The sequence below is a fragment of the Aeromonas aquatilis genome, from assembly GCF_054052405.1.
In genome coordinates this window covers 1-56,541 of the sequence record NZ_JBSTYP010000021.1, presented here as the reverse complement: position 1 = coordinate 56,541, position 56,541 = coordinate 1, and the positions used below count along the sequence as shown (strand labels likewise).

The 56,541-nt window shown below is 58.8% G+C and carries 55 protein-coding genes and 1 pseudogene (1 of these 56 only partly in view); 35 read left to right on the top strand and 21 right to left on the bottom strand.

Annotated features, from left to right (window positions below):
- The 3 genes from ACW5W8_RS10400 to ilvA all read left to right on the top strand — a co-directional run.
- A protein-coding gene (locus tag ACW5W8_RS10400) for a branched-chain amino acid transaminase (RefSeq protein WP_498627731.1) crosses the window boundary here: on the top strand, positions 1-374 show its end. It extends 571 nt beyond the left edge of the window; only the last 374 of its 945 coding nucleotides appear in the window; its start codon lies beyond the left edge, outside the window; the stop codon is at positions 372-374.
- Positions 375-518: 144 nt separating this feature from the next.
- Positions 519-2,360 (top strand): dihydroxy-acid dehydratase, encoded by a 1,842-nt coding sequence (ilvD, locus tag ACW5W8_RS10395; protein ID WP_421305951.1) that lies wholly within the window; start codon positions 519-521, stop codon positions 2,358-2,360.
- A 3-nt stretch (positions 2,361-2,363) separates the two neighbouring features.
- A complete protein-coding gene (ilvA, locus tag ACW5W8_RS10390; RefSeq protein WP_498627730.1) occupies positions 2,364-3,884 on the top strand; it encodes a threonine ammonia-lyase, biosynthetic in 1,521 nt (506 codons plus the stop codon).
- 43 nt (positions 3,885-3,927) lie between these two features.
- Here the strand turns inward: ilvA and ACW5W8_RS10385 are convergent, their stop codons facing one another.
- On the bottom strand, positions 3,928-4,380 hold the full coding sequence (locus ACW5W8_RS10385) for an HPP family protein (protein ID WP_498627771.1): 453 nt from the start codon (positions 4,378-4,380) through the stop codon (positions 3,928-3,930).
- A gap of 76 nt (positions 4,381-4,456) precedes the next feature.
- On the opposite strand from ACW5W8_RS10385, the gene ACW5W8_RS10380 reads away from it, so the two are divergent.
- Positions 4,457-5,023, top strand: a complete 567-nt coding sequence (locus tag ACW5W8_RS10380) for a TetR/AcrR family transcriptional regulator (RefSeq protein WP_498627728.1) — start codon at positions 4,457-4,459, stop codon at positions 5,021-5,023.
- A gap of 123 nt (positions 5,024-5,146) precedes the next feature.
- Positions 5,147-6,241 (top strand): porin OmpA, encoded by a 1,095-nt coding sequence (ompA, locus tag ACW5W8_RS10375; protein WP_498627727.1) that lies wholly within the window; start codon positions 5,147-5,149, stop codon positions 6,239-6,241.
- Between the two features lie 86 nt (positions 6,242-6,327).
- Here ompA and ACW5W8_RS10370 read toward each other — a convergent pair whose 3' ends face one another.
- Positions 6,328-7,437: a YeeE/YedE thiosulfate transporter family protein gene (locus ACW5W8_RS10370; RefSeq protein ID WP_498627726.1), complete on the bottom strand. Its 1,110-nt coding sequence runs from the start codon at positions 7,435-7,437 to the stop codon at positions 6,328-6,330.
- Positions 7,438-7,488: 51 nt separating this feature from the next.
- Here ACW5W8_RS10370 and ACW5W8_RS10365 point away from each other — a divergent pair, with 51 nt between their 5' ends.
- Positions 7,489-7,704, top strand: coding sequence for a hypothetical protein (locus ACW5W8_RS10365; protein ID WP_498627725.1), 216 nt, complete (start codon positions 7,489-7,491; stop codon positions 7,702-7,704).
- A 27-nt stretch (positions 7,705-7,731) separates the two neighbouring features.
- Here the strand turns inward: ACW5W8_RS10365 and rarD are convergent, their stop codons facing one another.
- The 4 genes from rarD to ACW5W8_RS10345 all read right to left on the bottom strand — a co-directional run bounded on the left by rarD (position 7,732) and on the right by ACW5W8_RS10345 (position 11,213).
- Entirely contained in the window at positions 7,732-8,628 is an 897-nt protein-coding gene (gene rarD / locus ACW5W8_RS10360; protein ID WP_498627723.1) for an EamA family transporter RarD, read from the bottom strand.
- Between the two features lie 124 nt (positions 8,629-8,752).
- Positions 8,753-8,923, bottom strand: coding sequence for a hypothetical protein (locus tag ACW5W8_RS10355; protein ID WP_005341999.1), 171 nt, complete (start codon positions 8,921-8,923; stop codon positions 8,753-8,755).
- 126 nt (positions 8,924-9,049) lie between these two features.
- A complete protein-coding gene (locus ACW5W8_RS10350; RefSeq protein WP_498627722.1) occupies positions 9,050-10,546 on the bottom strand; it encodes an aldehyde dehydrogenase in 1,497 nt (498 codons plus the stop codon).
- A gap of 124 nt (positions 10,547-10,670) precedes the next feature.
- A complete protein-coding gene (locus tag ACW5W8_RS10345) occupies positions 10,671-11,213 on the bottom strand; it encodes a cupin domain-containing protein (protein ID WP_411241775.1) in 543 nt (180 codons plus the stop codon).
- Between the two features lie 186 nt (positions 11,214-11,399).
- On the opposite strand from ACW5W8_RS10345, the gene aptA reads away from it, so the two are divergent.
- The 6 genes from aptA to ACW5W8_RS10315 all read left to right on the top strand — a co-directional run bounded on the left by aptA (position 11,400) and on the right by ACW5W8_RS10315 (position 18,045).
- Positions 11,400-12,731 carry an omega-aminotransferase AptA gene (gene aptA / locus ACW5W8_RS10340; RefSeq protein ID WP_498627720.1) on the top strand — a complete coding sequence of 444 codons (1,332 nt, stop codon included), beginning with the start codon at positions 11,400-11,402 and terminating at the stop codon, positions 12,729-12,731.
- Between the two features lie 91 nt (positions 12,732-12,822).
- On the top strand, positions 12,823-14,319 hold the full coding sequence (locus ACW5W8_RS10335) for a CoA-acylating methylmalonate-semialdehyde dehydrogenase (RefSeq protein ID WP_498627718.1): 1,497 nt from the start codon (positions 12,823-12,825) through the stop codon (positions 14,317-14,319).
- Positions 14,320-14,402: 83 nt separating this feature from the next.
- Positions 14,403-15,131, top strand: a complete 729-nt coding sequence (locus tag ACW5W8_RS10330; RefSeq protein WP_498627716.1) for a glutamine amidotransferase-related protein — start codon at positions 14,403-14,405, stop codon at positions 15,129-15,131.
- Between the two features lie 198 nt (positions 15,132-15,329).
- Complete coding sequence (locus tag ACW5W8_RS10325) at positions 15,330-16,301, top strand: LysR substrate-binding domain-containing protein (protein ID WP_498627714.1); 972 nt, start codon at positions 15,330-15,332, stop codon at positions 16,299-16,301.
- A gap of 106 nt (positions 16,302-16,407) precedes the next feature.
- A complete protein-coding gene (locus ACW5W8_RS10320; protein WP_498627712.1) occupies positions 16,408-17,247 on the top strand; it encodes a PfkB family carbohydrate kinase in 840 nt (279 codons plus the stop codon).
- A gap of 345 nt (positions 17,248-17,592) precedes the next feature.
- Entirely contained in the window at positions 17,593-18,045 is a 453-nt protein-coding gene (locus ACW5W8_RS10315; protein WP_005339654.1) for an Rrf2 family transcriptional regulator, read from the top strand.
- Between the two features lie 72 nt (positions 18,046-18,117).
- Here the strand turns inward: ACW5W8_RS10315 and ACW5W8_RS10310 are convergent, their stop codons facing one another.
- Positions 18,118-18,639 carry a ferredoxin-type protein NapF gene (locus tag ACW5W8_RS10310; protein ID WP_275057253.1) on the bottom strand — a complete coding sequence of 174 codons (522 nt, stop codon included), beginning with the start codon at positions 18,637-18,639 and terminating at the stop codon, positions 18,118-18,120.
- A gap of 140 nt (positions 18,640-18,779) precedes the next feature.
- Between ACW5W8_RS10310 and ACW5W8_RS10305 the strand changes: the two genes are divergently transcribed.
- Positions 18,780-18,995: a hypothetical protein gene (locus ACW5W8_RS10305; protein ID WP_005339659.1), complete on the top strand. Its 216-nt coding sequence runs from the start codon at positions 18,780-18,782 to the stop codon at positions 18,993-18,995.
- Positions 18,992-20,332: a DNA recombination protein RmuC gene (gene rmuC, locus ACW5W8_RS10300; RefSeq protein ID WP_498627709.1), complete on the top strand. Its 1,341-nt coding sequence runs from the start codon at positions 18,992-18,994 to the stop codon at positions 20,330-20,332. The genes ACW5W8_RS10305 and rmuC overlap by 4 nt, the downstream gene beginning before the upstream one ends.
- A gap of 553 nt (positions 20,333-20,885) precedes the next feature.
- Here the strand turns inward: rmuC and add are convergent.
- The 5 genes from add to glnA form a co-directional block, all read right to left on the bottom strand.
- On the bottom strand, positions 20,886-21,887 hold the full coding sequence (gene add, locus ACW5W8_RS10295; RefSeq protein ID WP_498627707.1) for an adenosine deaminase: 1,002 nt from the start codon (positions 21,885-21,887) through the stop codon (positions 20,886-20,888).
- Positions 21,888-22,028: 141 nt separating this feature from the next.
- Positions 22,029-23,447 carry a nitrogen regulation protein NR(I) gene (gene glnG / locus ACW5W8_RS10290; protein ID WP_498627705.1) on the bottom strand — a complete coding sequence of 473 codons (1,419 nt, stop codon included), beginning with the start codon at positions 23,445-23,447 and terminating at the stop codon, positions 22,029-22,031.
- 9 nt (positions 23,448-23,456) lie between these two features.
- Positions 23,457-24,512: a nitrogen regulation protein NR(II) gene (gene glnL, locus ACW5W8_RS10285; RefSeq protein WP_498627703.1), complete on the bottom strand. Its 1,056-nt coding sequence runs from the start codon at positions 24,510-24,512 to the stop codon at positions 23,457-23,459.
- 86 nt (positions 24,513-24,598) lie between these two features.
- Positions 24,599-25,177, bottom strand: a complete 579-nt coding sequence (locus ACW5W8_RS10280; protein WP_498627701.1) for a DUF4124 domain-containing protein — start codon at positions 25,175-25,177, stop codon at positions 24,599-24,601.
- A 115-nt stretch (positions 25,178-25,292) separates the two neighbouring features.
- Complete coding sequence (gene glnA, locus ACW5W8_RS10275; RefSeq protein WP_005339672.1) at positions 25,293-26,702, bottom strand: glutamate--ammonia ligase; 1,410 nt, start codon at positions 26,700-26,702, stop codon at positions 25,293-25,295.
- 352 nt (positions 26,703-27,054) lie between these two features.
- Here glnA and typA point away from each other — a divergent pair, with 352 nt between their 5' ends.
- The gene (gene typA, locus ACW5W8_RS10270) at positions 27,055-28,866 is read left to right on the top strand and encodes a translational GTPase TypA (protein WP_498627699.1); all 1,812 of its coding nucleotides are present in this window, start codon (positions 27,055-27,057) and stop codon (positions 28,864-28,866) included.
- 250 nt (positions 28,867-29,116) lie between these two features.
- Here the strand turns inward: typA and ACW5W8_RS10265 are convergent, their stop codons facing one another.
- The 5 genes from ACW5W8_RS10265 to def form a co-directional block, all read right to left on the bottom strand.
- The gene (locus ACW5W8_RS10265; protein WP_498627697.1) at positions 29,117-30,559 is read right to left on the bottom strand and encodes a TrkH family potassium uptake protein; all 1,443 of its coding nucleotides are present in this window, start codon (positions 30,557-30,559) and stop codon (positions 29,117-29,119) included.
- A gap of 96 nt (positions 30,560-30,655) precedes the next feature.
- A complete protein-coding gene (trkA, locus tag ACW5W8_RS10260) occupies positions 30,656-32,032 on the bottom strand; it encodes a Trk system potassium transporter TrkA (RefSeq protein ID WP_005339689.1) in 1,377 nt (458 codons plus the stop codon).
- 87 nt (positions 32,033-32,119) lie between these two features.
- Entirely contained in the window at positions 32,120-33,412 is a 1,293-nt protein-coding gene (rsmB, locus tag ACW5W8_RS10255) for a 16S rRNA (cytosine(967)-C(5))-methyltransferase RsmB (protein WP_498627695.1), read from the bottom strand.
- Positions 33,413-33,472: 60 nt separating this feature from the next.
- The gene (fmt, locus tag ACW5W8_RS10250; protein WP_498627693.1) at positions 33,473-34,417 is read right to left on the bottom strand and encodes a methionyl-tRNA formyltransferase; all 945 of its coding nucleotides are present in this window, start codon (positions 34,415-34,417) and stop codon (positions 33,473-33,475) included.
- A 12-nt stretch (positions 34,418-34,429) separates the two neighbouring features.
- Positions 34,430-34,942, bottom strand: coding sequence for a peptide deformylase (gene def / locus ACW5W8_RS10245; protein WP_498627691.1), 513 nt, complete (start codon positions 34,940-34,942; stop codon positions 34,430-34,432).
- Between the two features lie 108 nt (positions 34,943-35,050).
- Between def and ACW5W8_RS10240 the strand changes: the two genes are divergently transcribed.
- The 10 genes from ACW5W8_RS10240 to spfP all read left to right on the top strand — a co-directional run bounded on the left by ACW5W8_RS10240 (position 35,051) and on the right by spfP (position 42,101).
- Positions 35,051-36,139 carry a LysM peptidoglycan-binding domain-containing protein gene (locus tag ACW5W8_RS10240; RefSeq protein ID WP_498627689.1) on the top strand — a complete coding sequence of 363 codons (1,089 nt, stop codon included), beginning with the start codon at positions 35,051-35,053 and terminating at the stop codon, positions 36,137-36,139.
- A gap of 1 nt (position 36,140) precedes the next feature.
- Positions 36,141-37,256, top strand: coding sequence for a DNA-processing protein DprA (gene dprA, locus ACW5W8_RS10235; RefSeq protein WP_498627688.1), 1,116 nt, complete (start codon positions 36,141-36,143; stop codon positions 37,254-37,256).
- Positions 37,249-37,722: a DUF494 family protein gene (locus ACW5W8_RS10230; RefSeq protein WP_005339699.1), complete on the top strand. Its 474-nt coding sequence runs from the start codon at positions 37,249-37,251 to the stop codon at positions 37,720-37,722. Before dprA ends, ACW5W8_RS10230 begins: the two co-directional genes overlap by 8 nt.
- A 55-nt stretch (positions 37,723-37,777) precedes the next feature.
- Positions 37,778-38,335, top strand: a complete 558-nt coding sequence (locus tag ACW5W8_RS10225) for a DNA topoisomerase family protein (protein ID WP_498627685.1) — start codon at positions 37,778-37,780, stop codon at positions 38,333-38,335.
- Between the two features lie 74 nt (positions 38,336-38,409).
- Positions 38,410-38,913, top strand: coding sequence for a 5-(carboxyamino)imidazole ribonucleotide mutase (gene purE / locus ACW5W8_RS10220; RefSeq protein WP_005339704.1), 504 nt, complete (start codon positions 38,410-38,412; stop codon positions 38,911-38,913).
- A gap of 134 nt (positions 38,914-39,047) precedes the next feature.
- A complete protein-coding gene (gene tsaC, locus ACW5W8_RS10215; protein ID WP_498627684.1) occupies positions 39,048-39,608 on the top strand; it encodes an L-threonylcarbamoyladenylate synthase type 1 TsaC in 561 nt (186 codons plus the stop codon).
- Between the two features lie 112 nt (positions 39,609-39,720).
- Positions 39,721-40,629 carry an oxygen-dependent coproporphyrinogen oxidase gene (hemF, locus tag ACW5W8_RS10210; protein WP_498627682.1) on the top strand — a complete coding sequence of 303 codons (909 nt, stop codon included), beginning with the start codon at positions 39,721-39,723 and terminating at the stop codon, positions 40,627-40,629.
- A gap of 102 nt (positions 40,630-40,731) precedes the next feature.
- Positions 40,732-41,553 (top strand): shikimate dehydrogenase, encoded by an 822-nt coding sequence (gene aroE, locus ACW5W8_RS10205; protein ID WP_498627680.1) that lies wholly within the window; start codon positions 40,732-40,734, stop codon positions 41,551-41,553.
- Positions 41,550-41,810 (top strand): DUF1488 family protein, encoded by a 261-nt coding sequence (locus ACW5W8_RS10200; RefSeq protein ID WP_019445781.1) that lies wholly within the window; start codon positions 41,550-41,552, stop codon positions 41,808-41,810. The genes aroE and ACW5W8_RS10200 overlap by 4 nt, the downstream gene beginning before the upstream one ends.
- Positions 41,811-42,053: 243 nt before the next feature.
- A complete protein-coding gene (gene spfP / locus ACW5W8_RS10195) occupies positions 42,054-42,101 on the top strand; it encodes a small protein SpfP (RefSeq protein ID WP_462101308.1) in 48 nt (15 codons plus the stop codon).
- A gap of 485 nt (positions 42,102-42,586) precedes the next feature.
- On the opposite strand, the gene yihA is transcribed toward spfP, so the two are convergent.
- Entirely contained in the window at positions 42,587-43,243 is a 657-nt protein-coding gene (yihA, locus tag ACW5W8_RS10190; RefSeq protein ID WP_026034975.1) for a ribosome biogenesis GTP-binding protein YihA/YsxC, read from the bottom strand.
- Positions 43,244-43,385: 142 nt separating this feature from the next.
- Here yihA and ACW5W8_RS10185 point away from each other — a divergent pair, with 142 nt between their 5' ends.
- From ACW5W8_RS10185 to ACW5W8_RS10165, 5 genes and pseudogenes are all read left to right on the top strand, one after another.
- Entirely contained in the window at positions 43,386-44,003 is a 618-nt protein-coding gene (locus tag ACW5W8_RS10185; protein WP_005339710.1) for a c-type cytochrome, read from the top strand.
- A gap of 838 nt (positions 44,004-44,841) precedes the next feature.
- The gene (gene yihI, locus ACW5W8_RS10180) at positions 44,842-45,429 is read left to right on the top strand and encodes a Der GTPase-activating protein YihI (protein WP_498627677.1); all 588 of its coding nucleotides are present in this window, start codon (positions 44,842-44,844) and stop codon (positions 45,427-45,429) included.
- Positions 45,430-45,440: 11 nt separating this feature from the next.
- Positions 45,441-45,881 (top strand): DUF2489 domain-containing protein, encoded by a 441-nt coding sequence (locus ACW5W8_RS10175; protein WP_005339712.1) that lies wholly within the window; start codon positions 45,441-45,443, stop codon positions 45,879-45,881.
- Positions 45,882-45,912: 31 nt separating this feature from the next.
- On the top strand, positions 45,913-47,286 hold the full coding sequence (hemN, locus tag ACW5W8_RS10170; RefSeq protein ID WP_498627676.1) for an oxygen-independent coproporphyrinogen III oxidase: 1,374 nt from the start codon (positions 45,913-45,915) through the stop codon (positions 47,284-47,286).
- Between the two features lie 216 nt (positions 47,287-47,502).
- Positions 47,503-48,718 (top strand): annotated as a pseudogene (locus ACW5W8_RS10165) (IS256 family transposase).
- 623 nt (positions 48,719-49,341) lie between these two features.
- Here ACW5W8_RS10165 and ACW5W8_RS10160 read toward each other — a convergent pair.
- The 3 genes from ACW5W8_RS10160 to ACW5W8_RS10150 all read right to left on the bottom strand — a co-directional run bounded on the left by ACW5W8_RS10160 (position 49,342) and on the right by ACW5W8_RS10150 (position 50,633).
- Positions 49,342-49,710: a hypothetical protein gene (locus ACW5W8_RS10160; protein WP_005339715.1), complete on the bottom strand. Its 369-nt coding sequence runs from the start codon at positions 49,708-49,710 to the stop codon at positions 49,342-49,344.
- Between the two features lies 1 nt (position 49,711).
- Complete coding sequence (locus ACW5W8_RS10155; RefSeq protein ID WP_005339716.1) at positions 49,712-50,359, bottom strand: AAA family ATPase; 648 nt, start codon at positions 50,357-50,359, stop codon at positions 49,712-49,714.
- A 97-nt stretch (positions 50,360-50,456) separates the two neighbouring features.
- Positions 50,457-50,633 carry a hypothetical protein gene (locus tag ACW5W8_RS10150; protein WP_171971570.1) on the bottom strand — a complete coding sequence of 59 codons (177 nt, stop codon included), beginning with the start codon at positions 50,631-50,633 and terminating at the stop codon, positions 50,457-50,459.
- Positions 50,634-51,380: 747 nt separating this feature from the next.
- Here ACW5W8_RS10150 and arcA point away from each other — a divergent pair.
- The 5 genes from arcA to ACW5W8_RS10125 all read left to right on the top strand — a co-directional run.
- Positions 51,381-52,601: an arginine deiminase gene (gene arcA / locus ACW5W8_RS10145; protein ID WP_005339718.1), complete on the top strand. Its 1,221-nt coding sequence runs from the start codon at positions 51,381-51,383 to the stop codon at positions 52,599-52,601.
- A 62-nt stretch (positions 52,602-52,663) separates the two neighbouring features.
- Positions 52,664-53,590 carry a carbamate kinase gene (gene arcC / locus ACW5W8_RS10140; RefSeq protein ID WP_005339719.1) on the top strand — a complete coding sequence of 309 codons (927 nt, stop codon included), beginning with the start codon at positions 52,664-52,666 and terminating at the stop codon, positions 53,588-53,590.
- A gap of 79 nt (positions 53,591-53,669) precedes the next feature.
- Entirely contained in the window at positions 53,670-54,674 is a 1,005-nt protein-coding gene (gene argF, locus ACW5W8_RS10135) for an ornithine carbamoyltransferase (protein ID WP_005339721.1), read from the top strand.
- A gap of 123 nt (positions 54,675-54,797) precedes the next feature.
- A complete protein-coding gene (locus ACW5W8_RS10130) occupies positions 54,798-56,204 on the top strand; it encodes a YfcC family protein (protein WP_498627674.1) in 1,407 nt (468 codons plus the stop codon).
- A 120-nt stretch (positions 56,205-56,324) separates the two neighbouring features.
- Positions 56,325-56,541, top strand: a 217-nt coding sequence (locus ACW5W8_RS10125) for a transposase domain-containing protein (protein WP_498627673.1), incomplete at its 3' end; no start/stop codon positions are given.

Below are 56,541 nucleotides of genomic sequence, written 5' to 3'. Positions count from 1 at the left end.
TGGATGTGAACGGCTATCTGAGCGAAGGGGCGGGGGAGAACCTGTTCCTGGTGAAGAACGGCGTACTGTTCACCCCGCCCGCTACCGCGGCCATCCTGCCCGGCATCACCCGCGACACCATCATGACGCTCGCGCGTGACTTGGGTTACGAGGTGCGCGAGCAGGCGTTGCCCCGCGAGGCGCTCTATGTTGCAGACGAGATCTTCATGACCGGCACCGCCGCCGAGGTGACCCCGGTGCGCTCCGTCGATCGGATGAAGGTGGGCGCTGGCAGCCGTGGCCCGGTGACGGAGCGGCTGCAAAACGCCTTCTTCGGCCTGTTTAACGGCCAGACCGAGGACAAGTGGGGCTGGCTGACGCCCGTCAACGACTGATAAGAGAGGGGAGGCGCTGTGCCTCCCCGAGTCGCTTCCGGTGAGCGCTTCCCATAGGAGTCTTCACCAGGATCGATTCCGATCCACTCGTATCATCACCGCATAACGCATCGAGCCCATATGGGCATTCAGGGAGTAGAGACAATGCCGAAGTTGAGATCCGCCACCACCACCCACGGACGTAACATGGCCGGGGCCCGCGCCCTGTGGCGTGCCACCGGAATGACCGATCAGGATTTCGGCAAACCCATCATCGCCGTGGTCAACTCCTTCACCCAGTTCGTACCGGGTCACGTCCACCTCAAGGATCTGGGTCAGCTGGTGGCGCGGGAGATCGAAGCCGCCGGCGGCGTCGCCAAGGAGTTCAACACCATCGCCGTGGATGACGGTATCGCCATGGGCCACGGCGGCATGCTTTACTCCCTGCCGTCGCGCGAGCTGATCGCCGACTCGGTGGAGTACATGGTCAATGCCCACTGCGCCGACGCCATGGTCTGCATCTCCAACTGCGACAAGATCACCCCGGGGATGCTGATGGCGGCCTTGCGCATTAACATCCCGGTGATCTTTGTCTCCGGCGGCCCGATGGAAGCGGGCAAGACCAAGCTCTCCGACCAGATCATCAAACTGGATCTGGTGGATGCCATGATCCAGGGGGCCGACCCCAAGGTCTCCGATGCCCAGAGCGAACAGGTGGAGCGCAGTGCCTGCCCCACCTGTGGCTCCTGCTCCGGCATGTTCACCGCCAACTCCATGAACTGTCTGACCGAGGCGCTGGGTCTCTCCCAGCCGGGCAACGGCTCCATGCTGGCGACTCACGCCGATCGTGAGCAGCTGTTCAAGCTGGCGGGTCAGCGCATCGTGACTTTGGCCAAGCGCTGGTATGAGCAGGATGACGAGACCGCTCTGCCGCGCAATATCGCCACCAAGGCGGCGTTCGAGAATGCCATGGCGCTCGACATCGCCATGGGCGGCTCTACCAATACCGTGCTGCACCTGTTGGCGGCGGCGCAGGAGGCTGGCGTCGACTTCACCATGGCCGATATCGACCGCATGTCGCGCAAGGTGCCCCAGCTCTGCAAGGTGGCGCCCTCCACCCAGAAGTACCATATGGAAGATGTGCACCGCGCCGGTGGCGTAGTCGCCATTCTGGGCCAGCTGGAAAAAGCGGGACTGGTGCATGGTGATACCCGTACCGTGCTGGGTTGCTCCCTCGTCGAACAGCTCGATGAATATGACGTCAGCCGCCAGCCGAGTCAGGAGGTGGTGGACTTCTACCGCGCTGGCCCGGCCGGGATCCGCACCACCAAGGCGTTCAGCCAGGATTGCCGCTGGCCAGAGCTGGATCTCGACAGAGCCGAAGGCTGCATCCGCTCGCTGGACAACGCCTACAGCCAGGAGGGCGGCCTGGCGGTGCTCTCAGGCAACCTCGCGGTCAACGGCGCCATCGTCAAGACTGCCGGAGTGGATGAGGAGAACCTCACTTTCCGTGGCCCGGCCCGGGTATTCGAGAGTCAGGAGAGCGCGGTGAACGGCATCCTCGACGGTACCGTGAAAGCGGGCGAGGTGGTGGTGATCCGCTACGAAGGACCGAAAGGGGGCCCAGGCATGCAGGAGATGCTCTACCCCACCACCTATCTCAAGTCCATGGGCCTCGGCAAGGCGTGTGCCCTGATCACCGATGGTCGCTTCTCCGGCGGAACCTCGGGCCTCTCCATCGGCCACGTATCGCCAGAGGCCGCCTCTGGTGGCACCATAGGTCTGGTGGAGGATGGTGACATCATCAGCATCAACATTCCGGCCCGCAGCATGGTGCTGGAGGTGGCCGACAGCGTGCTGGCTGCCCGCCGTGTCGCCGTAGAGGCTCGGGGCTGGAAGCCGCTCGACCGTCAGCGTCAGGTCTCCTTTGCCCTGCGCGCCTATGCGATGTTCGCCACCAGCGCCGACAAGGGCGCGGTGCGCGATCGCTCGATGCTGGGGGAATAAATCATGGTCTCTGCGGCGGATTATCTACGCAAGGTGTTGCTCTCCCCCGTCTATGAGGTGGCGCGGGTGACCCCTTTGCAAACCCTGAAGAAACTCTCTGAGCGGCTCGGCAACCACGTCAGCCTGAAGCGGGAGGATCTGCAACCGGTCCACTCCTTCAAGCTGCGCGGTGCCTACCACAAGATCGCCACCCTGACCGAGGAGCAGAAGGCGCGCGGCGTCATCGCCGCCTCCGCCGGCAACCACGCGCAGGGGGTCGCCCTGTCGGCCGCCAAGCTCGGCATCAAGGCGATCATCGTGATGCCCAAGACCACGCCGGACATCAAGATCGACGCGGTACGTCGGCAGGGCGGCAACGTCATGCTGTTTGGCAACAGTTTCGACGAGGCCTACGGCGAGAGCCGCCGCCTCGCTGAATTGGAAGGCTACACCCTGATCCCGCCGTTTGACGACGTCGAGGTGATCGCCGGGCAGGGTACCATCGGCAAGGAGCTGCTGGAGCAGGATACCCACCTCACTCACGTCTTTGTGCCGGTGGGCGGTGGCGGGTTGGCAGCCGGGGTGGCGGTCTATATCAAACAGCTGTTGCCGGATGTGAAGGTGATCGGGGTGGAGGCGGAGGGCTCTGCCTGCCTCAAGGCCGCGCTGGCAGCGGGCGAGCCGGTCAATCTGGATCGCGTCTCCCTGTTTGCTGACGGTGTAGCGGTCAAGCGCATCGGCGAGGAGACCTTCCGCCTCTGCAACCAGTATCTGGACGAGGTGGTGACCGTCTCCAACGACCAGATCTGCGCCGCGCTCAAAGACATCTTCGATGACTGCCGCGCCATCGCCGAGCCGTCGGGGGCCCTGTCGCTGGCCGGCCTCAAGGCCTACAGCGAGCGGGAGCAGATCAAAGGGGGGCGGATGGCGGCCATTCTCTCCGGTGCCAACGTCAACTTCCACAGCCTGCGTTACGTGTCGGAGCGCTGCGAGATTGGCGAGAAGCGTGAGGGCATGCTGGCGGTGACCATTCCCGAGCGCAAGGGGGCCTTCCTCGACTTCTGCCGTCAGCTTGGCCCCCGCATGGTGACCGAGTTCAACTACCGCTACGCCGATGCCGAGCAGGCGTCGCTGTTCGTTTCGGTGCGCCTCACCGGCGGTGACGAGGAGCTCGGTCAGATCATCGATCAGCTCGGCGGCAACGGCTACCCGGTGGTCAACATGACCGAGAGCGAGCTGGCCAAGAACCACGTGCGCTACATGATTGGTGGCCGCCCGGCCCGGCCCCTCGGTGAGCGACTATACAGCTTCAAGTTCCCGGAGCAACCGGGGGCCCTGATGCGCTTTCTCGAGACCCTGGGCTGTCGCTGGAACATCAGCCTGTTCCACTACCGCAACCACGGTGCCGACTACGGCCGGGTGCTCTGCGCCTTCGAGCTGCCGGACGAGGACGTGGCCGCCTTCCACGACTACCTGCGCGAGATTGGCTACGGCTGGAAAGAGGTGAGCGACGACCCCGCCTACCGGCTGTTTCTGGCTAGTTGATGCTGCGATGAGGAGAGAGGGAGGCGTTGGCCTCCCTCTGTTTTTAGGCTGTAATTGGCCACTTCTGTCTGAGCCATTGAAAACCATAAGCCAGCGCCATCAGTAGCAGGGTGCCGGGCAGCACCGTTTGCCACAGGAAGGCTGGTTCTTGTCCTGTCATCAGGATCAGCAAGGGATTGGCGCCCGCTGGAGGGTGGATGAAATTCAGTCCCTGCATCAGGGCGATGGCCAGCCCGGTTGCCAGCGCCATCTGCACTTCTGCGGGGAGGGGAAGCATGCCGATCACCAGTCCGACGCAGGCCGTCAGCAGGTGACCACCCAGCACGTTTTTGGGGCGCGCCAGCGGACTATCTGGCAGGGAAAACAACAACACACAGCTGGCCCCGAAAGGTGCCATGACTAGCGCGACATGCCAGCTCAGATTGAGCCATCCCAATATGCCGATGGTGAGTGCGGCGCCCACACCTGCCCATAACGGGCCATACCATTTTGTCATCATGCTTTCCTCTTGGTTTGCCAGAACTGATTAGGCACATTAGGTAGACAGATCGGTGTACTTCAAGAGGAAAATCATGAGTGAGAAGCGTCAACAACTGGTGGCGACGGCCTACCGTCTGTTCAACCGTCATGGCTTTCATGCCACCGGCATAGATCGCATCTGGGCCGAGGCGGGGAGTACCAAGCGCACCCTCTATCGCCACTTCCCGACCAAGGATGCCTTGATTGAGGAGGTGCTGCTTGCTCGTGACCGGGAGTTCTTTGCCCTGCTTGACCAACGGCTGGCCGACGTGACCGGACGCGAAGATCGCCTGCAGGCGCTGTTTGACGGCTTTGCAGAGTGGTTTGGCCGCTCTGATTTCTATGGCTGCAACTTTATCAACGCCAGCGCCGAATTTGCCGACCCGCGTCATCCGGTGCGCAAGCTGGTGATGGCCCACAAGCAGGCGTTACTGGGCTGGGTGATAAACCAGCTCAACTGCTCTCTGGCACAGGCCACCGGGCTTTGCCTGCTGCTGGAGGGGGCGATCGTGATGGCCCACAGCTATCAACAGCCACTGGCGCTGGAGCAGGCCAGAATGCTGGCAAAGACCATTTTGGCCGACGATACCGCGATAATGCAGGCCGCTTCACACTCCTGAGCTGCTGGTCATTTGAGGCTGCGTGCGGATGGGATACCCTGAATAGCGGAGAGGCCGCCTGACGGCTTCACACAGGGAGAGTGCGCATTCAGGCGCCTAAACGACTTATTGCAGAGGCTGAACATGAATAAATCGATGCTTGCCGTGTTGGTCGGTGGATTGCTGGCTGCGGGCGCCGTGCAGGCGGCTGCTCAGGACAACACCTGGTATGCCGGTGGCAAGGCCGGTTGGTCGAACTATTACGGTGTTGATCACAACCAGTATGCCGAGGCGATTTCCCAATCCCTGGGCAATACCAGCGAGAACACGGATGATCTGGGGCTGGGCCTGTTCGCCGGTTACCAGCTCAACCCCAATCTGGGGTTTGAGCTGGGTTATGACTGGCTCGGTAAATATGAGGGCAAGGCGGGGAGTGGTAGCGATACCCTCAATACCGAAGCCAAAGGCCAGATGATTCAGGCCACCATGAAGATCAGCTTCCCGGCTACCAATGTGCTCGATCTTTATGGTCGACTGGGTGGTGCTTATGCCTGGACTGAAAGTGAACTCAGCTTCGCCAACGTCAGCGAGACCGGCAAGAAGCATGGTGCCGCCTTTGTCGGGGCGCTGGGTGCCGAATACACCATCGATCGTGACTGGGCTGCCCGTCTGGAGTACCAGTACACCACGCCGCTGGGCGATACCTCGCTCGATCGCTCCGGCATCGAGCTGGATAACGGTCTGATCTCGTTCGGTATGCTCTATCGCTTCGGCCAGCAAGGGGGCGAGGTCGTAGCACCGGCGCCCGCTCCTGCCGCAGCACCGGCCCCTGCAGTCGTAGTGGAACCCAAGACCTTCAGCCTGAGTTCCGATGTGCTGTTCGAGTTCAACAAGGCGACCCTGAAACCGGCCGCCAATCAAGCGCTCGATGCCCTGTTCAGCCAGATTGTGGCGGCCAATCCCAAGGATGGCGTCGCGACAGTGGTGGGTTATACCGACCGTATCGGCTCTGACAACTACAACCTGGCACTATCCGAGAAGCGGGCCCAGAGTGTGGCCAGTTATCTGGTATCCAAAGGCTTGTATGCTGACAAGGTGCGGGTCGAGGGGCGTGGCAAGGCCAATCCGGTCACTGGCAACAGTTGTGCCAGCAGTTCCAAGCAGGAGCTGATCGCCTGTCTGGCACCGGATCGCCGGGTTGAGATCAATCTGGAAGGGGTGTCCCAGCCCGCTCAATAAGCCGAGCGACGGGAGCGATAAACGAAAAACGAAAAACGGGAGGCCAGGCCTCCCGTTTTCTATGGCGTGCACTGCGATGCTGGACGTCAGAGCCCGAACAGCGGGCGCAGGCGAATACCGATCAGGCTGCCAGCGAGGGCCATCAGCATCCAGACCCAGCCGTGCAGGCTGCCGGACGCCGTGCCATCGAAGAAGCCGCCGAGGTTGCAGGCGGCGTACATGGCCCCCATCCCCATCAGCAGGCCGCCAATGATGGATGCCAGACTGTTGCCGATCCGCATCGGGGCGAAGTTACCGCCACCGTTCAGGCAGCGCGCCAGCATGGCCCCCAGAATGCCGAGCCAGAACATGCCGACCATGGGGTTGATAAAGAGCGGCTGGGCCAGTTTCGGGTTCCCCTCGAACAGGCCGAACAGGGAGGCACCGCGCAGCGCCATGTCATAGACGGCGCCGGTGATGGTCCAGGCCGAGCCGTGCAGGGCGACAACGGCAGAGTTGAGCAGGGCGATGATGATGCCGCCGGTCAGCACGGTGAAGCGGCCATCGCGCCAGAACAGGTTGCCGCCGCTGAAGAGGGGCTTGAGCTCGCCGGTGCGCTTGAGTTCGCTGTTGCGAAACAGCATGAACAGCACGGCAACCAGCGCCAGGTTGAGCAGCATGCCGCTCCAGATATTGCCGGTCAGATCCTTGGCCAGCACTACCTGGCTGGAGAAGGTGGCGGTCAGCTCGGGGCGGAACTGGTTGCTGATGAGGGTGCCGATGCCGTAGCAGATCAGCACCAGCCAGAAGCGGGGTTGCCCTTCGCCACAGCAGTAGAGCGTGCCGGTGGCGCAGACGCCTGCCAGCTGCATGCCGATGCCGAACAGGAAGGCGCCGACAATAAAGGGAATGCCGATAGCCATCACGTTGCCCACCATGGCATCGCCAAACAGGGCGTGGCTAAAGGAGAGGAAGCAGGTGAACAGCAGAATTTCGATGGCGATGGTGAGCAGGTGAACCCGCACGTAGTAGCTGTTGCGCTTGGTCAGCATTTCGCGCCAACCGAATACGATGCCGAAGCGGCTGAAGGAGAGGGTGAAGCCGAAGCCGAATCCGATCAGGGCCATCAGAGCCCATTTCATACCAAAGGTGTTGCCGAGCCAGAGTAACGCTCCCCCCGCGAGTGCCACGATGGGGAGCGACCATTTTCGAGTCATGTCAGTTGATCCTTGCAGTTGGTTTTTTAGAGGGGCGGATCCTATTCCCTCATGGAGTCCAATGCTACCCATTTTGCCAATGCAGAGAAAAAGGGGGGCGCTGACGCCCGTCAGCGCCCCGGATCAGTTGCGGGGGGTATCGAGATGGAAGTGGCGAGTCTGCTTGGTCAGGATGCGGGCGTGCTGGGCGACCATAGTCGCCTCTTCGGCATGGGTGGTCGCTGTCAGGAAGGGGTGGGTGGCGTAAACAAGAACCCCGGCCGATGAGCCGGGGTCGATGGTGGTGAGGCGGTGTCAGGTCCGGCTTGGGGCGGCTCTGCCGCTGCGCAGACCATCGAGACTGAACAGCACCAGTGCGCTCCAGATGCAGGCGAAGGTGAGCAGCTTGTCCATCGCCAACTCCTCGCCATAGAGCGTGACCGCGAGGATGAACATCATGCTGGGGCCAATGTACTGGAAGAAGCCCAGGGTGGAGAGCTTGAGCCGGGTCGCGGCGGCGGTGAAGCAGAGCAGGGGGGCCGTGGTGACGGCGCCTGCGGCGATCAGCAGCAGGTTGAGGTGCCAGTCGTTCCGGGTGAGATGACTGGTGGGGCTGTCGGCAAAGCCCCACAGATAGATGGCCGCTGGCGGCAGCATGATCATGGTTTCGATCAGCAGACCGGTGAGGGCATCGAGGGCCAGTTTTTTGCGCACCAGACCATAGATGGCAAAGCTTGATGCCAGCACCAGCGCAATCCAGGGCAAAGAGCCAAAGGCGATAAGCTGGATCGCCACCCCGGCAAAGGCCAGCGCGACCGCCCACCACTGCAGGCGGCGCAGCTTCTCGCTAAGAAACAGCATGCCCAGCAGCACGTTGAACAGCGGGTTGATGTAGTAGCCGAGGCTGGCATCCAGCATATGACCGTTGTTGATGGCCCAGATAAACAGCAGCCAGTTGCCGCCGACGGTGACCGAGGTAAAGGCCAGGGTGAGCAGCACTTTTGGCTGGCGCAGCACCGCCTGTACCTTGTGCCACTGACGGCCTGCCAGGGTGAGCACCATCAGCAGCACGCAGGACCAGATCATCCGGTGGGTCAGGATCTCGGCGGCCGGGACGGCAGAGATGGTTTTGAAATAGATGGGGGCTATGCCCCAAAGGGTATAGGCGCACAGGGCGTAGATGACGCCCTGACGCTGGATCTGTTGCGGCATGCGGATGACCTTACTGAAGCGTTGGATGCGGGAAAACATCGCAAAAAATCAGTGTAGCGATCCTTTTGCGGGGAAAGAAGCGAATAAACGAAGTTTGAGGGGAAGGAAGCGAGTGGCTGGCCGGTCAGCCTTTACCGCGGCGGATCTTGTCGACATCCATCAACAGCCACAGCATCAGGGCGATGGCGGAGATCCAGGGGCCCCAGGTCACGTAGGCCTCGCCGTGCCCCAGCACGAAGAACAGCAGGGGCAAACCGATCACCAGAAAAAGTACGCTTCCCAGAAAAAATAGCATTTTTGTCTTTATATTTAACATGTTGGCTTTTTTGTCATTATAAGGATTGAGCTCGGTGATGGAAGGGCAAAAATGCAAAAGGGGGATTTCTCCCCCTTTTTGATCCGGTAGTGCTGCTTTATGGCGTTACTCCAGCTGGATCCAGGTGCTTTTCAGCTCGGTGTACTTCTCCAGCGCGTGCAGTGACTTGTCGCGGCCGTTGCCGGACTGCTTGAATCCGCCAAACGGCATGGTCATGTCGCCGCCATCCCAGTTGTTGACGAACACGGTGCCGGCGCGCAGGGCGCGGGAGCCTTTCACCGCCTTGTTGAGATCCGCCGTCCAGATTGCCGCGGCCAGTCCGTAGTCAGTATCGTTGCCGAGCGCGATAGCCTCCTCCAGCGTATCAAAGCCGGTCACCGCCAGCACAGGGCCGAAGATCTCTTCGCGGAAGATGCGCATCTCGGGGGTCACGTCGTCAAAGATGGTGGGTTCGATATAGAAGCCGCCGCTCTCCATATTGGTGCGGTTGCCGCCAAGCAGCAGCTTGGCCCCCTCCTGCTTGCCAATCTCGACATAGCGCAGCACCTGCTCCATCTGGATGTGATCCACCATGGCGCCGATACGGGTCGCAGGGTCGAGTGGGTTGGCCGAGATCCACTCGCGGGCATGGGCCAGCAGTCGCTCCATAAATTGCGGTTTGATGCTGTTTTGCACCAGCAGGCGAGAGGCTGCGGTGCACACCTCGCCCTGGTTGTAGAAGATGGCGCCAGCGGCGCTCTTGGCGGCGGCGTCCAGATCCGGCGCATCCGCCAGAATGATGTTGGGGCTCTTGCCGCCGCACTCCATAAAGGCGCGCTTGAGGTTGGACTTGCCGGAGCACTCCACCAGATGTTTACCGATCTTGGTGGAGCCGGTGAAGGTGATGCAATCCACGTCCATGTGCATGGCCAGCGCCTCGCCCACGGTGTGGCCAAAGCCCGGCAGCACGTTGAACACGCCGTCCGGAATACCCGCCTCCTTGGCCAGACCGGCGATGCGCAGGGCGGTCAGGGGGGATTTTTCGGAAGGCTTGAGAATGACCGAGTTGCCGGTAGCGAGCGCCGGGCCCAGCTTCCAGCAGGCCATCACCAGCGGGAAGTTCCACGGCACGATGGCGGCAACCACCCCGAGTGCTTCGCGGGTCACCAGCGCCAGTGCCGACTCCTCCACCGGGGCGACCTGATCGTAGATCTTGTCGATCGCTTCGGCGTTCCAGGCGATGCAGTTGGCGGCGGCGGGGGCGTCATAGCCCATGGCATCGCCGATGGGTTTGCCCATATCCAGCGACTCCAGCAGCGCCAGCTCCACCTTGTTGAGGCGCATCAGCTCGGCGAAGCGCTGCATGATCTGCTTGCGCTGTTTCGGTGGCAGGCCGCTCCAACGCTTGTCGTTGAAGGCGTCACGCGCAGCCTGCACCGCCAGTTCGGCATCGGCGGCATCGCAGGCCGCCACCTTGGTCAGCAGCTTGCCGTTGGCCGGGTTGATGCAGTCGAAGGTGGCGCCATTGATGGCATCCCGGTAGCTGCCATCGATAAAGGCTTGCGAGGGCAGGGTCAGGTGGGAGGCCTTGTGTTGCCACTGGGCCAGGGTCAGGTCACTCATGTTCACTCCTTGAACCGGCAAAAGTCAGATTCCGCGTATCAATATGCTAAACATCCTGCCGCTTGTAAATCCATCTTGTAACAATTCATTAAACATTGCCCCCCTGCCGACGCGTATCTGAATGTCAGAAACTGGCGGGAGTATTGGCTGAAATCAGTACGCACTCCTGCTCGCCCACGTTGCGAAAACGGTGGGGGGTGCGGCTGTCGAAGTAGTAGCCATCGCCGGCGCCCAGCAGGTAGATCTGCTCGCCCACGGTCACTTCAACCTCGCCCTTGATGACGATGCCGCACTCTTCACCCTCGTGGCTCAGCATGTCGTCACCGGTGTCGGCGCCCGGTGGCAGCACCTCCTGCAACATGCCGATGGCGCGGTTGGCACGGCTATGCCCGACCAGCCGGTAGCTGATGGGATGCGTGCCGAGATCCGGCATATCGGCGGCGCGGAAGATCACTTCGGTGCCCATTTCAGTCTCTTCGGTGAAGAAGCTGGCCAGCGACATGGGGATGCCTTCCAGCACCTTGCGCAGGGAGGCGACAGAGGGGCTCACCTGATTTTTCTCGATCTGGGAGATAAATCCGTTGGTCACACCGGAGCGCTTGGCCAGCTCGCGCTGGGAGAGGGCTGCCTTGGTGCGAACCGCCTTGAGGCGGTGACCGATATCCATCTATAGACACTCCTTGACTGTTTACTATTATTAAAATTGTGTTAAATATCTTATACCACCCTGCTGATGCGTCTAGCTAGGGGTGGCACCAGACAGGGCGATAACGGGCCCTTTTTTATGGATTCAGGTGTTTAATTTAATAGGCATTGGCCGACAGTTGCTAAACACCTTAAGGATGAGGTGACCATGAAACCGATCAGCGACATCAATACCCCCTCCGACATGTCCGCCTTCTGGATGCCGTTCACCGCCAACCAGCAGTTCAAGGCGGCGCCACGCATCCTGAAGTCGGCGGAGGGGATGTATTATCACTCAGAGGATGGCCGCAAGATACTGGATGGCACAGCCGGACTCTGGTGTTGCAACGCGGGCCATGGTCGGCGCGAGATTGCCGAGGCGGTCTCCCAGCAGATTTCCCACCTCGATTTCGCCCCCACATTCCAGATGGGGCACCCCCTGCCGTTCGAGCTGGCCAACAAGCTGGTAGAGATCGCCCCCAAGGGGTTCGGCCATGTCTTTTATACCAACTCCGGCTCAGAGTCGGTCGATACCGCGCTGAAAATCGCGCTGGCCTGGCAGCGAGCACGCGGTCAGGGCACTCGCACCCGGCTGATTGGCCGCGAGCGTGGCTATCACGGGGTCGGCTTTGGCGGCATCTCGGTGGGGGGGATTCCCGGCAACCGCAAGTGGTTCGGCTCCCTGCTGACCGGGGTGGATCATCTGCCCCATACCCTCAACATCGCCAAGAACGCCTTCACCAAAGGGCTGCCCGAGGAAGATGTGGCGCTGGCCGACGAGCTGGAGAAGATCGTCTTTCTGCACGATGCCAGCAATATCGCGGCGGTGATCGTCGAGCCCATCGCTGGCAGTACCGGCGTGCTGATGCCCCCCAAAGGCTACCTCAAGCGGCTGCGGGAGATCTGCACCAAACACGGCATCCTGCTGATTTTTGACGAGGTGATCACCGGTTTCGGTCGCCTTGGCTCCCCCTTCGCCGCCCAGGAGTTCGATGTCATCCCCGACATGATCACTTGCGCCAAGGGGCTCACCAACGGCGCCATCCCGATGGGGGCGGTGCTGGTGCAGAAGCACATCTATGACGACATGATGGCGGCAGGCAAGGGGGCCATCGAGCTGTTCCACGGCTACACCTACTCCGGCCATCCGGTGGCTGCTGCTGCGGGTCTAGCGACCCTCGAGATCTATCGCAACGAAAACCTGCTCAGCCGCGCCGCCGATCTGGCGGGATACTGGGAGGAGGCGGCCCATTCGCTGAAGGACTGCAAGCATGTGAAGGATGTGCGCAACTACGGGCTGGTGGCGGGCATCGAGCTGGAATCCATGCCGGATGCACCGGGCAAACGCGCCTATGAGGTGTTTGTGCGCTGCTTCGAGAAGGGTCTGCTTATCCGGGTGACTGGCGACATCATCGCCCTGTCGCCACCCCTCATCATCGAGCGCAGCCAGATCGACGATCTTTTCACCCTGCTGCAGGATGCCCTGCAGGCCCAACCCTAACCCATTTTGTGGCCCCGCTCTGGCGGGGCCTTGCGTTGCCTCGTTTTGACGAGCACAGCGCCACCACGACATCAGTTATCACGGAGGATACATGACATACAGGGTCAGCAACTTCATCAACGGCCAATTGCAGGAGAGTCGCAGCGAGCGGCAAGGGGCCATCTTCAATCCCGCTTGTGGCAAGCAGCAGGGGAGCGTGGGGCTTTCCAGCGCCGCCGAGTGTCAGGAGGCGATCGCCATCGCCGAGCGCGCCTTTGCCGACTGGTCGCAAACTCCGCCGCTGGTGCGGGCCCGGGTCTTTTTCCGCTTCAAGGAGTTGATGGAGCTGCACAGAGATGAGCTGGCCCAGCTCATCAGCCGTGAACACGGCAAGGTCTTCTCCGATGCGCAGGGTGAGCTGACTCGCGGGCTGGAGGTGGTGGAGTTTGCCTGCGGCATCCCCCATCTGCTCAAGGGGGAGCACTCCCTCAACGTCGGCCGCGGGGTAGACAGCTACTCCATGATGCAGCCGGTGGGGGTTTGCGCCGGTATCACCCCGTTCAACTTCCCGGCCATGGTGCCGCTCTGGATGTTCCCGGTCGCCATCGCCTGCGGCAACACCTTTATCCTCAAACCCTCCGAGAAGGATCCCTCCCTCTCCCTGCGGATGGCCGAGTTGCTCAAGGAGGCCGGTCTGCCGGACGGGGTGCTCAACGTGGTGAACGGAGACAAGGAGGTGGTGGATGTGCTGCTGACCGATCCGCGAGTGGGGGCCGTGTCGTTTGTCGGCTCCACTCCCATCGCCGAGTACATCTATGCCACCGCCTCGGCCCATGGCAAGCGGGTGCAGGCGCTGGGCGGCGCCAAAAACCACATGGTGGTGATGCCGGATGCGGACCTCGATCAGGCGGTCTCCGCCCTGATGGGGGCTGCTTATGGGGCGGCGGGCGAGCGCTGCATGGCCATTTCGGTGGCCGTGGTGGTGGGGGACGAGACCGCCGATGCGCTGGTGGCCAAGCTGACGCCGCTGGTGGAAAAACTGCGGGTGGGCCCGGGGCTGGGCCAGAGCCCGGAGAACGAAATGGGGCCTCTCATCAGCAAGGAGCATCTGGCCAAGGTGCGCGGCTATGTGGATCAGGGGGTGGCCGAAGGGGCCACGCTGCGGGTCGATGGTCGCACGCTGAGCCACGACGAGGGTTACTTCATCGGTGGCTGCCTGTTTGACGAGGTGACCCCCGAGATGCGCATCTACCGCGAGGAGATCTTCGGCCCTGTGCTCTCCATCGTGCGGGTGCCGGACTACGAGACGGCGCTGCGCCTCATCAACGAACACGAGTACGGCAACGGCACCGCCATCTTTACCTGCGATGGCGACACCGCGCGGGACTTCACGGCGCGGGTGCAGGTCGGTATGGTAGGGGTGAACGTTCCCATTCCGGTGCCGATGGCGTTTCACAGCTTTGGCGGCTGGAAGCGCTCCATCTTCGGGCCGCTCAACATGCACGGGCCGGACGGGGTTCGCTTTTATACCCGGATGAAGACGGTCACGGCGCGCTGGCCCCAGAGCCTGCGCAGTGGTGCCGAGTTCTCCATGCCGACCATGAAGTGACGCGCTGGCGCGTGCTCATGGCCTAACCTCTTGCCCCCGCCGGTCGATGATTGGCGGGGGCGAACTCTGTAAAGGAACAACAGATGCGATTGGGAATTCTCGATTGTGACCGGCTCGATCCCGATCTGGCGGATCGTTTTGGCCCCGTTTACTCCGAGATGTTTATCAGGGGCTTTGCGGCCCTGTCCCCCGAGCTGGAATTTCGGGTCTGGTCGGCTCTCGATGGGGAGCTGCCGGAGGATCTGCACGAGTGCGATGCCTGGCTCATCACAGGCTCGCGCCACGATGCTTACAGCGATATCCCCTGGATTCAGGCACTGCGGGCGTGGATCCGCCAGGCGCACGATGCCGACGTCAAGCTGGCCGGTGTCTGCTTCGGTCATCAGGTGATCGCCCAGGCGCTGGGCGGCGAGGTGGTGAAGTCCACCAAGGGGTGGGGACTGGGAGTGTCGGTACATCCCATGTTGGCAGATGAGCCCTGGATGGCGCCGGCGCGGGATCAGATCCGCATTCTGGCCAGCCATCAGGATCAGGTGGCCCTGCTGCCGCCGGGGGCAACCCGACTGGCGGGTAACGATTTTTGTCCCAACTTCATGTTTCTGCAGGGGAACAACATAGTGGCCATTCAGGGACATCCGGAATTTTCGGTGGAGTACAACCGGGCGCTGATCGAGCGGCGCCGCGGCCTGTTGCCCGACGAGCGCTACCAGAGCAGTCTCTCCTCGCTGGAGGGGGAGGTGGATTCGGCGACCATGATGCAGTGGCTGCTGCAGTTTCTGGGGATCCTGCCGCTGCGGGCTGGCGCGGCCTGAGCCCGGTTTGTCAGCCACCCCTTCGGATGCTAGATTTTGTAGCAAAATGAAGGATCAAGCGCTGAGATGTCGGGATCGGATGGTACACTGGCCGCCCAGGTGGCGGCCTGTTTGTCTGGCTTGATTGCCGTCCCGGCCTGAGCCAAACCTGTCTGAGCCAAACCTGTCTGAGCCAAACCAGTGTGAGAGTGTGACGCCTTGAAACTACAGCAATTGAAGTATTTGATCGCGATCCGGGACCACAACCTCAATGTGTCCGTGGCGTCCGATGCGCTCTTCACCAGTCAGCCGGGGGTCAGCAAACAGATTGGCCTGCTGGAGAGCGAGCTGGGTGTGCGGATTTTCGAGCGCCGTGGCAAGCACCTGCACCGCATTACGCCGGTGGGTGAGGAGATCATCAAGTGTGCCGAGGCGATGCTCAATATCGAGAGCAAGATCAAGGCGATCTCCCGCGAGTATCTGGACCCGACCGTGGGCACTCTCAACATCCACACTACCCACACCATCGCCCGCTATCTGCTGCCCAAGTCGGTCACCTACTTCACCAAGAAGTACCCCAAGATCTCGTTCCACCTTCATCCGGTGATGTCGGCGAGCAAGGAGCAGATCAGCAAGGGTTACTCCGATTTTTCGATCGTTGCCCACGAGATTGGCTTCGACAAGGAGCTGATCGCGCTGCCCGCCTACCTCTGGACTCTCTCGCTGGTGGTGCCGCAGGATCACCCGCTGGCCAAGGAGAAGAAGCCGACCCTGGAGCAGCTCTGCCACTACCCGATCCTCAGTTACGAGAGTGGCGCCACCGGTCGTCAGGTGCAGGACGAGGTGTTTCAGGCGGCGGGGCTGACCCCGAGCTACTACATGACGGTGATGGATGCCGGAGTGATCAAGCGCTACGTGGAGCTGGGTTTTGGTATCGGCATCATCTCCTCGCTGGTGGCCAACGACACCGATAGCCCCGGGCTGGTCTCCATCAATCTGGAGCACCTGTTCAAGCCCTGCCCGGCCCAGATCTGCTTCAGCAAGAGTATTCTGTTGCAGAACTACATGTATGACTTCATCAGCTCCTTCTCGCCCCACCTCACCAAGGAGGTGATCCAGAGCGTGATGCAGCAGCCGACCCAGGCGCGCATCGACGAGCTGCTGGCCGGGGTGGAACTGCCCATCTATTGATCCCGATCGGATTCCCGATCGCTGCCGGTTGTCTCTTCAGTCAGGCTGGGCTCTACTCGGGGTTCAGCCTGTCTCTTTTGGGCTATCTCCATCGTCCGAGGTCTCTATGTCCCGCATTCTGCTGCTTGCCAATCTCAACTGTGATCATGTGCTCTCCCTCTCCGAACCGCTGGTGGCGGGGGCCCGGCTGCAATATGTGGATCAGGGGCGCAGGCTCGGCGGTGGCGCGGCCAACACCGGCATCGGGCTGGTGTGGGCGGGCCACGAGGTGACCATTGCTTCCCGTATCGGGCTGGACGAGACCGGCGACTGGCTGCTGGAGCAGGCGGCCGGTTACGGGCTGGATTGCAGCCATGTGGAGCGCTTTGGCGGCGAGACCGGTGAGCTGCTGATCCTGGTGGACTCCACCGGCGAGCGCACCATACTGCGCCGCCCAAGGCGTCCCGATCTGCCCGGCGATCTGCCGCTGGAGGGGATCGACTGCCTCTACGTGAACTATCCCGGTACCTCCATCATCAGCTACATGCGCCAGATGCTCGGCAAGAGCTTTGTGGTGGCCCAGTATCCCAAGGGTGGCCAAGCGCGTCGTCCCTGCCATGTGCTGGTGGCTTCCCGCTCCGATCTCGGCGAGGTGAGCGACCCCTGGCAACACGCCCGTCAGCTGGCGGGGGAGCAGCTCGAATGGCTGGTGTTGACCGAGGGCAAGGCAGGGGCCGTTGCCATCCACGGTGACGAGCAGATCCGGGTCGCAGCCCGGCCGGTCTCGGTGGTCGATACCACGGGGGCGGGAGATGCCTTCGCCGGTGGCCTGATCCACGGTCTGGCACGGGGCATGGCGATCAAGGATGCGTTGCAGTGCGCGGTGGACTGGGGGGCGTTTGCCGTCGCCTCCGAGAGCTCCATCCCATCGGTCGCGCTGAAAAACTGGCTGAAACAGCTCCACTGAACCACCTCTCTGCCGGTCGATTCAGGGGCGGTTCGCGGGCCATATGACTGCTGGTCGAAGGGGCTTGGTGAGGGGGACTATTCGGGAGATTTACCCGCCATAAAGCGGGTAAACGCCGGGCTAACCCGGCAAGTTTGCGATCAATCAAAGAAAGTGTCGATTTATGTGCATCTTCATCGACACCCGGTTGTGCTGCTCTTAACCTGTCACTCCGCAACTCAGATTAAGAGACAGGCCCCCCCTCTGGCGAACCAATGGCAAACAGAGGCAAACCGGTTGTCTCCTGCCTCTTAGCTCAATGTTGTCGTCCTGATTCCTGGCTTGTAGTAAGAGGCAAGTGCGACCATGCAACTGACACGATTTACCGACTACGCCCTGCGTACCCTGACATTCCTGGCGGTTCAGCCGGGGGATCGTCTGTCGACCATTACCGAAGTGGCCGATACCTTCGGCATCTCTCGCAACCACGTGGTCAAAATTGTGCACCAGCTTGGCATCAAGGGGTATATCGAGACGGTACGCGGCAAGCACGGTGGCATCCGCCTCGGTCGCTCGGCGGTCTCCATCAATTTGCGGGATGTGGTGATGGACATGGAGCATGTGCTCTGTCCGGTCGATTGCAAGCGCGAGAACTGCCGTCTCTCCGGTGGTTGCCGCATTCAGGGCATTCTGCGCCGCGCCATGAACGCCTTCCTCGAAGTGCTGGGTGAATACACCCTGGCCGATGCGGTACGCGATCCGAACCGTCTCTGCCACCTGCTGGGTATCGAGCAAGAGACTATTGTGACCATGGCCTGACAGGGCGCGGAATATTGAACAAGATGTGAAAGGGGCCTGATGGCCCCTTTTGCTTTTGTAAGTAGGTGGTTTTTAGCGACTGCCCGGCTGGCGGATCAGGGTGATGGCGCCGTGCAGGCAGGCGAGGCCACAGGCACCGCAGCCATTACAGGCATCCATATTGACGTTGATGCCGTCGGCGCTGGCCTTGATCGCCTGTTGCGGGCAGGCATCTTCACAGAGCAGGCAGTAGAAGCCCTGCCGTGCCTGACAGCTCTCCTCAATCTGCACCCGGGTCTGTACCTGACGACCCAGTTGCAAGTCGAGGGCGCCGGTGGGACAGGCTCTGGCGCAACTGCCGCAGTAGCTGCACTGGCCGCAGGCGAGATCGAGCACCGGCGTACCGGCGATGGGGCTCCCCTCGTACTCCTCTTGCGTGGCCGGTTTGAGCAGACCGCGCGGACAGGCCTTGAAACACTCGCCACAGCGGGTGCAGAGGGAGAGGTACTGGGACTCCTCGATGGCCCACGGCGGGCGCGCTTCATGGCAAACCACGGCGGGCTTGCGGGAAGCTTGCCAACCTTGTGTCAGCCAACGGAGGAAATAGTGAGTCATGCTCGCCCCTGATACCTATTAGGGGTTAATTTTATCGAAGTTTCGGGAAGCAGGCCAGAGAATAGCGGCCGTCAGGATCGCAAGCGCAGTTGCCCTTGTGTAAGCTAGGCGGGTCTTTTTACGTGGTTGAATGAAAACATATGTGGCTATTTCTCTGGCGTGCGTCCCTGCTCTATGTCTTTCCCCTGCTGATGTGGGCCTACTGCCGCATCAAGGATATCGAGTTCGCCGAGCTCGATACCGGCGTCAACACCCACAAGTGGGTGGTGCTGGCCGCCTACCTCATCTACGTGGTGCTCTGGATCCTGGTTAACCGCTATCTCGAACTCTTCCTGCGTCAGCGGAGCCGTAAATGATCGACCCCGGGCTCTGGGTCATTCTGCTACCTGCCGCCCTGCTGGCCCTCGGGCTTGGCTGGCTGATCGGGCGTCGAGCAGCCACGGCGCAGGCTCAGGAGCTGATGCTGGCGCAGGAGCGTTATCAGGCGCTGCAGGATCGCTTCGACGAGTTGCAGGATGAGCGGATGCAGGGTCAGCAGAAGCTGGATCAGCAGCAGACCCTGCTGATCAAGCTCACCGCCCGCCTCAAGGATGCGGAAGCGACCCTGCGCAGCGAGCGGTTGGCCGCCGCCGAGAAGCTGCAACTGCAACAGGAGGCGGAGCCGCGCCTCAGTCAGCAGTTCGAGAATCTCGCCAACCGGATCTTCGAGCAAAACTCCGGTAACTTCCGCGAATTGAACCAGAACAGCCTCGATCTGCTGCTCACACCGCTCAAAGAGCAGCTCGAGGGCTTTCGCCGTCAAGTGGGTGAGACTCACGCGCAGGAGACGGCCCAGCGCCACAGCCTCAAGTTCGAACTGGAGCGCCTCGCCGAGCTCAATGCCCGCATGACCGAGGAGGCGGCGGCGCTGACCCGCGCCCTCAAGGGCGACAGCAAACAGCAGGGCAACTGGGGGGAAGTGGTGTTGGCGCGGATCCTCAGCGAATGCGGCCTGCGCGAGGGTCACGAGTACCACACCCAGGTCAATATCGAGGTGGAGAAGGGCAAGCGCTACCAGCCCGACGTGATCGTCCACCTGCCGCAGGAGAAGGACATCATCATCGACGCCAAGGTGTCGCTGACCGCCTACGAGCGCTGGTACAACGCCGATGACGAGCTGGAGAAGGCGGTGGCGCTCAAGGAACACGTCGCTTCGGTGCGCAACCATATCCGCGAGCTGGGCCGCAAGGATTACCAGCAGCTGCCCGGAGTGCGCACCCTCGACTATGTGCTGATGTTCGTGGCGGTGGAGCCCGCCTTCCTCACCGCGATGGAGGCCGATCCCTCGCTGGTGCGTTACGGTCTCGACAACAATATTCTCTTGGTGAGTCCCACCAACCTGATGGTGGCGCTGCGTACCATCGAGAACCTGTGGCGCTACGAGCGGCAGAACCAGAATGCCCGCCAGATTGCCGAGCGGGCCGGTCGCCTCTACGAAAAGCTGCGGCTGTTTGTCGAGGAGATGCAGCAGATGGGCGGCAGCCTGCACAAGGCGCAGGAGAGTTACGACAAGGCGATGGGACGGCTGGTCAACGGCCGTGGCAACCTGATTGCGCAGGTCGAGCGTTTCCGCGAGCTGGGGGTGGAGGTGACCAAGAGTCTGCCCGAGCCACTGGTGGAGCGGGCGCTGGAGCGTGACAAGGATCGGGAGTAGTTTTTCCCCTTACAGCCGTCAGCAAAAGGCCCAAACCCGGTTTGGGCCTTTTGCCATTTAGCTTTGTTAACAGGCGATGGCTCCCATTCCCACTCGTCTTCTGAGTTTTTGGTATTGCTGGCCAAAGCTGGTTGTTTTTAGAACTGAACTGGTTGGTTGAGTCAATATATGAGCTGCGAGATAAAACATCCCCCGTTGTTTTAATGTCTGCGATCCATATTCCCCCCAACGGCTACCCCCTGTCTCATAGCTCGCTTCTTGCAAGGCGAAGATAACTTTCTCGGTACCTTACCGAATTGACCGAAAAACGAAGCGCGGAAGTGCCCAACAATATCTGGTGTAATATCCATCAAAAACCCTCTTTGTAAGAAATAACCTCATGGTTACGCAATTAGAATGAGGGTGTTTGGAGTGTTGCTCAACTCATTGTTTATAATGGTTTTTATTGACGAATTCGTCATGTGAGGCTTTTGGTTTTATGTCTGACCATGTAACAGGAAAATAAAAACGGCCCACCGAAGTGGGCCGTTTTTATTTGCACTGCCGGTGTTAATCAGCGGCTGGCGGCGCGGGCGCTCAGCTCGGCTTTCTCGCTATCGCTCAGGAAGGCCTGGGTCAGGCCGTTCTGCTGGGCGGTGCGGATCTCGCTGGCGGTCATACCCGCGGCCGGGGCGGCCACCTCATATTCGTGGGGCAGGTCGATCCCTTCCACTGCCGGATCGTCGGTGTTGAGGCAGGCCAGCACACCGGCAGCCAGGAACTGGCGGATCGGGTGTTCGGTCAGGCTCGCCACCGTGGTGGTCTGGACGTTGGAGGTGAGGCAGGATTCGATGCCGATGCGGTGCTCGGCCAGATAGGCCATCAGGGCCGGATCCTGAATCGCTTTGACACCGTGGCCAATACGTTCGGCACCCAGCTCGCGAATGGCCTGCCACATGCTTTCGGGGCCAGCGGCTTCACCGGCGTGTACGGTGACGCGCATGCCTGCATCGCGCACCTTGCGGAAGTGGTCGACAAAGAGTTCGCCCGGGAAGCCCAGTTCGTCACCGGCCAGATCGATGGCGACCAGCTTGTCACGGTGGGCCAAGCAGGCGGCCAGCTCCTGATTGCATTGTTCGGTACCGAAGGTGCGGCTCATGATGCCGATCAGGTTGGCCTTGATGCCGAAGTCACGGCTGCCCGCAGCCACGCCGTCGATGATGGCTTCCACCACGCCCTGCGGGTGCAGCTTGTGGGCCATCGCCATATAGGCCGGACTGAAGCGCAGCTCTGCATAGTCGATACCGGCGCGCAGCAGATCTTCCACGTTCTCGTAGGCAACCCGGCGGCAGGCGTCATAGTCGGCCAGCACGGCAACCCCCCAGTCCAGCTTCTTCAGGAAGGCGACCAGACTCGGCTCGTTCTCGACGATCTGCACATGGGGGCGCAGCGCTTCCAGTTCGAAGGCGGGCAGCTGAATATTGTGTTGACGACCCAGCTCGAGGATGGTTTGCGGACGGATGTTGCCGTCCAGATGGCGGTGCAGGTCGGTCAGGGGGAGAGATCTGTCAATCATGATGGCGCCTTCTTCGAGTCGGGTTTGAAAGCCTGCCATTCTAGGCGGGGCTTTCAAAAAAGATACCCCGTTTGCTGGCAAACGGGGTCTTATTGGTCGGTGATTTATCAAGGCGTGATGGGAATCGTTTTTCCCTGGGACTCAGGAGAGATCGAGTTCCTTCAGCTTGCGGGTCAGGGTGTTACGACCCCAGCCAAGCAGGCGCGCCGCTTCCTGTTTGTGGCCATGGGTGTGCTCCAGCGCAGTCTCCAGCATGATCCGCTCGAATTGGGGCAGGGCATCGGCCAGGATGTCTGTCTCGCCCAGCGCCAACTTGCTGGCCACCCACTCCTGCAATTGCTGCTGCCAGCAACCGGGCATCGCCGGTTGACCGGGTTCGGCGTTGTGGGTGATGGGAGTAAGCAGCTCGGGGGGAAGATCGCTCACCAGCACCTCCTGCCCGGAGGCCATCACGGTGAGCCAGCGGCAGACGTTCTCCAGCTGGCGCACGTTACCCGGCCAGGGCAGGCGGCTGATATAGGCCTGGGTATCCGGGTGCAGGCTCTTGGCCTCGACGTTCAGCTCCTTGGCGGCGCGCAGCAGGAAGTGGCGGGCCAGCTGGGGGATATCCTCACGGCGCTCCTTGAGGGCGGGAATATGGATGCGGATGACGTTGAGGCGGTGGAACAGATCCTCGCGAAACTCGCCATCGGCGACCCGTTTCTCCAGATTCTGGTGGGTGGCGGCAATGATCCGTACATCCACCTGCACTGGCTGATGGCCGCCGACCCGGTAGAACTGACCATCGGCCAGTACCCGCAGCAGCCGGGTCTGTACATCCAGCGGCATGTCGCCGATCTCGTCGAGAAACAGGGTGCCGCCATCTGCCTGCTCGAAGCGGCCGTGGCGGATATTGTTGGCGCCGGTGAAGGCCCCCTTCTCGTGACCGAACAGCTCAGATTCGATGAGATCTTTGGGGATGGCCGCCATGTTGAGGGCGATGAAGTTCTTGTGGGCGCGCGGGCTGTGTTTGTGCAGCGCATGGGCGACCAGCTCCTTGCCGGTACCGCTCTGGCCGTTAATCAGCACCGAGATGCTGGAGCGCGACAGGCGGCCGATGGCGCGGAACACCTCCTGCATCGCTGGTGCTTCACCGATGATCTCCGGGGTGGCGGTGGCCTCTTGCTGACGAGACTTGCGCTTGGTGCGCTGCTCCTTGAGGTAATTCTCGGCGCGGCGCACCAGGGTCACCGCCTCGTCGATGTCGAACGGCTTGGGCAGGTACTCGAAGGCGCCGCGCTGGTAGGCGTTGACCGCGCTGTCGAGATCCGAATGGGCGGTCATGATGATGATGGGCAGATCGGCCTGACGGCGGTGGATCTGCTCCAGCAGGCTCAGGCCGTCGATTCCGGGCATCCGGATATCTGAGAGGATCACATCGGGCGAGCGCAGCTCAAGGGCGTGCAGCAGGGCCTCGCCATCGGCAAAGCTCTCGCAGTTGAAGCCTTCGCTGCCGAGAGTGCGCTCCAGCACCCAGCGGATAGAACTGTCGTCATCGACGATCCACACTTTGGCGGTCATGGGGTTCCCTTACTTGCGAAGCGGTAGAAAAATGGTGAATTCGGTGTGACCCGGCCAGCTGATGCAGTCAATCCGCCCCTTGTGCTGGTCGATCAGGTTCTGGGCGATAGAGAGGCCGAGCCCGGTTCCCCCCTCCTTGCCGGTGATCATCGGGTAGAACAGGGTGTCGCGGATGGCGTCCGGGATACCGGGGCCGTTGTCGATGATCTTGATCTCCGCCGCCAACCGGTAGCGCTGGCCGTGGATGGTGATCTGGAACGCGGTGCGGGTCTTGATGCGGATAAGGCCGGTCTGGTTGCCCAGGGCTTCGGCCGCGTTGCGCACTATGTTGAGAAACGCCTGCTGCAGCTGATCCGGCTCCATCTCGAATTCGGGGATGCTGGGGTCGTAATCCCGCTCGATGCGAACAGAGGGAGGGAGTTCGAGCTCCACCAGTCGGCGTACCTGCTCCAGCACTGAATGGACATTGTGCATCTGGTGACGGCCGGGGCGCTGGGGGCCGAGCAGGCGATCGACAAGTACCCGCAGCCGGTCAGCCTGTTCGATGATGATGCCGGTATATTCGCGCAGGGCCGGATCCGGCAGCTCCTTTTGCAGCAGCTGGGCCGCGCCGCGCAGGCCGCCGAGGGGATTTTTGATTTCGTGGGCTAGGCCGCGCACCAGCTCCTTGGCCGCCAGCTGCTGAGCATGCTGTTGCTGCTCCTGACTGATCTTCTTCTGCTGGTCGATCTTGCGCAGCTCCACGACCAGTAGACGCTGTTCGTGGTCGGCCATCGGGGTAGCGCTCAGCTCCACCAGTCGCGGTTCTCCCTCTACCACCAGAGTCACTTCGCTATCGGTAAAGCCTTGCCCTGAAACGAGGCACTGTTTGAGCCGCTGCAAATCGAGGGAGATATGTTCCAGCAGATGGGGCAGTTCGATGCCGATCAGCTGGCGTTCACTGAGGGAGAGCAGCTGTTCAGCCGCCGGGTTGACGAACTGGATGCAGAGCCGCTCATCCATCAGGATCACGGCGGTCAGCAAATTATCCAAGAGTGTTTTAGCGTTGTCCGAGCGGGTTGGCACAGGTTTCTCCCTAAAACGGTGCTACACACCTGTTATGCACCGATATGGTGCATAGAGTTTACCCGCATCGGTGCGCTATATCACCCCTAGTCGGCTTTGGGGGTGGGTTTGGGAGCCGGCGTCACGCTCGCTCTATGCAGGTAAAAGGTGACTGCACTGGATTTAGCAAGGATCGTACCGTCTTTGGCGAGCAGTTCGAGCTGAGCCTCGTGGGCGCCGCGATCGACGTTTTCGACGCGGATAGAGAGGCTGTTGCTGACGATGGGGGCGACTTTGCCATCTAGGGTCAGGCGCACATCATACTGGGTCGGTGGTTTGGGGCTGATAGAGCCCTGAAAGACGATGTTGCCTGTGTTGTCGCGCAGGGTGCTGCCCTGTTCCGGGGAGAGCAGTTCGATGGTCAGCTTGGCCGCCTCTTGCTCTTTCTTGGCATCGGCGCCAGTCAGGCTGTTGAAGTTATCCACCTGCACCGATCTGGGCGCGCTGCTGCCCAGCAGCGGGGCGACCCGCAGATCGACCTCTTTGGCGTTTTTGCCGGGTGGTGGCGCATCCGAGTAGTGGGTGATGCCATTGCCATCGACCCAGGAGTAGACCTTGGCCGCGTCCGCACCGAACGAGGTCAGCAACAGGAGGCTGAGTACCCCTATGCCATGCTTGTTGTTCATCCATCTCTCCTTGACGGTATTTTGCTTAATCCTATCAGAGAAAAAACCCGCCAGATGGCGGGTTTTATCACGATTAAGCAAGCTGACCAGATTTAAACGGCCAGTCTGCTGAGACTTAGACGGAGTAGTACAGTTCGAACTCCAGCGGGTGCGGGGTCATGCGCACACGGTCAACATCCTGCTGTTTCAGTTCCAGATAGGAGTTGATGAAGTCATCGCTGAACACGCCGCCACGGGTCAGGAACTCGCGGTCAGCATCCAGAGCGGCCAAGGCTTCGTCCAGAGAACCGGCAACGGTCGGTACTTCAGCGGCTTCTTCCGGCGGCAGGTCATACAAGTTCTTGTCCATGGCATCGCCCGGATGGATCTTGTTGATGATACCGTCCAGACCGGCCATCAGCTGGGCTGCGAAGGCCAGGTACGGGTTGGCAGCTGGGTCCGGGAAGCGCACTTCGATACGACGGGCTTTCGGGCTCGGTACCACCGGGATACGGATGGAGGCAGAGCGGTTGCGGGCAGAGTAAGCCAGCATGACCGGTGCTTCATAACCCGGCACCAGACGCTTGTAGGAGTTGGTGGTCGGGTTGGCGAAGGCGTTGATGGCCTTGGCGTGCTTGATGATACCGCCGATGTAGTGCAGAGCCATCTCGGACAGGCCGCCGTATAGGTCGCCGGCGAACAGGTTGACGCCGTTCTTGGCCAGAGACTGGTGGCAGTGCATGCCGGAGCCGTTGTCACCGAACATGGGTTTCGGCATGAAGGTAACAGTCTTGTTGTAGGCGTGGGCCACGTTGTGGATCACGTACTTCAGCACCTGTACTTCGTCAGCTTTCAGCGTAAGAGTGTTGAAGCGGGTAGCGATCTCGTTCTGACCGGCAGTGGCTACTTCGTGGTGGTGAGCTTCAACGACCTGGCCCATCTCTTCCAGCACCAGACACATGGCGGCGCGGATATCCTGGGAGGAGTCGACCGGTGCAACCGGGAAGTAACCGCCTTTCACGAACGGACGGTGACCCTTGTTGCCATGCTCATAGGCAGTGCCGGAGTTCCATGCGGCTTCTTCAGATTCGATTTTCACGAAGCTGTGGCCCATGGTGTTGGAGAAGGTGATGTTGTCGAACATGAAGAATTCCGGCTCCGGCCCGAACAGCACGGTGTCAGCGATGCCGCTGGACTTCAGGAAATCTTCTGCACGCTTGGCGATGGAGCGCGGATCGCGGTCGTAGCCCTGCATGGTGGCAGGCTCCAGTACGTCACAAACGATGTTCAGGGTGGTCTCTTCGGTGAACGGGTCCAGCTTGGCGGAGGCTGCGTCCGGCATCAGTACCATGTCGGATTCGTTGATGCCCTTCCAGCCGCCGATGGAGGAACCATCGAACATCTTGCCGTCTTCGAAGAAATCTTCATCAACCTGGTGAGCAGGGATGGATACATGCTGCTCTTTACCCTTGGTGTCGGTAAAGCGCAGATCAACAAACTTGACTTCGTGTTCCTGGATCAGGGCCAAAACGTTCTGGGCTGACATGCTAAGTAACCTCCGGTGTTAAATCTCTCTGGGTGAATGCGTCGTCGTATTCACATAAGCCAGTATCGTGCCAAGTTTGTGACAGCTTGATTTCAGGGCAGTCCCGGTGAAGAGGCTCCTCAAAATCAAGCGATCTCGACTCGCATTGCATCAAGTTAGTGCGACTGTGGATCGTTTTGGTGCACTGTAATGGTGCGCGAAATACGGTCACCGCCCATCTAAGCAGGGTTTGTCGGGGAGGTCTATGATCCAGATCTGTTGTTATGCGCGAATGTACTGCAATTCTGCTAGGCAGATCACAAAGGCAAGAGTACAATTAGCGCCCAATTTTACCCGGTGATTTGAGGCGAGAATGTTAGAGAATTTACGCAATATTGCGATTATTGCGCACGTTGACCACGGCAAAACGACTCTGGTTGATAAGCTGCTGCAGCAATCCGGTACTCTGGATCGCACCAGCGAAGGTCAGGAACGGATCATGGACTCCAATGATCTGGAACGGGAACGTGGCATCACCATTCTCGCCAAGAACACTGCGATCCGCTGGAACGACTACCGCATCAACATCGTTGATACCCCGGGTCACGCCGACTTCGGTGGTGAAGTAGAGCGCGTACTGTCCATGGTTGACTCCGTGCTTCTGCTGGTTGACGCCGTTGACGGCCCGATGCCGCAAACCCGCTTCGTGACCCAGAAAGCGTTCGCTCAGGGTCTGAAGCCGATCGTGGTCATCAACAAGGTTGACCGTCCGGGTGCTCGTCCTGATTGGGTAATGGACCAGGTATTCGACCTGTTCGACAACCTGGGCGCGACCGATGAACAGCTGGATTTCAAAGTTGTTTACGCCTCTGCACTGAACGGTTGGGCCACCATGGATCAGGACGTTGAGTCCGAGAACATGGAGCCGCTGTTCCAGGCTATCGTTGACAACGTAGAAGCCCCTGCTGCGGATGCCGAAGGTGGTTTCCAGATGCAGATCTCCCAGCTGGACTACAACTCCTACGTGGGCGTTATCGGTATCGGCCGTATCACCCGTGGTCGCGTCAAGACCAACCAGCAAGTCACCATCGTTGGTGCTGACGGCAAGACCCGTAACGGGAAAGTCGGTCAGGTGCTGGGTTACCTGGGTCTGTCCCGTACTGAAGTTACCGACGCGCAAGCGGGTGACATCATCGCTATCACCGGTCTGGGCGAGCTGAAAATCTCCGACACCATCTGCGACAACGGTGCTGTTGAAGCCCTGCCGCCGCTCTCCGTTGACGAGCCGACCGTGAACATGACCTTCCAGGTCAACACCTCACCGTTCGCCGGTAAAGAGGGCAAGTTCGTGACCTCCCGTAACATTCTGGAGCGTCTGAACCAGGAGCTGGTCCACAACGTGGCCCTGCGCGTGGAAGAGACCGATGATCCGGACAAGTTCCGTGTATCCGGTCGTGGTGAGCTGCACCTCTCCATCCTGATCGAAAACATGCGTCGCGAAGGTTACGAACTGGCGGTGTCCCGTCCGGAAGTAATCCTGCGTACCGTTGATGGCGTTCTGCAAGAACCGTTCGAAACCGTAACTGTGGACGTTGAAGAAGCGCACCAGGGTTCCGTGATGGAGCAACTGGGTCTGCGTAAAGGCGAAATGACCAACATGACCCCGGATGGCAAGGGTCGTGTCCGTCTGGACTTCATGATCCCGAGTCGTGGCCTGATCGGCTTCCAGACCGAGTTCATGACCATGACCTCAGGTACCGGTCTGCTGTACCACACCTTCGACCACTACGGTCCGCACAAGGGTGGCAGCATCGGTGAGCGTCAGAACGGCGTTCTGATCTCCAACGCTACCGGTAAGGCCCTGACTTACGCCCTGTTCGGTCTGCAAGACCGTGGTCGTCTGTTCATCGGTCACGCGACCGAAGTGTACGAAGGCCAGGTGATCGGTATTCACTCCCGTTCCAACGACCTGACTGTTAACTGCCTGAAAGGCAAACAGCTGACCAACATGCGTGCCTCCGGTACTGACGAAGCTCAAGTGCTGACTCCGCCGATCCGCATGACTCTGGAACAGGCTCTCGAGTTCATCGATAACGACGAACTGGTAGAAGTGACTCCGAAGAACATCCGTATCCGCAAGAAATTGCTGACCGAGCTGGATCGCAAGCGCTCTGGCCGTGGTTAATGTTATGTGCTGAGTCTCGGCAGCCCTTGCGGCCGCTGACGGTTCACTGATAAACGGACCCAAACCTCTGGTTTGGGTCCGTTTTTTTATGCTTGTGATCCGCTCTGGCCATCCTGATGAGCTCGTTCAGGTCATCAGCAATGGATGATGAGTGGGCTGATGAGCGTTGAGCGAAGGTCGTGGGGATGGGTGAGATAAAAAAGCCGCAGCGGGTGACCGCTGCGGCTTTTTGCTGGCTTGCAGTGAGGGGTTACTGGCGCCAGAAGGAGGGGAAGAAGAGCACGGCGACCGTCAGGATCTCCAGTCGTCCCAGCAGCATGCCGAATGACAACAGCCATTTGGCCGATTCCGGCAGGCTGGCAAAGTTGGTGCTGGGGCCGACCACAGGGCCCATACCCGGGCCGACGTTGGCGACAGCGGTGATGGAGCTGGATATGGCCGTCAGGGGGTCAAGCCCGATGGCGCCCAGCAGTGCGGCTATCACCAGAATGATGGCGAAGTAGGCCAGCACGAAGGAGATCATCGAGCGGATGATGGCGTCATTGACCGTCCGGCCGTTGTACTTCTGGGGGAAGACGGCAGAAGGGTGCATCAGCTGGCGCATCTGCTTTCTGAACAGAGCGAAGGCCACCTGTACCCGGAAGATCTTCAGACCACCCGCAGTGGAGCCTGAGCAGGCACCCAGCGCCAGCAGCACGATGAAGACGATGCTGGCCAGCGGCCCCCAGGTGCCAAAGTCACCGAGGCCAAAGCCCGTGGTGGTGAGTACCGAGACGATGTTGAAGCAGCTGATGCGCAGGGCATCCATAAAACTGAACAGATCCCGCTGCCACAGGTAGAAGGTCATGATGGCGGTGACCCACACCACCAGCCAGAAGAAACCGCGCACCTGGGCGTCCTTGAACAGGCTGTTGTCCCTGTGGTTGAGGCTCTGCACGTAAAGCAGGAAGGGCAGGCCACCAAGGAACATGAACAGGGTGCCAATCCAGTGGGCCGAGTTGGAGAAGTGGGACATGGATTGATCGGAGGTGGAGTAGCCGCCGGTACTGAGGGTGGTCATGGCGTGGTTGATCGCTTCGAACATGTTCATGCCGCTGGCCCAGTAGGCCATGAAGCAGAGCATGGAGAGCACCAGATAGACCACGACAATGTTGTTGGCGACTGTCTTGGCACGCGGGGCGCTTTTGTCCGACCAGTCCGAGCTCTCGGTCTGGAACAGCTTCATGCCGCCGACGTTGAGGTAGGGCAGCACGGCTACCGCCATCACGATAAAGCCGACCCCGCCCAGCCACTGCAGGATGGATCGCCACAGCAGGATGCTGTGGGCCATGTTGTCGAGGCCGGAGAGCACGGTGGAGCCCGTGGTGGTTACCCCCGACATGGTTTCGAAGTAGGCATCGGTAAAGTTGATGTGGGTGATGAAGACAAAGGGCAGTGCCCCGAAGATACAGGCCACCACCCAGACCGAGGTGGTGAGCAGGAACATCTCCCGCACCCCCAGATGGAACTCCGCCTTGCGCCCGTAATGGAGGCAGAGCAGGGCGGCGCCGTGGGTGATGAGCACCGATTTGAGAAACTCGACGAACCCCTCGGAGCCGGTCAGCAGCGCCAGCAGGGTCGGCAGCCACATGAAGAGCGCCAGCTTGGAGAGCACCAGCCCGAGAGTAAAGATGATGGGACGCAGCTTGATCATGTTCGATAACCTGGTCGTTGATTAACAAAAGACCCGGACCATCCCCTTGGGGGAGCTGAGCCGGGTCTGGTTTGACAGCCTGTGCGCATGAAGACGTTACAGGAAGAAGGGGCTTGGCTGGAACAGCCGCTCCACTTCCGGGATATACTTCTTGTCCACCAGAAACATGACTACGTGGTCATCCTGCTGGATCTTGGTGCGATCGTGGGCGATCAGTACTTCATCCCCGCGTACTACGGCACCGATAGTGGTGCCCGGCGGCAGCTTGAGCTCGCCCACCGTCTTGCCGACCACCTTGGAGGTGTTCTCATCGCCGTGGGCGATCGCCTCGATCGCTTCGGCGGCACCACGGCGCAGGCTGTAGACGTTGGCAATATCGGCCCGGCGCACGTGGGTAAGCAGGGCCGAGATGGTTGCCTGCTGCGGCGAGATGGCGATATCGATGGAACCACCCTGCACCAGATCCACGTAGGCGCCGCGCTGGATCAGCACCATGGTCTTCTTGGCCCCCATCTTCTTGGCGAGCAGGGCCGACATGATGTTGGCCTCATCCTCGTTGGTTACGGCGATGAAGACGTCGATCTGATCGATATGCTCCTCGGCCAGCAGTTCCTGATCCGCCGCATCGCCGCAGAAGACAATGGTGTTCTCCAGCAGTTCGGAGAGCTGCTCCGCCCGCTTTTGGTTGCGCTCGATAAGCTTGACGCTGTAACGCTTCTCCAGCTGGCGGGCGAGGCCGGCACCGATGTTGCCGCCACCGACGATCATGATGCGGCGGTAGGGGCTCTCTAGACGCTGCAGCTCCGACATCACGGCACGGATATGGCCCGCCGCCGCCACGAAGAAGACCTCGTCATCCGCTTCGATGATGGTGGTGCCTTGCGGGCGGATCGGGCGGCCCTGACGGAAGATGGCCGCTACTCGAGTTTCGATGTTGGGCATGTGCTCGCGCAGGGTGGAGAGGGCGTTGCCCACCAGCGGGCCACCGTAGTAGGCCTTGACGGCTACTAGACCGACGCGGCCACCTGCAAAATCAACCACTTGCAGAGCACCCGGATATTCGATCAGGCGACGCACATAGTCGGTCACCAGCTGCTCCGGTGCGATCAGGTGATCCACCGGCACCGATTCGGGCAGGAACAGCCGATCCCGTTCAGTCAGATAGGCTGGCGAGCGGATCCGCGCCACCTTGTTCGGGGTGTTGAACAGGGAGTAGGCCACCTGACAGGCGATCATGTTGGTCTCGTCACTGTTGGTGACGGCGACCAGCATGTCGGCATCCTGAGCCCCCGCTTCGCGCAGCACCTTGGGGTGAGCGCCGTGCCCGTTGACCACCCGCAGGTCAAACTTGTCCTGCAGTTCGCGCAGGCGCTCACTGTCGGTATCGACGATGGTGATGTCGTTGTTCTCCCCGGCCAGGTTCTCGGCCAGGGTGCCGCCGACCTGGCCGGCTCCCAAAATGATGATCTTCATAGGGAACGTCTACTCACGTTGATGCTGTAAAGGTGAGCGCCAGAATGGATCTGGCAGCTCTCCCGAATGAGGTTTGTCATGCCAGGCTCAGAGCTTGACCAGTTTGGCGTAGTAGAAGCCATCCATCTCGGCTTCACCCGGCAGGAACTGGCGACCCGGGCAGTCCGGAGTGTCCTGTTCGTGCAGCGGTACCAATTTGGCATCTTTGGTCGCGGCAAGGAAGGCGCGGATCTGGTCGCGGTTCTCTTCCGGCAGGACGGAGCAGGTGGCGTAGAGCAGGGTGCCGCCGCTTTTCAGCTTGCCCCAGAGGGCATTGAGAATGCGGCGCTGCAGCTCGGCCAGCTCGCGAATGTCCTGATCACGGCGCAGCCACTTGATGTCTGGGTGGCGACGGATGACGCCGGTGGCGGAGCAGGGGGCATCCAGCAGGATGCGGTCGAACTGACCCTCCGGCCACCACTGTTCCGGTGCCGCGGCATCGCCATGGATCACCTTGGCGGTCAGGCCGATGCGGTCCAGGTTCTCCTGCACCCGCTTGAGGCGGTTTTCGTCGGCATCGACGGCCACCACGCCAGCCAGCTTGGGCTGACGCTCCAGCAGGTGGGCGGTCTTGCCGCCGGGGGCCGCGCAGGCATCCAGCACCCACTCGCCCGGTTGCGGGTCGAGCAGTGCCGCAGCTTGTTGTGCTGCACCATCCTGTACCGAGCAGTCACCGACCTCGAAGCCGGGTAGCTTGGTCACATCGCAAGGACGCTCCAGCAGGATGCAATCCTCGCCCTCTTCACCGGCCACGGCATTGATGCCGGCTTCGGCCATGCGAGCCAGCATGGCATCGCGGCTCTGGCGCTGGCTGTTGTTGCGGATCCACATGGGGGGACGCTGGTTGTTCGCCTCCATGATGAATTCCCACTCATCGTGATAGGCCTGACGCAGGCGCTTGGTGAGCCACTCCGGATGACCGAGGCGAATGTTGGGAACACGGTCGATACGCAGCAGAATGACTTCGGCGCTGCGCTGGAAGTTACGCAGCACGCCGTTGATGAGGCCACGCAGGGAGGTGCCCTTGAGCAGTTTGACGGCGTTGACGGTCTCGGCCACCGCGGCGTGAGCCGGAATGCGGGTGTAGATGAGCTGATAGAGACCGACCAGAATGAGGTAGTGGAAAATGCGGCTCTTGTTCTTGAGCGGCTTGTCCATCATCTCGTTGACTGCCGCATCGAGGCGGGGCAGCCAGCGCAGGGTGCCGTAGCAGAGTTCTTGCAGGAGAGCGCGATCGCGAGGCGCAACCTTCTCCTGGGCAGCAGGCAGAACAGCGGAGAGGGATTGACCCTGATCCAGCACCTGTTGAATAACGAGAGCGGCCTGTGCACGTGTTTTCATAGAGTTACCTTAGATGCGCAAGTCGGGGCCTGGGCCCCGCTTGTGTCAATTCAATCCAGTTCAATTCAATTGCGTGCCGGGTTCAAACCAGTCGCGGCGAGAGTTGAGCAGATCCGAAACGGACATCGCCTTCTTGCCGGGCGGTTGCAGGGTCAGCAGGCGCAGTACCCCTTTGCCGGTAGCGATATCGATCCCCTGCTTGTCGGCCTTGAGCAGGGTGCCGGCGGGTTGGCTGTGGTCGCTGTCAATGACGGCGGCTTGCCATACCTTGACGGTCTGGTCAGCCACTTCAAACCAGCTGATGGGCCAGGGGTTGAACGAGCGGATGCAGCGTTCGATGGCAACAGCCTCCATCGACCAGTCGATGCGGGCCTCTTCCTTGGAGAGCTTTTCGGCGTAGTTGGCCAGCGCATCATCTTGCACCTCGGCAGCGGTTTCACCGGCGGCCATGGCATTGATGGTGTCGACCAGTGCCTGCGGGCCCAGCTCGGCCAGCTTGTCATAGAGGCTGGCGGAGGTCTCGTCGGCGGCGATGGGGCAGGTCACTTTGCGGATCATGGCGCCGGTATCCAGTCCCACATCCATCTGCATGATGGTGACGCCAGTTTCGGCATCGCCCGCCCAGATGGAGCGCTGGATCGGTGCGGCACCGCGCCAGCGGGGCAGCAAGGAGCCATGGACGTTGATGCAGCCCAGCCGCGGGGTATCGAGTACCACCTTGGGCAGGATCAGACCATAGGCCACCACCACCATCAGGTCGGCGCCCAGTGCAGCAAGCTCGGCTTGCGCCTCTTCCTTGCGCAGAGAGGCTGGTTGGTAAACCGGCAGATTGTGGGTCAGGGCCAGCTCTTTGACCGGGCTGGCGGTGAGCTTCTGGCCGCGACCGGCGGGCTTGTCCGGCTGGGTATAAACGGCGACGACCTCGTGGTCGGAAGACAACAACGCCGCCAGGTGACGGGCGGCGAAGTCGGGAGTACCGGCAAAAATCAGTTTCAGCTTATTCAATGGGGCAGATCCTCAGAGGACTTTGCGATCTTCACGGGCCATCTTTTCCAGCTTCTGGCGAATGCGCTGGCGCTTGAGCGGGGACAAATAATCCACAAACAGCTTGCCGACCAGATGATCCATCTCATGCTGGATGCAGATGGCGAGCAGATCATCGGCTTCCAGCTCGAACGGCTTGCCGTTGCGATCCAGAGCGCGGATCTTGATCTGTTCGGCGCGCGGCACCAGAGCACGGCTGCCGGGCACGGAGAGGCAACCCTCTTCAATGCCGGTGCTGCCGCACTGCTCGATGACCTCCGGATTGATCAATACCAGAGGATCTTCACGGTTTTCAGAGACATCGATCACTATGATGCGCTGGTGAATGTCGACCTGAGTCGCGGCGAGGCCAATGCCTTCCTCCGCGTACATGGTTTCGAACATATCATCTACAATGTGTTGTAACTCGGGTGTAAAGGTCTCGACAGGGGCTGCAATGGTGCGCAGACGCTCATCGGGAAAACGCAATACATCTAGAATGGCCATAGTTTTTTCTTTAGTTTCGTATAAATGCAGTCAATATTGGCGTAATTCTAGTCATTTACGCCGACAAAAAACAGCAACACTTTGCGTGCAGAAGTAACAGGGAGTGTTATGTATCTGAAGCAAACCATCCTCGCCTGCCTGCTGGTGACCGTGAGCCACTCCGCTCTGGCCGACCAGCTGAGGCTAAAAGCGGGTTATCCCGAAAGCTATGTGGTGCAAAAAGGCGACACCTTGTGGGATATCTCCGGCAAGTATCTCTCCGAGCCCTGGCTGTGGCCTCGTCTCTGGAACATCAATCCGCAGATAGCCAATCCTCACTGGATCTACCCCGGTGATGTGCTGCACTTGAGCTGGGTCAATGGTGAACCCCGGCTCGGCAAGGCGATGCAGGGGGGCAAGCAGGTCATCCGTCTCGGCCCGAAAACCCGTTACGAGAACAAGGCCAACCCCATTCCGACCCTACCCATCAGCGAGATCGGTCCCTTCTTGCAAACCGACCATATTCTGGCAGACAGTCAGCAGCAGAAAACCCTGCCTTATCTGCTGGGCTCGGACCAGAAACATATCGGCATGCTGGAGGGGGACACCCTCTATGTTCAGGGCTCCCTGACGCCTGGCCAGATGTATGGCATCTATCACCCAGGGGTGGTCTACAAGGATCGTGAAACCGGTGAACAACTGGGTCAGGAGGCCATCTTTGCCGGTGTGGTGCGGGCCGTGGCTCGTCTTGGCGATCGGACCGAAGTGACGCTGACTCACAACCAGCGTGAAGTGCTGCAGGGCGATAAGGTGATGCCGCTACCCGATCAGGAGAACATGCCCGCTGTCTTCATGCCAAAGGCGGCACCTGCCATCACGCCGGGCTACATCATCGACTTGCCGAACAAGACCCGGGGGGGTGGCAAATTTGATGTGGTGCTGATCAATCGGGGCGGCCGTGATCAACTGGTTGCAGGGGATGTGCTGGATGTCCGGCGGCCCGGCGCTGCCTTGGTTACCAAGAATGGGACCGTGCAGTACAAAGAGCTCTCGTCGGTCTATAACAAAGTGTTTTACAGTAGCAACAAGAAGGCACCACTGCCTTCCGAAGCGATTGCCCGCGTCATGTTGTTCAAGGTGTATGACAAGGTGAGTTACGGTCTCATCATGCAGAGTAACGACATGGTGAGTGCGGGTTATCAGGTCACTCACTTCTGACGTGAGCTACCCCGACGAGCGTCAGGCGCTCTGGTTAACCCTCAATGCGGTCACCGGGATTGGCCCGGTGACCGCATCCCGCCTGTTGACGCGGGTCGGGGGAAGTATTGATGCCCTGTTCCAGTGCGATGAAGTGCAACTGCATGGCATGGGGCTATCGTCAGAGCAGATCAGGCAACTGCGCTGGCCCTCGCCGATTGTCGAACAGAGCCTGGCTTGGGCCGCGTTGCCTGGCAACGTCCTTATTGCGCAAGATCACCCGGTTTACCCCTCTTTGCTGCGGGAGATCCCCGCTGCCCCCTTGTTGCTCTACTGTCGTGGAGATCTTGCTGCGCTGTCGCTACCCCAGCTGGCAATGGTGGGGACACGTCATCCTACCTATGCAGGCAAAGATAATGCGTCCCGCCTTTGTAGCGAGCTGGTTGAGTGCGGGTTAGCCATCACCTCGGGCCTGGCGCTCGGTATCGATGGTGTTTGCCATCAGCAAGCGCTGGCTTGTGGTGGCATCACCCTTGCCGTGTTGGGTTCCGGGTTGGATTGCCTCTACCCCAAACGCCATCAGGGATTGGCAGGTCAGATTCTGGAGAGCGGTGGTTTGCTTATCTCCGAGCTGGCGCCGGATAAAGGGCCGCTGGCTGAACATTTTCCTCGTCGCAACCGTATTATCAGTGGTCTGTCGCTGGGAACTCTGGTGGTGGAGGCGACAGAGCAGAGCGGTTCGCTGATCACCGCTCGTTATGCGCTAGAGCAGGGGCGCGAAGTGTTTGCGGTACCTGGCGCCCCGCAAAATGCCCAGGCGATAGGGTGCAACAGATTAATTCAGCAGGGGGCCAAACTTGTGCTGAGTGCGGCCGATATAGTGGAAGAGCTGCCAGAGTGGGTCGCACGACCAGATCCGTCGGTCATACCATCTGAGCAACCGCATAATAGCGAATTGCCTTATGCCGATTTGTTGGATAACGTAGATTATGAGACCACGAGCGTGGATACCGTTGCCGAGCGGGCCCAGCTTCCTGTCGAAGTGGTATTGGGCAGGTTGGTAGAGCTGGAGCTGGCCGGTGCAGTGATGGCGGTAGCCGGTGGATACGTCAGAGCGAGGAGGGCGAATCATGTTTGATGTATTGATGTACCTTTTCGAGACCTACATCCACAGCGATGCAGATGTAATGGTCGAGCAGGATGAGCTCACCGACGAGCTGAGCCGGGCCGGTTTCGATAAAGAAGAGATCGACAAGGCGCTCGACTGGCTGGAGCGGCTGGCCAATCTGCACGATAGCGAGCGGGAGGTCTATGTCACCGCCAGCGCGCAAGGCTCGATGCGTATCTATGCTCCGCAAGAGCTGGCACGCCTCAGCACCGAGTGCCGCGGCTTCCTGCTGTTTCTGGAACAGGCCCAGGTGCTGAATGCCGAAACCCGCGAGATCTGTATCGAGCGCCTGCTCGAACTGGACAAGCCGGATATCGAGCTGGATGACCTTAAGTGGGTCGTCATGATGGTGCTGTTCAACGTACCGGGCAGTGAAAATGCCTACCAGCAGATGGAAGAGCTGGTGTTTGATGAGTCAGACGGCGTCATTCACTGACAGTCCGGTGCCGCGCTGGTAGAATTCAGGCCATCTGGATTTCAAGGCGCGGCCCATGTCAAAAATCGATCATCACCTCTTTTCAGCCCACGAACATGCCTTCGAGCGCGAGTCGTGCCCGCAGTGCGGGGCCGAGCTGGTGATCCGCCAGGGCAAACATGGTCCCTTTCTTGGCTGTTCTGCCTATCCTGCCTGTGATTACATTCGCTCCCTGACGCCATCCGGCCGCGACATCGAAAAGGTGCTCGAAGGCTCTGCCTGTCCCGATTGCGGAGAGCCGTTGGCGATCAAGAAGGGGCGTTACGGTCTGTTTGTCGGTTGTACCCAGTATCCGGCCTGTCAGCACATCGAATCCCTGCAGGAGAGCGATGATACCCAGATCCTCTGCCCCGAGTGCGGCAAGGGTCATCTGGTGAGCCGGACTTCCCGCTACGGCAAGCAGTTTTACTCCTGTGATGGCTATCCACACTGCAAATATGTGGTGAATGACAAACCGATCCCCATGCCTTGCCCCGCGTGTGGCTGGGGCATCATGGTTGAGAAAAAAGTGAGGGGAACTCTGCGTTGGGTCTGTCCGCAAAAGAAATGCGGCCACCAAAGTGAGCAGGTATAATCCCGCCGCCGCAACCGGATTGAAACGTTTTCGGTGAACTTCAACCCCCCACTTGGAGTAAGGAAATTCCCACCATGAATAAACCCTTTGTTGCCGTATTGATGGGCTCTGATTCTGATTTCCCCGTGATGCAGACCACCCTCGAGGTGCTCAAGTCATTTGATATCGCAGTGGAAGTCAAAGTCACCTCCGCGCACCGCACGCCGGCTGCGACCCATCAGTATGTGACCGATGCCGAGGCCCGTGGCTGCAAGGTCTTTATCTGTGCTGCCGGTCTGGCTGCGCATCTGGCGGGTGCCGTAGCCGGCATCACGACTCGTCCCGTGATCGGGGTGCCCATCGATGGTGGCCCGCTCAAGGGGCTGGATGCGTTGCTCTCCACCGTGCAGATGCCGGGTGGTGTACCGGTGGCGACCGTGGCGATCGGCAAAGCCGGTGCCAAGAACGCAGGTTATCTGGCAGCCCAGATGCTGGCAGTAGCCGATGATGAACTGGCGGCCAAGGTTCGGGCCGAACGCCAGAAGAATGCCGAAGAGGTGATGGCCAAGGATGCCGCCCTGCAGGCTCAACTCAAGTAAGTGAACGGGTGGCGATCCGGATGTGTCGTATTTTCCTATGCAACAGCAAAACGTCACTTTGCCATGGTCGCCGCCATACGGATTCAACTTTCTACTAAGTGACGAGGCGGCAGCCAGGCTGCCGCATTTTTCCTATGCCAAATGAATTTGAACAGGCGGTTGCTGCCCTCCAGCAGGAAGGGGTGATTGCTTATGCGACCGAGGCCGTGTTTGGTCTGGGTTGTGATCCCGACTCCGAGGTGGCGGTGCAGCGACTGCTGGCCATCAAACAGCGTCCGGTGGAGAAAGGGTTGATCCTGATTGCTGCCGATTTGGCGCAATTACAGGATTACATCGATCTGAGCCAGCTTAGCGGCGAGCAACTGGCTCGGGTTGAAGCCAGCTGGCCCGGCCCCTTTACCTGGATCATGCCTGCCCGTGCAACGACGCCGGCCTGGCTGACCGGGCAGTTCGAGACCTTGGCGGTACGCGTGACGGCTCATCCTCAGGTGCGGGCGTTGTGTCGCGCCTTTGGCAAGCCGCTGGTCTCTACCAGCGCCAACCTGACCGGTGAGGAGCCTGCCCGTCGGGTGGCCGATATTGGTGAGCGGCTGGCAAGCAAGTTAGCCTATATCCTGCCCGGTGAAGTGGGTGGTCAAGCTAACCCATCCGAGATCAAGGACGCCCGAACCGGCGCCATTATTCGCCCCTCCTGAGCTGGCGTATACGTCATGATTTGCTATCAATCCGCTGAGCGGTGAGCTCATATGATTGATTTAACTATAAAAATGGACAGGGCGTTCACGATCCTGCCTGACTGGAGACAAGATGAGCAAACCGGATGTGGCCCAGGTCAAGGCCTTCCTGTTGCAGTTGCAGGACGAGATCTGCCGTGGTCTGGAGCAGGCCGACGGCAGTGGACACTTTGTGGAAGATGCCTGGAGCCGTGAAGGCGGTGGCGGTGGGCGAACCCGCGTGCTGCGCCACGGCGCGGTGATCGAGCAGGGCGGGGTCAACTTCTCCCATGTCTATGGCGATGCCATGCCTGCCTCTGCGACGGCCCATCGGCCCGAGTTGGCCGGTCGCAAGTTCGAGGCGATGGGGGTGTCGCTGGTGATCCATCCGCACAACCCCTATGTGCCGACCAGCCACGCCAATGTCCGTTTCTTCATCGCCGAGAAGGAAGGTGAAGAGCCGATCTGGTGGTTTGGCGGTGGCTTCGATTTGACGCCATTCTATCCATTCGCCGAGGATGTGCAGCACTGGCATCAGGTCTCCCGTGATCTCTGCCAGCCCTTTGGTGATGATATCTACCCCGAGCTCAAATCCTGGTGCGATCGCTACTTCTTCCTCAAGCACCGCAACGAGACGCGAGGGGTGGGCGGCCTCTTCTTCGACGATCTGAATCGCTGGCCTTTTGCCGACTGCTTTGCCTTTATGCAGGCGGTCGGTCGGGGATATCTCGATGCTTACCTGCCGATCATCGAACGACGCAAGGCACTGCCCTATGGCGAGCGGGAGCGGGAGTTCCAGCTCTATCGTCGCGGCCGTTATGTGGAGTTCAATCTGGTGTATGACCGTGGCACCCTGTTCGGGCTGCAGACCGGCGGACGTACCGAGTCGATCCTGATGTCGATGCCACCGCTGGCACGTTGGGAGTATGACTGGCAGCCGGAGGCGGGCACTCCTGAAGCCTTGCTCTACACCGATTACCTCACGCCACGAGAATGGCTGTGACCCGGGGGCCATGATGGCCCCTTTTTACTGGCCGATATTCGGCTTGTTCCCGAGTGCGAAAACCCGTTAAATCGGAATATTGCCCTCTGATGGAACTCTTTGATGGATCGTTATCTGGTTTTTGGCCACCCGGTGCGCCACAGCAAGTCCCCCTTCATTCACACCCTGTTTGCCAGACAAACCCAGCAAGAGCTGGAGTATGGGCTGGCTGAACCCGCCGTCGACGAGTTTGCCCAAGCCCTGCGCACCTTCTTTGGCCAAGGGGGCAAGGGATGCAATGTCACCGTTCCCTTCAAGGAGCAGGCATTCACTCTGGTCGATCGCTTGAGCCCGAGGGCCAAACGGGCGGGCGCGGTCAATACCATCAAGCTGACCGATGATGGCGTGTTGCTGGGGGATAATACCGATGGCGCCGGTCTGGTCGCCGATCTCAAGTCCCATGGAGTGACGCTGGCGGATAGCCGGATCCTGCTGCTGGGTGCCGGCGGCGCGGCTCGTGGTGCGTTGGCGCCGCTGCTGGCCGAGCTGCCGAGCGAGCTGGTGATCGCCAACCGTACCCACGCCAAAGCGCAGCAGCTGGCTGCCGAGTTTCACGATCTGGGGCCCGTGACCGCCCATATCTATGAGCAGTTGGCAGGGCCGTTCGACCTCATCATCAACTCCACCTCTGCCAGCTTGCAAGGGGAGTTGCCGCCGTTGGCTCCTGCCCTGATCCACACTGATATTGCCATCTACGACATGATGTATGGCGCCTCGGATACGGCGTTTATCCGTTGGGCCAAACAGCATGGGGCCCGTCAAACCATGGATGGACTCGGCATGCTGGTGGAACAGGCCGCCGAAGCTTTTACCGTGTGGCGCGGAATTCGTCCCGGGACTAAACAGGTATTGAGAGAGTTGAAGCGTAACTTGGGGGTGATATGAACCAGGGTATTCTGTTTCCCGACCTGATGGAGTGGCAGGCTGACGAACAGCGGGTGCGTTTTCCTGCCCAGCAGATGGGGGCGCTGATAGATTGTTACATCAGCCAGCGGCGACTGGAGAGAATGACAGGTCTGGCGCTGACGAGGGAGGATGACATCGTCAGAGCCTTCGAAAGTGTACGTTTTGATATTGAAGATATGGCTGAAAAACTCATTGAAGAACAAGAATTTGCTGAAGATGGCGCTATCTACCTCTGATTTTTTTAAAGTTTTTTTGTTTGGTAGCGGAACTACTTTGAAATGGCGCTGACTAACTAGATAGTTGAGGAAGTGCTAGCTAGTCACCTTTATAACTCCCCGGTATTCGTACTGGGGATTTTTTATCTGCATGAAAGTAAAATGTTTTTTCTTAATCTGTAAGTTGTGAAACTAAATTACATAAATTACTTTCACTTTCTGCTGCTTTGCTGTACAGTTGTCTGCGTAGGGTACAGAGGTAAGATGTTCTATCTTTCAGACCTTTTATTTCACGTAATTGAATGTGGCTGAATAGCTGCCCCGATGAGGTTCTCGTCGGGGTGTTTTTTTATGTGTGGCATTTAGAGTAAATGCTTTAAATTGGCGATGCATTTGATAGAATGAGGCTGCTTCTTGAGGAATACCTGTCGTCTGGTACTCAAGACTCAGCTTCTTCCCAATTTTTTGAACTTATTATTTCAGGCTGGATGGCATCACTGTCGTCCGGCCTCATTTTTATCCCTTCCGGTCAGGTTCTGTAATTAAATTTCATTTTGGTCTCTTTTTGTAATTCTTGTTCGTTTTGAAAAAACGAATTTGAAAACGCTATCAACGCCTACTTAAGTTAATTGTTTTTGTGAATTAACTTCCTATCTATATGAAATTTAAGCAGTATTGGATATGTCGGAGGAGGCGAATGCGGGGTATTTGTCGTGAGACAGGTGAAAGCGGCAATCTGAAACCCTTTCAATCAGCGGAGGAGTGCTCCGCCAATTGCAAGGAGAGCGAGGAGTAGATTACTCCTCGGCAGGTTGCTGTTCATCAGCGTCCAGCAGGTCGGTATCGTCACCACTGACGTACCATTCGGTCAGGGTTTGCGCCAGCTTCTCCACACCGATATTGGTGAGGGAGGAGAACGCTTCGACCTGGATCTGGGAACCGAGGTTGGCAACGGCCTGGCGCACCTTGATCACCTGGTTGTTGCGCGGGCCGGGGCTCAATTTGTCAGCCTTGGTCAGCAGCAGCATGACGGGCAACTGACGGTGCGAGCTCCACTCCAGCATGTTCATGTCGGTATCTTTGAGCGGGTGGCGGATGTCCATCAGGATCACCAGACCTTTCAATGACTCACGGCGCTGCAGATACTCTGCCAGTGACTTTTGCCACTTGAGCTTCATTTCCAGCGGAACTTGCGCATAACCATAACCCGGCAAGTCGACCAGACGCTTGCCCGGTTCCAGCTCAAACAGGTTGATCAGCTGGGTACGACCGGGTGTCTTACTGGTGCGCGCCAGGTTCTTGTGTTTGGTTAAGGTGTTCAATGCAGATGACTTACCGGCGTTGGAACGGCCGGCAAACGCGATCTCGACACCCCCATCATTTGGCAGGTGACGGATGTCGGGTGCGCTGGTCACAAAATGCACCTTATTGAAATTCAGAGTTTGTGTATCCAACGTAAATTCCCCATGGAGATAGAGGGTTATAGAGTTACTTTTTTGTAAAATGGTGTAAAATAGCGTCGCTTAAACGCGTTTATTTTAACATGCCTTCAGCGGCATGGGATCTGGAAGCCTAATAACGAAAAGTTGGAACGCCATGAAGAACCTAGTCATTACTCTTGCTCTGATGGTTGGCGTAACGGGGATGGCACAAGCCAAGGGCGATGCCGCTGCGGGACAGACCAAGGCTGCCGTTTGTGCGGCTTGTCATGGACCGGACGGAAACAGCCTGGTTGATATGTACCCCAAAATTGCTGGTCAGCACGCATCATATATCAAAAAGCAGTTAGTTGAACTGAAGGCTGCCGCTTCTGGTCAAATTGGCCGGGTTGCGCCAGTGATGGGGCCGATGGCGTTACCTTTATCGGAACAGGACATGGATGACCTGGCGGCTTATTTTTCCAGCCTGAAGGTTACCCCTATCGCTGTCCCTGACGACGTGGTCGAAGCGGGCAAGGCACTCTATATGGGTGGTGACATGAGTCGCGGTCTGGCAGCTTGTACGGCTTGCCATGGTCCCCGTGGCTCGGGTGTCGAACAGGCGAAGTATCCCAACCTGTCCGGCCAGCATCCTGCCTATATCAAGGCTCAGCTCACCGCATTCCGTGCCGGGACGCGTGACAACGATCCGAATGGTATGATGCGGGACGTTGCCAAGAAACTGACTGATCAGGATATTGAAGCCCTCTCCAAATATGTGGCAGGTCTGCACTGATATAGTCGATACGGTCGATTTGAGTTGAAACGGGGAGCCTGGGCTCCCCGTTGTTTTTATGGCTTTCAGATAATTCTCGGTTTAATCCCCCCGTTCTGTAAGAGATCTCCCATTCTCAAGGCAGGCCAAGGCTCATAAAATTGCATAAAATATTAAATAATCATTATTTATCAGTGTGTTATGTTGGTGTTGATGTTTTTCGAGATGTTGAGAATCTTTTGGGTGGATTGAGCCGTTTTATAGAGTTGATACATTAAGCTCAATGGATTCACCCACGGATTGGGTGGCGGTTTCACGACAGGGTGTTGTGAGCAGAGGATGGCTGGCGTGGCGGGATGCCATGGGCTCGCATGAGCTGGCAAGGGATTTGAAGGATCAGGATGGTGACCATCTCCGGAGCGGGATGGGGTTGCGGGATGCAGACTCCCCGGCACGATGGCAGGATGCGGTCGCGACGGGTCAAACAGGCACACGCACATTCAGGAACGACCAATACAAGGTCAGGATGACCACACAACGATATGCTGCGGCGACAAGTTGTCACGGAGAGGACGAAACAGATTGTTTTGCCATTCAGGATGGCGCACGCATGAACATATCAAGGCAGCTTCGGCTGCCTTTTTTCTTTTGGGTCATTAACCCGATTAGCCATTCTGTGTCAAAATACCAGTAACATGCCCAGAGGATACCGATCCTGCGGTGTTCAGTGGCCTGATTGGGCCAGATTGGTGCGGGATCCTGCTCTTGTTCCAGCCTTACTGTTCCTCGCATCGTATCCCACCGGGTGAGATCATCCCGGGTACGGGTCAATCCAGTTATTTTTCGGAGTTAGCCATTCATGTCTGCTAAACAACCCACTCGCAAGCCTACTGGCAAGCGCAAAGAATCTGATGTCAGTGCTCAGGAAGGCCGTGAGCGTAAACGGGCTGCCAAGCGCAAGGGCCTGAAGGCTGGTTCTCGTCAGCAAGTTGAACAGTCAAAGAGCAAGTCTGGCAACAGCCAGTCCAAAGATCCGCGTATCGGTTCCCGCAAGCCGGTAGTACTGGTGGTTGATGACAAACAGAAGAAGCCGGCAGCACCCAAGGCGGTGAAAGAGAAGAAGCTGGTGATGACCCCCGAGCAGGAGCTGGCTTCCATCGAAAACGATGACCGCTTGAATGATCTGCTGGATCGTCTGGATGCCGGTGAAACCCTGGAAGCGGCCGAGCAGGCTTGGGTTGATCAGCGTGTCGACCGTTATCAGGAGCTGATGGATGAGCTGGGCATCATCGACAACGACGATGATGAAGATGATGAGCTGCCGTTTGATGATGGCGATGACGCCGAGTTCGACGAGCAGAAACCAGCCTCCGAAGAGGAGTTGTGGGACCGTTTCAACCAGGTCGATTTCAAGCCGGAACCCAAGCCTGAGCCGAAGAAAAAGTGATGAGTGGATGGATGCTGGCCGCCCTGTTGGGCGGCCTGATTTTGTCAGGATTGGCCATCTATGCAGGCATGCTGCTGGCCAGACTGAGGCGACAGCAAGCGATGCAGTGGCAGGCTATAACTGCTCGCAATGAGCGAATTCTGGAGAGCGTGCGGGTCATTGCTCATGCGGTGCAGGAGGGGCAGTGCGATTACTCCGAAGGCGCCATTCGGCTGACCAATCTGCTGGATGCGTTGCAGATCAAGGGGGGGCGAGCATTCGTTGCCGAGTTCCCGGGTCTGTACGGGCTGTATGAGAAGGTGAAAGATATGCCGACTCATGAGGCCAGACGTGCCCTCAAGCGCAATGAAGTGATGAAGATGGATCTCGAACGAAGCGGCTACGAGGCCGAGCTGGAGGCTCAGATCCTCAAGGATGTTGCCCAGCTGAAGGATTTTCAGTTAGGTCGGTGAGCCAACAATAACAACAAGAGAGGAAGCGAGCGTGCAAGCAGAACAGATTGTGTGGGATCAGGCCCTGATCGAAAAATATAACTACAGTGGCCCGCGATACACCTCTTATCCCACTGCGCTGGAGTTCAACGAGAGCTTCGGCTATCCGGATTTTGTCCGCGCAGCCGGCCAGTATCCCGAGCGCAATCTGTCGCTCTACGTGCACATCCCTTTCTGTCACAAGCTCTGCTACTACTGCGGCTGCAACAAGGTCATTACCCGTCATCAGCACAAGGCTGACGAGTATCTCGACTACCTGGAGCAGGAGATCAAGGCGCAAGCCCCGCTCTTCAAGCACCGTCTGGTCACCCAGCTGCACTGGGGTGGTGGAACACCCACCTATCTGGATGAAGCACAAACGCGCCGTCTGATGGCCATGCTGCGTGAGCACTTCCATTTCGCCGCAGAGGGGGAGTTCAGCATCGAGGTCGATCCGCGCGAGATCGCCATGACCATGCTGGATGTGCTGCGAGACGTCGGCTTCAACCGCATCAGCCTTGGGGTGCAGGATTTCAACAAGGATGTGCAGGTCGCGGTTAACCGCGAGCAGGACAACGACTTTATTAAAGCCATGTTGGAACGAGCCCGCGAACTCGGTTTCCGCTCGACCAACCTCGACCTTATCTATGGCCTGCCGCATCAGGATCGTGCCAGCTTCCACCATACGCTGGAAGAAGTGCTCAAGACCGATCCGGCGCGCCTCTCCATCTTCAACTATGCCCATCTGCCGAGTCGCTTTGCCGCCCAGCGCAAGTTGAAAGAGGTGGATATGCCTGCTCCGCAGGAGAAACTGGCCATGTTGCAGGACACTATCGCCTTTCTCACTGGTCAGGGTTACCAGTTCATCGGCATGGACCATTTTGCCAAACCCGATGACGAGCTGGCGGTCGCGCAGCGCGAGGGCAAGCTGCACCGCAACTTCCAGGGCTATACCACTCAAGGTGATTGCGATCTGCTGGGGCTGGGGGTCTCCTCCATCAGCATGATCGGTGATGCCTACTCCCAGAACCAGAAAGAGCTCAAGACCTATTACGCACAGGTTGCAGAGCTGGGTCATGCCCAGTGGAAAGGCTGCTCGCTCAATCAGGATGACCTGATCCGCCGTGAGGTGATCAAGCGGCTTATCTGTGATTTCCGTCTGAACTTTGCCGCTGTCGAACAGGCGCACGGGCTCAATTTCAGAGAGTATTTTGCTGACGATCTCAAGCTGCTGCAGACCTTCATCAACGATGGATTGGTGCGTATGACGGAGGATGGTCTGGAGGTCTCCTCCACGGGGCAGTTGCTGATCCGCAATATCTGCATGTGCTTCGATGTCTATCTGCGCAACAAGGCGCGCCAGCAGCAGTTCTCTCGTGTGATATAAGTTGTGCTTGCCGATCAGAAAACAGAAAGGGGCGCCATCGTGGCGCCCTTCTCATATTGTTTTTTGCTTAAGCAGCGGGTCTGGAAGGTTCTGGCAATAAGGCCGCGATAAGCCAAGCAATCGGGCCGTAAAACGCAGATAGACCCTGTAAATTCAATTGTGTAACCGCCCACGAATAAGTAACTTTTTCAAAAGGATACCTTCGTGGGTAAGCAAATGGACCAAGACAAACTCAAAGCACTGGCCGCTGAGCTGGCCAAAGACATCAAGTCTGAAAAAGATCTCGGCACCCTCACCCAACAGCTGATCAAGCTCACCGTCGAGACCGCGCTCAATGCCGAGATGGACGAGCATCTGGGCTACGAGAAACACGCCCCACAAGGCCGCGGGACCGGCAACAATCGCAATGGCTATTCCACCAAACGCCTAAAAGGGCAGCACGGAGAGGTCACTATCCAGGCGCCTCGTGACCGTAACTCCTCCTTCGAACCTCAGTTCGTCCGCAAGGGATAGTCCCGCCTGACCCAGATGGACGACCAGCTCCTCGCCCTCTACGCCAAGGGTTTGAGCACGCGGGATATCGTGGATGCGTTCAAAGAGATGTATGACGCCGACATCTCGGCAGGGCTGGTATCGAAAGTGACCGAACGTGTCATTGAGCAGGTCCACGAATGGCAAAACCGGCCGCTGGACCCGCTCTATCCCATCGTCTATCTGGACTGCATTGTGCTGAAGATCCGCGCGAACCAGCGGTTGATCAACAAGTCGCTCTATCTGGCACTGGGCATCAATATGGAGGGGCACAAGGAGCTGCTGGGCCTGTGGCTGGCCGAGACTGAAGGGGCGAAGTTCTGGCTGTCGGTTCTGACCGAGCTGAAGAACCGCGGCTTGGAAGACATCCTGATTGCGTGTGTGGACGGTCTCAAGGGTTTCCCTGATGCCATTGCTGTGGAGTATCCCCAGACCAAGGTGCAACTGTGCATCGTCCACATGGTCCGCAACTCGCTGCGCTATGTCTCCTGGAAGGACTACAAGACAGTGACGGCGGATCTGAAGCAGATCTACCACTCTGCGACGGAACGTGGGGCTCAGCAGGCGCTGGCGGCCTTCGGCGAGCGCTGGGATAGCCAGTACCCGCAAATAGCGCGCTCCTGGCAGGGCAACTGGGATAATCTGAATCACGCTGTTCGATTATCCCCCCGCCATCCGGAAGGTGATTTACACCACCAATGCGATCGAGTCACTGAACAGCGTGCTGCGCAAAGCGACCAAGCAAAGGAAGCTCTTCCCGACCGACGACTCGGCGCTAAAAGTGGCGTTTCTCGCGATACAGCAGGCCTCCAAGAAATGGACCATGCCGATCCAGAATTGGAAGCTTGCCCTGAATCGCTTTATTATCGAGTTCGGAGATCGCCTGAACGGTCACCTGTAATGGAGTGGGCAGTTACACAGAATCATTTACAGGCTCCGCAGATAAAAAGATGGGGGCGACTTGCGTCGCCCCCGGTAGTCGTATCGCTCACATCCTTGAACGAAGTTGCTCCCTGCAATCCCTGACTGTTTACCTCTTCCTTTAGGTTTCCCCTTCCCAATCCTTTGGGGTGTCCTTTAGCCATCTTGGCCTGACGAGTCATCCTGTCCCGTCGCACTTTCTCCATCCCGGGAGGTGTCCTTTACCACATCCTGTGGTGAGTCCATTTGCCCAACCCTGGCAGCCAGTCTTCCTGACCGACTTCATTGCGTCCGTGCATGAGTAACTATAAGGATTTTCTAACCGGCTACAACGCCAGATTGGAAAACGTTTTTGTAATTAGCTATTTCGAAAGTGGTGAGTTTCAATTTATTCATTTATAAACAGCTAGTTAAGTTTCTCGTCTTCATGTTTTAAGATCTTATCTTCCGATTATCTCGGGGATCTTTTAGGCTGTTTACTTACATGTGGAATGGCAGATCTCTTACGCGGCATTTTGGTTGCTTCAGAAACAGATTTTGCAGTCTGATGATGGTCATTCGGGGTGAGTTGGCGAGGCACACAAGAGCGGTTGAATGGAGAAATTATGAGCGCTGGTTGAGTCGCTCATAGATGGTCTGGCGCTCTTCCGGGGTGAGCGAAGAGAAGTAGTGGGTAAAGAGGCGCAGCAACAGGGACTTGTTCATGCCATCTTGCTGGGTCAGATTACCCAGCTCGTCGATGGCCACCGTGCTCATGGAGAAGGTGGCCTTTTTGTAGCTGGGCTTCAGGTGCTCGCCACTCTCGATAAAGGCCAGCGCCGACAACGCCTCGTCACGATGCAGGCCCAGTTCAAGGCTGACCACCTTGGGTTTGCCCTTGGCATAGAACTCCGCATCTTCGATAAATTCGTCGACGGTGAACTTCTTCTGGTGATGCAGCTGGTGCTTTTTCTTCAGATCGGCCAGACCCATCTCACACCCCCACTTGCAGGAACTCTTTGGCGATGGCCCGGATCTCTTCGGCGGATTTGCCATCCGGTTCGATCTCCATCACCGACAGTCCCTTCTCTTCGCTGTCGTCATAGACGTTGCGGCCATAGGTGATGGCGTTCAGGACGTCGACACCGAACGAGGAGCAAACCTCTTTCGCTTCCAGAATGCGTTTTACCTGATTGGGCAGGGCGGGGCACTGGGTCAGCACCACGGCTGCATTGAGCGTCGGATTGACCATCTTGCAGGTGGTGATCAGATCTTCCATGTGGGGCAGGGTCTTGAGGTCACGGCGTTTCGGGCGCAAGGGGATCAGGGCGTGGGTGGCGACAGCCATGGTGGAGCGCAGAGCCCGGTTGTCCTGCCCGCCGCAATCGACGATGACGTAGTCGTAGCGGTTTTTCAGGCTGAGCAGGTCGTTGCGAATATTGCCATAGAGCTGTACGCAGTTGATTTGTGGCAGCTCCGGGTTGTCATTGCGCTCCTGAATCCAGTCAGAGGTGGTGCGCTGCGGGTCGCAGTCGACCAGTAACACCTCCCCCTGAAATTGGGATCTGAGGTAGACCGCCAGATTTTGTGCCAGGCAGCTCTTGCCACTCCCCCCCTTCTCTCCACCGACCAACAAGATCATGACGTTCCCCTATCCATGAGAAAACCGCTGATTTCAGTATAGGAGGGGCCAGCCTCATCACAAGGCGAGAGGAGTGATGCTCCTCCCGTTGTGTCGATTAGTAATGAACGCTGCCTCCCTGCCAGCGGCAGACATAGTCAGGCACCAGCATCTGGGGGGCCTGGTCGACATGGCATACCACCATGGGCATGGCAGGGGCTCCTTCAGCTTGAATGAAGGTAGGGAGCGCAGAGAGCAGCAACGTTGCGAGCAACAGCATGGGTTTCATCTTCATAACAACTCCTGAGTAGTGCCATTCATATGTGATCTGGATCACTTTCTGAGTTAAGTCGAGGTTGGCGCCAGCGCAAGGTGGGACGAATAAATTCAATTACTGAAAAAAGTATCAAAAGGCGTTGTGGTGACAGACGAGGATGGCTGCCCACCTCGATGCGGACTTTGTGCATATTAAGTTGAACCGCACAAAGAGGTGGTGACTGATGAGGCCGAGCCTGATGGGGTTGGCATCAATGCCATGATCTGGAACAAGAAAAGATTTATGCAGTGAATGTGGTCGATGTGAGTATTTATTTCTCCCGCGTTCCTCCCGTCACGGCGATGTATTCAATACCTAGGGAGTAATATTCAAATTTTATTTGTAAAATTATTTATGGTGATGATTTTTAACGGTTTTTGTTATTTACATTTAATCACTCCAGTGAACTGACATGAATAAAAAATGAATCAATCTGAAATATAGCAGGGTGGTTTTGCATGGTTATTCGGTGCGATTTGTTTGGAAAATGCGCAATTTGCTACCGGGGTCATAGATTGGATGGTGAATATATTCAGTTCCGAATGAATGTGATCAATGTCTAAGTTTATCGCGATTCGCAGGGCTAACCTCGGTCTCGAAAGGCAAGGGCAGGATAGAACATAAGCCGATTACCCTACATAAAGAATATCCCGCCTTAGCCACGAGCATGAATAGAAGGAATCTATTCAATCACTCGCAGGGACCACTGCTAGACGGAATATAATCATGAGCAAATTTTATGTAGGTTCTGAAGTTGGCCAATTGCGCCGTGTCATGTTGCACCGCCCCAACCTCAGTCTGAAGCGTCTGACTCCTTCCAACTGCCAGGATCTGCTGTTCGATGACGTCCTGTCTGTTGAACGCGCCGGTCAGGAGCACGACAAATTCGCTCAGGTACTGCGCGATCAGAATGTCGAAGTTTTCCTGCTGACCAATCTGCTGGCGGAAACACTTGATGTGCCGGAAGCCAAAACCTGGCTGTTGCAACATCAGGTCTCCGACTACCGCCTCGGCTCTTCTTTTGCCAACGACGTGCGCTGCTTCCTGGCTGACATGCCGCACCGCGAACTGGCCCGCATTCTCTCCGGCGGCCTGACTTACTCCGAGATGCCCTACAGCGGCGTCAACATGGTAGTAGGCATGCACGCTCCGACCGATTTCATCATCGAGCCGCTGCCCAACCACCTCTTTACCCGTGACACCTCCTGCTGGGTTTATGGCGGCGTCTCCATCAACCCGATGGCCAAGCCGGCCCGTCGTCGCGAGACCAACCACGTGAAGGCCATCTACCGCTGGCACCCGATGTTTGCCGGTCAGGACTTCATCAAGTACTTCGGTGACGAGGAGCGTGACTACGACAACTCCACCATCGAGGGTGGCGACGTGCTGGTTATCGGCCGCGGCGCCGTGCTGATCGGCATGTCCGAGCGCACCACCCCGCAAGGTGTCGAGCATCTGGCTCGCAGCCTGTTCAAACACGGTCAGGCCAAGCAGGTCATCGCCATGGAGCTGCCGAAACACCGCAGCTGCATGCACCTGGATACCGTCATGACTCACATGGACATCGACACCTTCTCCGTCTATCCGGAAGTGATCCGCAAGGATGTGCAGTGCTGGAGCCTGACTCCGGGCGGCGCCACCGGCATGAACATCAAGGAAGAGGGTTACTTCGTCACCGCTATCGAGAAAGCGCTGGGCGTGGATCAGCTCAAGATCATCACCACTGGCGGTGACAGCTTCGAAGCCGAACGCGAGCAGTGGAACGACGCCAACAACGTGCTGACCGTACGTCCCGGCGTGGTGGTGGGTTACGAGCGCAATACCTACACCAATGAGAAATATGACAAAGCCGGTATCACAGTTCTCTCCATTCCGGGTGATGAACTGGGCCGTGGCCGCGGCGGCGCCCGCTGCATGAGCTGCCCGATGGAACGCGACAGCATCTGATGAGACGGCGTGGCGCCGGCAGAAGCTGGCGCCACACAGAACCAAACTCGAGATTAACCACTATGAAAAAACCAACTGTCGTCGTCGCTCTGGGTGGCAATGCACTGCTCCGTCGTGGTGAGCCACTGGAAGCGGATATCCAGCGCAAGAACATAGCAACTGCCGCCAAGACCATCGCCCTGATCGCTCAGGAGTACAACGTGGTGCTGGTGCATGGCAACGGCCCGCAAGTCGGCCTGCTGGCCCTGCAGAACAGCGCCTACACCAAGGTATCCCCCTATCCGCTGGATGTGCTGGGTGCCGAGTCCCAGGGCATGATCGGCTACATGCTGATCCAGGAGCTGAAAAACCTGATGCCGAGCCGCAACGTCACCGCGCTGCTGACTCAGGTGCAGGTCGATCCCAAGGATCCGGCATTCGCCAACCCGACCAAATTTATCGGCCCCGTCTATGAAGAAGCGGAAGCCCGCACCCTGGCAGAAGAGAAGCACTGGGTGGTCAAGGCTGACGGCAAGTTCTTCCGCCGCGTAGTGCCGTCCCCGCTGCCCCAGCGCATCGTCGAAGGCGACGCCATCGAAACCCTGATTGCCCAGGGCCACCTCATCATCTGTACCGGTGGTGGCGGTATCCCGGTGACCTGGGATGGCCAGAGCCTGACCGGTATCGAAGCCGTCATCGACAAGGACATGTCTGCCGCCTATCTGGCCAAGCAGATCAAGGCCGACGCCCTGCTGATCCTGACCGACGCCGATGCCGTCTATCTGGATTGGGGCAAACCGACCCAGCGTCCGCTGCGAGTCACCAGCCCGGACGAGCTGGCCGGGGTCAAGTTCGATGCAGGTTCCATGGGACCAAAAGTCGAAGCCTCCTGTGAATTTGTCAAAGCGACCGGCGGCATGGTCGGCATCGGCTCGCTGGAAGATGGCCTCGCCATCCTCAAGGGGGAAGCCGGCACCAATATCGTCGCCACCCGCACCGTACACGCGTAATTACCGATATCTGTACTGAGAATGCGTAGTCAACACTACTGCCCGAACTGGTCTGAAACATATATAGAGAGAACTCATCATGGCTTTTAATCTGCGTAACCGTAACTTCCTGAAACTGCTGGACTTCACCCCGCGCGAAATCCAATACATGATCGACCTGGCCATCGACCTGAAGAAAGCCAAATACGGTGGCTACGAGCGCAAGCATCTGGTCGGCAAGAACATCGCCCTGATTTTCGAGAAGACCTCCACCCGTACCCGCTGTGCGTTTGAAGTAGCGGCCTTCGACCAGGGCGCTCAGGTCTCCTACCTTGGCCCAAGCGGTTCCCAAATCGGTCACAAGGAGTCCATGAAGGACACCGCTCGTGTACTGGGTCGCATGTATGACGGTATCGAGTACCGCGGCTACGGTCAGGAGATCGTGGAAGAGCTGGGCGCCTACGCCGGTGTCCCGGTCTGGAACGGCCTGACCAACGAATTCCACCCGACCCAGATCCTGGCCGACTTCATGACCATGCTGGAGCACGGCAAGGGCAAGCGTCTGGATCAAATCAAGTTTGCCTACCTGGGGGATGCCCGCAACAACATGGGTAACTCCCTGATGGTCGGTGCCGCCAAAATGGGCATGGACATCCGTCTGGTCGCGCCGAAAGCCTTCTGGCCGGAGGAGGAGTTGGTTGCCAAGTGCCGCCTGATCGCCGAAGAGACCGGCGCACGCATCACCCTGACCGAAGATGTGAAAGAGGGTGTGCTGGGTGCTGACTTCCTCTACACCGACGTATGGGTATCCATGGGTGAAGCGAAAGAAGCCTGGGATCAGCGCGTCAAACTGATGACTCCGTATCAGGTCAACATGGATGTCATCAACGCCACCAAGAATCCTGATGTGAAGTTCATGCACTGCCTACCGGCGTTCCACAACGACGAGACCACCATGGGCAAGGAAGTGGCTGACAAATATGGCATGAAAGGCCTGGAAGTGACCGAGGACGTGTTCGAATCCGAGCACAGCATCGTGTTCGACGAGGCCGAAAACCGGATGCACACCATCAAGGCAGTGATGGTTGCTACGCTGGGCGACTAAGGTCGCAGTAGTGGTGCCGGGGGGCGACCCCCGGCTTTTCGACCATGTGACAGCGGCATAATACCTCTAACCCTACAACCCGCAGCCTGCATGGATACCACACCCACAGAAGGAAGCTGGACCATGACCAAATTCAAGTTCCCGTCAGCCTACACGATACTGTTTGTGCTGATCGCCCTGGTGGCCGCCATGAGCTGGATAGTACCAGCCGGCAAATATGAGATGACCATGAACGAAGCCCTCGGCAAAGAAGTGCCGGTGGCGGGTACCTACAAACTGGTGGAGGGCAATCCTCAAGGGATTGTCGATGTGCTGTTGGCGCCCATTGATGGCCTCTACAACCACGAGACTTACGAAGCCGGTGCTATCGACGTCTCCCTCTTTATCCTGATCATCGGCGGTTTTCTGGGCATAGTGACCAAGACAGGTGCCATCGACGCCGGTATCGAACGGGTGACCGATCGCCTGCGTGGCCGTGAAGAGTGGATGATCCCGATCCTGATGGCACTGTTTGCCGCGGGCGGTACCATCTACGGCATGGCCGAAGAGTCCCTGCCTTTTTATGCCATGTTGGTGCCGGTGATGATGGCCGCCCGCTTCGACCCGGTTGTCGCCGCGGCGACGGTATTGCTGGGTGCTGGGATCGGTGTGTTGGGCTCGACTATCAACCCTTTTGCCACTGTTATTGCTGCCAATGCTGCTGGAATCTCCTTCACCGAAGGTATCTGGCTGCGGGTCTCCATGCTGGTGATTGGCTGGCTGATCTGTGTGGCCTATGTGATGCGCTACGCCAAAATGGTGCGCAGCGATCCGAGCAAATCGCTGGTGGCTGACAAGTGGGAAGAGAACCGTGCCCACTTCCTTGGCAACAAGAGCGACCAGATGCTGGAGTTCACCCTGACCCGTAAAATCGTGCTGGGTATCTTCGTCGCCTCCTTCGCCGTGATGATCTACGGTGTGGCTGTGCTGGGCTGGTGGATGGCGCAGATCTCCGGCGTGTTCCTGGCTGCTGCCATCATAGTCGGTGTCATCTCCCGCATGAGCGAGGAGGAGCTGACCTCCAACTTTATCGATGGTGCTCGCGACCTGCTGGGTGTGGCGCTGATCATCGGTATCGCCCGCGGTATCGTGGTAGTGATGGACAACGGCATGATCACTCACACCATACTGCACAGCGCAGAAGGGATCGTGACTGGCCTCTCCACCATCGTCTTTATCAACGTGATGTTCGTGCTGGAAGTGGTGCTCTCCTTCCTGGTGCCGTCCTCCTCCGGTCTGGCCGTGCTGACCATGCCGATCATGGCGCCGCTGGCCGACTTCGCCAACGTAGGCCGCGAACTGGTGGTGACTGCTTACCAGTCTGCCTCCGGTCTGGTGAACCTGGTGACCCCGACCTCCGCCGTGGTCATGGGTGGTCTGGCTATCGCCAAAGTGCCCTATGTGCGCTGGGTCAAGTGGGTGGCACCGCTGCTCGGCATCCTGGCGGTACTGATCGTGGTCTGCCTGAGTCTGGGGGCCGTGCTCTCCTGAGGGATGACAAGCAAGATGAAACGGGAGCCTGCGAGCTTAATGCCGATCAGTTAAGGATCCATTGACCGATCCTTCTGTTGTGTGAAAATCCGAAACCAGTTGATTGGTTTCGGATTTTTTATGCGTATCGCCCATGCTCTCGACTTCCTCCACGCCAGCAATACTGCCCAGTTTGAGTCACTCTCCGACCTCATTCCCCCCGAACTCATCACTTCCCTGCTCGGCGAAGAGGGCGTTGCGACCCTACGTCGTCGCCGTATGCCCATGGAGCGCCTGGTCTGGGCCATTATCGGCATGGCTATCTTCCGCCACGTCCCCATGACCCAGCTCGTAAATC

What these genes read in the sequence shown, in the direction of transcription:
- ACW5W8_RS10160 (WP_005339715.1), bottom strand. Translation starts at nt 49,710, where the DNA reads ATGGGTCTGGCCGATCTGAAGAAAAAGCACCAGCTGCATCACCAGAAG.
- arcA (WP_005339718.1), top strand. Translation starts at nt 51,381, where the DNA reads ATGAGCAAATTTTATGTAGGTTCTGAAGTTGGCCAATTGCGCCGTGTC.
- arcC (WP_005339719.1), top strand. Translation starts at nt 52,664, where the DNA reads ATGAAAAAACCAACTGTCGTCGTCGCTCTGGGTGGCAATGCACTGCTC.
- ACW5W8_RS10350 (WP_498627722.1), bottom strand. Translation starts at nt 10,546, where the DNA reads ATGAGTGACCTGACCCTGGCCCAGTGGCAACACAAGGCCTCCCACCTG.
- ACW5W8_RS10345 (WP_411241775.1), bottom strand. Translation starts at nt 11,213, where the DNA reads ATGGATATCGGTCACCGCCTCAAGGCGGTTCGCACCAAGGCAGCCCTC.
- aroE (WP_498627680.1), top strand. Translation starts at nt 40,732, where the DNA reads ATGGATCGTTATCTGGTTTTTGGCCACCCGGTGCGCCACAGCAAGTCC.
- ACW5W8_RS10265 (WP_498627697.1), bottom strand. Translation starts at nt 30,559, where the DNA reads ATGATCAAGCTGCGTCCCATCATCTTTACTCTCGGGCTGGTGCTCTCC.
- ompA (WP_498627727.1), top strand. Translation starts at nt 5,147, where the DNA reads ATGAATAAATCGATGCTTGCCGTGTTGGTCGGTGGATTGCTGGCTGCG.
- ACW5W8_RS10355 (WP_005341999.1), bottom strand. Translation starts at nt 8,923, where the DNA reads ATGCTATTTTTTCTGGGAAGCGTACTTTTTCTGGTGATCGGTTTGCCC.
- ACW5W8_RS10150 (WP_171971570.1), bottom strand. Translation starts at nt 50,633, where the DNA reads ATGAAGATGAAACCCATGCTGTTGCTCGCAACGTTGCTGCTCTCTGCG.
- aptA (WP_498627720.1), top strand. Translation starts at nt 11,400, where the DNA reads ATGAAACCGATCAGCGACATCAATACCCCCTCCGACATGTCCGCCTTC.
- yihI (WP_498627677.1), top strand. Translation starts at nt 44,842, where the DNA reads ATGTCTGCTAAACAACCCACTCGCAAGCCTACTGGCAAGCGCAAAGAA.
- ACW5W8_RS10185 (WP_005339710.1), top strand. Translation starts at nt 43,386, where the DNA reads ATGAAGAACCTAGTCATTACTCTTGCTCTGATGGTTGGCGTAACGGGG.
- ACW5W8_RS10380 (WP_498627728.1), top strand. Translation starts at nt 4,457, where the DNA reads ATGAGTGAGAAGCGTCAACAACTGGTGGCGACGGCCTACCGTCTGTTC.
- ACW5W8_RS10365 (WP_498627725.1), top strand. Translation starts at nt 7,489, where the DNA reads ATGGAGTCCAATGCTACCCATTTTGCCAATGCAGAGAAAAAGGGGGGC.
- ACW5W8_RS10225 (WP_498627685.1), top strand. Translation starts at nt 37,778, where the DNA reads ATGTCAAAAATCGATCATCACCTCTTTTCAGCCCACGAACATGCCTTC.
- ACW5W8_RS10370 (WP_498627726.1), bottom strand. Translation starts at nt 7,437, where the DNA reads ATGACTCGAAAATGGTCGCTCCCCATCGTGGCACTCGCGGGGGGAGCG.
- ilvA (WP_498627730.1), top strand. Translation starts at nt 2,364, where the DNA reads ATGGTCTCTGCGGCGGATTATCTACGCAAGGTGTTGCTCTCCCCCGTC.
- ACW5W8_RS10155 (WP_005339716.1), bottom strand. Translation starts at nt 50,359, where the DNA reads ATGATCTTGTTGGTCGGTGGAGAGAAGGGGGGGAGTGGCAAGAGCTGC.
- ACW5W8_RS10130 (WP_498627674.1), top strand. Translation starts at nt 54,798, where the DNA reads ATGACCAAATTCAAGTTCCCGTCAGCCTACACGATACTGTTTGTGCTG.
- ACW5W8_RS10385 (WP_498627771.1), bottom strand. Translation starts at nt 4,380, where the DNA reads ATGACAAAATGGTATGGCCCGTTATGGGCAGGTGTGGGCGCCGCACTC.
- rmuC (WP_498627709.1), top strand. Translation starts at nt 18,992, where the DNA reads ATGATCGACCCCGGGCTCTGGGTCATTCTGCTACCTGCCGCCCTGCTG.
- argF (WP_005339721.1), top strand. Translation starts at nt 53,670, where the DNA reads ATGGCTTTTAATCTGCGTAACCGTAACTTCCTGAAACTGCTGGACTTC.
- ilvD (WP_421305951.1), top strand. Translation starts at nt 519, where the DNA reads ATGCCGAAGTTGAGATCCGCCACCACCACCCACGGACGTAACATGGCC.
- ACW5W8_RS10305 (WP_005339659.1), top strand. Translation starts at nt 18,780, where the DNA reads ATGTGGCTATTTCTCTGGCGTGCGTCCCTGCTCTATGTCTTTCCCCTG.
- glnA (WP_005339672.1), bottom strand. Translation starts at nt 26,702, where the DNA reads ATGTCAGCCCAGAACGTTTTGGCCCTGATCCAGGAACACGAAGTCAAG.
- ACW5W8_RS10310 (WP_275057253.1), bottom strand. Translation starts at nt 18,639, where the DNA reads ATGACTCACTATTTCCTCCGTTGGCTGACACAAGGTTGGCAAGCTTCC.
- ACW5W8_RS10320 (WP_498627712.1), top strand. Translation starts at nt 16,408, where the DNA reads ATGTCCCGCATTCTGCTGCTTGCCAATCTCAACTGTGATCATGTGCTC.
- ACW5W8_RS10200 (WP_019445781.1), top strand. Translation starts at nt 41,550, where the DNA reads ATGAACCAGGGTATTCTGTTTCCCGACCTGATGGAGTGGCAGGCTGAC.
- hemF (WP_498627682.1), top strand. Translation starts at nt 39,721, where the DNA reads ATGAGCAAACCGGATGTGGCCCAGGTCAAGGCCTTCCTGTTGCAGTTG.
- typA (WP_498627699.1), top strand. Translation starts at nt 27,055, where the DNA reads ATGTTAGAGAATTTACGCAATATTGCGATTATTGCGCACGTTGACCAC.
- ACW5W8_RS10175 (WP_005339712.1), top strand. Translation starts at nt 45,441, where the DNA reads ATGCTGGCCGCCCTGTTGGGCGGCCTGATTTTGTCAGGATTGGCCATC.
- add (WP_498627707.1), bottom strand. Translation starts at nt 21,887, where the DNA reads ATGATTGACAGATCTCTCCCCCTGACCGACCTGCACCGCCATCTGGAC.
- rsmB (WP_498627695.1), bottom strand. Translation starts at nt 33,412, where the DNA reads ATGAAAACACGTGCACAGGCCGCTCTCGTTATTCAACAGGTGCTGGAT.
- ACW5W8_RS10280 (WP_498627701.1), bottom strand. Translation starts at nt 25,177, where the DNA reads ATGAACAACAAGCATGGCATAGGGGTACTCAGCCTCCTGTTGCTGACC.
- ACW5W8_RS10240 (WP_498627689.1), top strand. Translation starts at nt 35,051, where the DNA reads ATGTATCTGAAGCAAACCATCCTCGCCTGCCTGCTGGTGACCGTGAGC.
- rarD (WP_498627723.1), bottom strand. Translation starts at nt 8,628, where the DNA reads ATGCCGCAACAGATCCAGCGTCAGGGCGTCATCTACGCCCTGTGCGCC.
- ACW5W8_RS10335 (WP_498627718.1), top strand. Translation starts at nt 12,823, where the DNA reads ATGACATACAGGGTCAGCAACTTCATCAACGGCCAATTGCAGGAGAGT.
- tsaC (WP_498627684.1), top strand. Translation starts at nt 39,048, where the DNA reads ATGCCAAATGAATTTGAACAGGCGGTTGCTGCCCTCCAGCAGGAAGGG.
- ACW5W8_RS10230 (WP_005339699.1), top strand. Translation starts at nt 37,249, where the DNA reads ATGTTTGATGTATTGATGTACCTTTTCGAGACCTACATCCACAGCGAT.
- purE (WP_005339704.1), top strand. Translation starts at nt 38,410, where the DNA reads ATGAATAAACCCTTTGTTGCCGTATTGATGGGCTCTGATTCTGATTTC.
- glnG (WP_498627705.1), bottom strand. Translation starts at nt 23,447, where the DNA reads ATGACCGCCAAAGTGTGGATCGTCGATGACGACAGTTCTATCCGCTGG.
- def (WP_498627691.1), bottom strand. Translation starts at nt 34,942, where the DNA reads ATGGCCATTCTAGATGTATTGCGTTTTCCCGATGAGCGTCTGCGCACC.
- ACW5W8_RS10315 (WP_005339654.1), top strand. Translation starts at nt 17,593, where the DNA reads ATGCAACTGACACGATTTACCGACTACGCCCTGCGTACCCTGACATTC.
- ACW5W8_RS10330 (WP_498627716.1), top strand. Translation starts at nt 14,403, where the DNA reads ATGCGATTGGGAATTCTCGATTGTGACCGGCTCGATCCCGATCTGGCG.
- trkA (WP_005339689.1), bottom strand. Translation starts at nt 32,032, where the DNA reads ATGAAGATCATCATTTTGGGAGCCGGCCAGGTCGGCGGCACCCTGGCC.